The sequence below is a fragment of the Pseudomonas sp. Leaf48 genome, assembly GCF_001421885.1.
Lineage (GTDB): Bacteria > Pseudomonadota > Gammaproteobacteria > Pseudomonadales > Pseudomonadaceae > Aquipseudomonas.
On record NZ_LMLH01000003.1, the window covers coordinates 1 to 56,149 of the forward strand.

General features: G+C 59.2%; 51 protein-coding genes and 7 pseudogenes (1 of these 58 cut by a window edge). 23 read left to right on the forward strand and 35 right to left on the reverse strand.

What is annotated here, in order from left to right; genetic code table 11:
- The first annotated feature begins 576 nt into the window (after positions 1 to 576).
- Together ASE98_RS02935 and ASE98_RS02940 are read left to right on the forward strand one after the other, a co-directional pair.
- Positions 577 to 942, forward strand: a complete 366-nt coding sequence (locus ASE98_RS02935; RefSeq protein WP_060539918.1) for a YcgJ family protein — start codon at positions 577 to 579, stop codon at positions 940 to 942.
- A 156-nt stretch (positions 943 to 1,098) separates the two neighbouring features.
- Positions 1,099 to 1,362 (forward strand): hypothetical protein, encoded by a 264-nt coding sequence (locus tag ASE98_RS02940; RefSeq protein WP_060539919.1) that lies wholly within the window; start codon positions 1,099 to 1,101, stop codon positions 1,360 to 1,362.
- A gap of 68 nt (positions 1,363 to 1,430) precedes the next feature.
- Here the strand turns inward: ASE98_RS02940 and ASE98_RS02945 are convergent, their stop codons facing one another.
- Positions 1,431 to 3,221, reverse strand: a complete 1,791-nt coding sequence (locus ASE98_RS02945; RefSeq protein WP_060539920.1) for a SulP family inorganic anion transporter — start codon at positions 3,219 to 3,221, stop codon at positions 1,431 to 1,433.
- A gap of 217 nt (positions 3,222 to 3,438) precedes the next feature.
- Positions 3,439 to 4,086, reverse strand: a complete 648-nt coding sequence (locus ASE98_RS02950) for a hypothetical protein (RefSeq protein WP_082457460.1) — start codon at positions 4,084 to 4,086, stop codon at positions 3,439 to 3,441.
- A 724-nt stretch (positions 4,087 to 4,810) separates the two neighbouring features.
- Here ASE98_RS02950 and ASE98_RS02955 point away from each other — a divergent pair.
- Together ASE98_RS02955 and ASE98_RS02960 are read left to right on the forward strand one after the other, a co-directional pair.
- A pseudogene (locus ASE98_RS02955) lies at positions 4,811 to 5,131 on the forward strand (multicopper oxidase domain-containing protein); the annotation flags it as partial.
- Positions 5,132 to 5,453: 322 nt separating this feature from the next.
- Positions 5,454 to 8,528 (forward strand): Ig-like domain-containing protein, encoded by a 3,075-nt coding sequence (locus ASE98_RS02960; RefSeq protein WP_236707769.1) that lies wholly within the window; start codon positions 5,454 to 5,456, stop codon positions 8,526 to 8,528.
- Positions 8,529 to 9,114: 586 nt separating this feature from the next.
- Here ASE98_RS02960 and ASE98_RS26415 read toward each other — a convergent pair.
- The 3 genes and pseudogenes from ASE98_RS26415 to ASE98_RS27045 form a co-directional block, all read right to left on the reverse strand.
- Positions 9,115 to 9,270: a hypothetical protein gene (locus ASE98_RS26415; RefSeq protein WP_156465466.1), complete on the reverse strand. Its 156-nt coding sequence runs from the start codon at positions 9,268 to 9,270 to the stop codon at positions 9,115 to 9,117.
- 87 nt (positions 9,271 to 9,357) lie between these two features.
- Positions 9,358 to 9,639, reverse strand: coding sequence for a hypothetical protein (locus ASE98_RS02965; protein ID WP_060539922.1), 282 nt, complete (start codon positions 9,637 to 9,639; stop codon positions 9,358 to 9,360).
- 622 nt (positions 9,640 to 10,261) lie between these two features.
- Positions 10,262 to 10,462, reverse strand: a pseudogene (locus ASE98_RS27045) (winged helix-turn-helix transcriptional regulator); the annotation flags it as partial.
- Between ASE98_RS27045 and ASE98_RS27050 the strand changes: the two are divergent.
- Positions 10,462 to 10,671, forward strand: a pseudogene (locus ASE98_RS27050) (MFS transporter); the annotation flags it as partial. The pseudogenes ASE98_RS27045 and ASE98_RS27050 overlap by 1 nt on opposite strands.
- Before the next feature lie 36 nt (positions 10,672 to 10,707).
- Here the strand turns inward: ASE98_RS27050 and ASE98_RS26880 are convergent.
- Together ASE98_RS26880 and ASE98_RS02970 are read right to left on the reverse strand one after the other, a co-directional pair.
- On the reverse strand, positions 10,708 to 10,875 hold the full coding sequence (locus ASE98_RS26880; RefSeq protein ID WP_177336943.1) for a hypothetical protein: 168 nt from the start codon (positions 10,873 to 10,875) through the stop codon (positions 10,708 to 10,710).
- A 135-nt stretch (positions 10,876 to 11,010) separates the two neighbouring features.
- Positions 11,011 to 11,835: an alpha/beta fold hydrolase gene (locus tag ASE98_RS02970; RefSeq protein ID WP_060539923.1), complete on the reverse strand. Its 825-nt coding sequence runs from the start codon at positions 11,833 to 11,835 to the stop codon at positions 11,011 to 11,013.
- A gap of 378 nt (positions 11,836 to 12,213) precedes the next feature.
- On the opposite strand from ASE98_RS02970, the gene ASE98_RS02975 reads away from it, so the two are divergent.
- Positions 12,214 to 12,621 (forward strand): helix-turn-helix transcriptional regulator, encoded by a 408-nt coding sequence (locus ASE98_RS02975; RefSeq protein ID WP_082457462.1) that lies wholly within the window; start codon positions 12,214 to 12,216, stop codon positions 12,619 to 12,621.
- 10 nt (positions 12,622 to 12,631) lie between these two features.
- On the opposite strand, the gene ASE98_RS02980 is transcribed toward ASE98_RS02975, so the two are convergent.
- From ASE98_RS02980 to ASE98_RS03005, 6 genes are all read right to left on the reverse strand, one after another.
- On the reverse strand, positions 12,632 to 13,579 hold the full coding sequence (locus ASE98_RS02980) for an AraC family transcriptional regulator (RefSeq protein ID WP_060539925.1): 948 nt from the start codon (positions 13,577 to 13,579) through the stop codon (positions 12,632 to 12,634).
- Between the two features lie 133 nt (positions 13,580 to 13,712).
- Positions 13,713 to 14,276 carry a cysteine hydrolase family protein gene (locus ASE98_RS02985; protein ID WP_060539926.1) on the reverse strand — a complete coding sequence of 188 codons (564 nt, stop codon included), beginning with the start codon at positions 14,274 to 14,276 and terminating at the stop codon, positions 13,713 to 13,715.
- Positions 14,273 to 15,796, reverse strand: coding sequence for a catalase (locus ASE98_RS02990; RefSeq protein ID WP_082457463.1), 1,524 nt, complete (start codon positions 15,794 to 15,796; stop codon positions 14,273 to 14,275). Before ASE98_RS02990 ends, ASE98_RS02985 begins: the two co-directional genes overlap by 4 nt.
- A 19-nt stretch (positions 15,797 to 15,815) precedes the next feature.
- Positions 15,816 to 16,433: an isochorismatase family cysteine hydrolase gene (locus ASE98_RS02995; protein WP_060539927.1), complete on the reverse strand. Its 618-nt coding sequence runs from the start codon at positions 16,431 to 16,433 to the stop codon at positions 15,816 to 15,818.
- 42 nt (positions 16,434 to 16,475) lie between these two features.
- Positions 16,476 to 17,216: a hypothetical protein gene (locus ASE98_RS03000; protein WP_060540162.1), complete on the reverse strand. Its 741-nt coding sequence runs from the start codon at positions 17,214 to 17,216 to the stop codon at positions 16,476 to 16,478.
- A 235-nt stretch (positions 17,217 to 17,451) separates the two neighbouring features.
- Positions 17,452 to 18,045 carry a MarR family winged helix-turn-helix transcriptional regulator gene (locus ASE98_RS03005; RefSeq protein WP_060539928.1) on the reverse strand — a complete coding sequence of 198 codons (594 nt, stop codon included), beginning with the start codon at positions 18,043 to 18,045 and terminating at the stop codon, positions 17,452 to 17,454.
- Positions 18,046 to 18,192: 147 nt separating this feature from the next.
- On the opposite strand from ASE98_RS03005, the gene ASE98_RS03010 reads away from it, so the two are divergent.
- From ASE98_RS03010 to ASE98_RS27055, 5 genes and pseudogenes are all read left to right on the forward strand, one after another.
- Positions 18,193 to 18,459, forward strand: coding sequence for a DUF2024 family protein (locus ASE98_RS03010; RefSeq protein ID WP_060539929.1), 267 nt, complete (start codon positions 18,193 to 18,195; stop codon positions 18,457 to 18,459).
- Complete coding sequence (locus tag ASE98_RS03015) at positions 18,456 to 18,743, forward strand: Rho-binding antiterminator (RefSeq protein WP_060539930.1); 288 nt, start codon at positions 18,456 to 18,458, stop codon at positions 18,741 to 18,743. The genes ASE98_RS03010 and ASE98_RS03015 overlap by 4 nt, the downstream gene beginning before the upstream one ends.
- 486 nt (positions 18,744 to 19,229) lie before the next feature.
- A pseudogene (locus tag ASE98_RS03020) lies at positions 19,230 to 19,411 on the forward strand (metallophosphoesterase); the annotation flags it as partial.
- Between the two features lie 84 nt (positions 19,412 to 19,495).
- Positions 19,496 to 19,717 carry a hypothetical protein gene (locus tag ASE98_RS26815; protein ID WP_162237375.1) on the forward strand — a complete coding sequence of 74 codons (222 nt, stop codon included), beginning with the start codon at positions 19,496 to 19,498 and terminating at the stop codon, positions 19,715 to 19,717.
- On the forward strand, positions 19,665 to 19,868 hold the full coding sequence (locus tag ASE98_RS27055; protein WP_060539932.1) for a hypothetical protein: 204 nt from the start codon (positions 19,665 to 19,667) through the stop codon (positions 19,866 to 19,868). The genes ASE98_RS26815 and ASE98_RS27055 overlap by 53 nt, the downstream gene beginning before the upstream one ends.
- A 386-nt stretch (positions 19,869 to 20,254) precedes the next feature.
- Here the strand turns inward: ASE98_RS27055 and ASE98_RS03030 are convergent, their stop codons facing one another.
- The 3 genes from ASE98_RS03030 to ASE98_RS03040 are packed head-to-tail and all read right to left on the reverse strand — an operon-like array spanning position 20,255 to position 21,500.
- Positions 20,255 to 20,770 carry a lysis system i-spanin subunit Rz gene (locus ASE98_RS03030; RefSeq protein WP_060539933.1) on the reverse strand — a complete coding sequence of 172 codons (516 nt, stop codon included), beginning with the start codon at positions 20,768 to 20,770 and terminating at the stop codon, positions 20,255 to 20,257.
- Between the two features lie 2 nt (positions 20,771 to 20,772).
- The gene (locus ASE98_RS03035) at positions 20,773 to 21,078 is read right to left on the reverse strand and encodes a DUF6527 family protein (protein WP_060539934.1); all 306 of its coding nucleotides are present in this window, start codon (positions 21,076 to 21,078) and stop codon (positions 20,773 to 20,775) included.
- On the reverse strand, positions 21,075 to 21,500 hold the full coding sequence (locus tag ASE98_RS03040) for a cell wall hydrolase (RefSeq protein WP_060539935.1): 426 nt from the start codon (positions 21,498 to 21,500) through the stop codon (positions 21,075 to 21,077). Before ASE98_RS03040 ends, ASE98_RS03035 begins: the two co-directional genes overlap by 4 nt.
- Before the next feature lie 61 nt (positions 21,501 to 21,561).
- On the opposite strand from ASE98_RS03040, the gene ASE98_RS03045 reads away from it, so the two are divergent.
- The gene (locus ASE98_RS03045; protein ID WP_201782586.1) at positions 21,562 to 23,589 is read left to right on the forward strand and encodes an acyltransferase family protein; all 2,028 of its coding nucleotides are present in this window, start codon (positions 21,562 to 21,564) and stop codon (positions 23,587 to 23,589) included.
- A 536-nt stretch (positions 23,590 to 24,125) separates the two neighbouring features.
- Here the strand turns inward: ASE98_RS03045 and ASE98_RS03050 are convergent.
- The 5 genes from ASE98_RS03050 to ASE98_RS03070 all read right to left on the reverse strand — a co-directional run bounded on the left by ASE98_RS03050 (position 24,126) and on the right by ASE98_RS03070 (position 31,607).
- Positions 24,126 to 25,880, reverse strand: a complete 1,755-nt coding sequence (locus ASE98_RS03050) for an acyl-CoA dehydrogenase (protein ID WP_060539937.1) — start codon at positions 25,878 to 25,880, stop codon at positions 24,126 to 24,128.
- 61 nt (positions 25,881 to 25,941) lie between these two features.
- Entirely contained in the window at positions 25,942 to 27,183 is a 1,242-nt protein-coding gene (locus tag ASE98_RS03055; protein ID WP_060539938.1) for a thiolase family protein, read from the reverse strand.
- The gene (locus ASE98_RS03060; RefSeq protein ID WP_060539939.1) at positions 27,180 to 29,069 is read right to left on the reverse strand and encodes a feruloyl-CoA synthase; all 1,890 of its coding nucleotides are present in this window, start codon (positions 29,067 to 29,069) and stop codon (positions 27,180 to 27,182) included. Before ASE98_RS03060 ends, ASE98_RS03055 begins: the two co-directional genes overlap by 4 nt.
- 149 nt (positions 29,070 to 29,218) lie before the next feature.
- Positions 29,219 to 30,667, reverse strand: coding sequence for an aldehyde dehydrogenase (locus tag ASE98_RS03065; protein ID WP_060539940.1), 1,449 nt, complete (start codon positions 30,665 to 30,667; stop codon positions 29,219 to 29,221).
- Positions 30,668 to 30,776: 109 nt separating this feature from the next.
- Positions 30,777 to 31,607, reverse strand: a complete 831-nt coding sequence (locus ASE98_RS03070) for a p-hydroxycinnamoyl CoA hydratase/lyase (RefSeq protein WP_060539941.1) — start codon at positions 31,605 to 31,607, stop codon at positions 30,777 to 30,779.
- Between the two features lie 212 nt (positions 31,608 to 31,819).
- Here ASE98_RS03070 and ASE98_RS03075 point away from each other — a divergent pair, with 212 nt between their 5' ends.
- The gene (locus tag ASE98_RS03075; RefSeq protein ID WP_060539942.1) at positions 31,820 to 32,308 is read left to right on the forward strand and encodes a MarR family winged helix-turn-helix transcriptional regulator; all 489 of its coding nucleotides are present in this window, start codon (positions 31,820 to 31,822) and stop codon (positions 32,306 to 32,308) included.
- A gap of 49 nt (positions 32,309 to 32,357) precedes the next feature.
- On the opposite strand, the gene ASE98_RS03080 is transcribed toward ASE98_RS03075, so the two are convergent.
- The gene (locus ASE98_RS03080; protein ID WP_082457464.1) at positions 32,358 to 33,680 is read right to left on the reverse strand and encodes an OprD family porin; all 1,323 of its coding nucleotides are present in this window, start codon (positions 33,678 to 33,680) and stop codon (positions 32,358 to 32,360) included.
- 332 nt (positions 33,681 to 34,012) lie between these two features.
- Between ASE98_RS03080 and mhpT the strand changes: the two genes are divergently transcribed.
- The 4 genes from mhpT (at position 34,013) to ASE98_RS03100 (ending at position 39,226) form a co-directional block, all read left to right on the forward strand.
- The gene (gene mhpT / locus ASE98_RS03085; protein WP_060539943.1) at positions 34,013 to 35,230 is read left to right on the forward strand and encodes a 3-(3-hydroxy-phenyl)propionate transporter MhpT; all 1,218 of its coding nucleotides are present in this window, start codon (positions 34,013 to 34,015) and stop codon (positions 35,228 to 35,230) included.
- Between the two features lie 549 nt (positions 35,231 to 35,779).
- Complete coding sequence (locus ASE98_RS03090) at positions 35,780 to 37,114, forward strand: MFS transporter (RefSeq protein ID WP_060539944.1); 1,335 nt, start codon at positions 35,780 to 35,782, stop codon at positions 37,112 to 37,114.
- Between the two features lie 107 nt (positions 37,115 to 37,221).
- Positions 37,222 to 38,427, forward strand: coding sequence for an OprD family porin (locus ASE98_RS03095; protein WP_442962689.1), 1,206 nt, complete (start codon positions 37,222 to 37,224; stop codon positions 38,425 to 38,427).
- Between the two features lie 85 nt (positions 38,428 to 38,512).
- Entirely contained in the window at positions 38,513 to 39,226 is a 714-nt protein-coding gene (locus tag ASE98_RS03100; protein WP_060540164.1) for a GntR family transcriptional regulator, read from the forward strand.
- A gap of 9 nt (positions 39,227 to 39,235) precedes the next feature.
- Here ASE98_RS03100 and ASE98_RS03105 read toward each other — a convergent pair whose 3' ends face one another.
- The gene (locus ASE98_RS03105; protein WP_060539946.1) at positions 39,236 to 40,186 is read right to left on the reverse strand and encodes a PDR/VanB family oxidoreductase; all 951 of its coding nucleotides are present in this window, start codon (positions 40,184 to 40,186) and stop codon (positions 39,236 to 39,238) included.
- A gap of 74 nt (positions 40,187 to 40,260) precedes the next feature.
- Complete coding sequence (locus ASE98_RS03110; RefSeq protein WP_060539947.1) at positions 40,261 to 41,319, reverse strand: aromatic ring-hydroxylating oxygenase subunit alpha; 1,059 nt, start codon at positions 41,317 to 41,319, stop codon at positions 40,261 to 40,263.
- Positions 41,320 to 41,428: 109 nt separating this feature from the next.
- Between ASE98_RS03110 and ASE98_RS27060 the strand changes: the two are divergent.
- The 3 genes and pseudogenes from ASE98_RS27060 to ASE98_RS03120 all read left to right on the forward strand — a co-directional run.
- Positions 41,429 to 41,680: pseudogene (locus tag ASE98_RS27060) on the forward strand (MFS transporter); the annotation flags it as partial.
- 25 nt (positions 41,681 to 41,705) lie between these two features.
- Positions 41,706 to 41,855, forward strand: a complete 150-nt coding sequence (locus ASE98_RS26820; protein ID WP_162237376.1) for a hypothetical protein — start codon at positions 41,706 to 41,708, stop codon at positions 41,853 to 41,855.
- Positions 41,856 to 42,295: 440 nt separating this feature from the next.
- On the forward strand, positions 42,296 to 42,922 hold the full coding sequence (locus tag ASE98_RS03120; RefSeq protein ID WP_060539949.1) for a glutathione S-transferase family protein: 627 nt from the start codon (positions 42,296 to 42,298) through the stop codon (positions 42,920 to 42,922).
- 278 nt (positions 42,923 to 43,200) lie between these two features.
- On the opposite strand, the pseudogene ASE98_RS27640 reads toward ASE98_RS03120, so the two are convergent.
- Positions 43,201 to 43,317, reverse strand: a pseudogene (locus ASE98_RS27640) (cell wall hydrolase); the annotation flags it as partial.
- A 2-nt stretch (positions 43,318 to 43,319) separates the two neighbouring features.
- Between ASE98_RS27640 and ASE98_RS03125 the strand changes: the two are divergent.
- The 3 genes and pseudogenes from ASE98_RS03125 to ASE98_RS26430 all read left to right on the forward strand — a co-directional run.
- Positions 43,320 to 43,956 (forward strand): annotated as a pseudogene (locus tag ASE98_RS03125) (tyrosine-type recombinase/integrase); the annotation flags it as partial.
- 273 nt (positions 43,957 to 44,229) lie between these two features.
- Positions 44,230 to 45,684, forward strand: a complete 1,455-nt coding sequence (locus ASE98_RS03130) for a tyrosine-type recombinase/integrase (RefSeq protein ID WP_060539950.1) — start codon at positions 44,230 to 44,232, stop codon at positions 45,682 to 45,684.
- Positions 45,685 to 45,775: 91 nt separating this feature from the next.
- A complete protein-coding gene (locus ASE98_RS26430; protein WP_155953828.1) occupies positions 45,776 to 45,946 on the forward strand; it encodes a hypothetical protein in 171 nt (56 codons plus the stop codon).
- Positions 45,947 to 46,160: 214 nt separating this feature from the next.
- On the opposite strand, the gene ASE98_RS03135 is transcribed toward ASE98_RS26430, so the two are convergent.
- The 10 genes from ASE98_RS03135 to ASE98_RS03180 all read right to left on the reverse strand — a co-directional run.
- Entirely contained in the window at positions 46,161 to 47,588 is a 1,428-nt protein-coding gene (locus tag ASE98_RS03135; protein WP_060539951.1) for an aldehyde dehydrogenase family protein, read from the reverse strand.
- A 75-nt stretch (positions 47,589 to 47,663) separates the two neighbouring features.
- Positions 47,664 to 49,163, reverse strand: coding sequence for a CoA-acylating methylmalonate-semialdehyde dehydrogenase (locus ASE98_RS03140; protein ID WP_027620517.1), 1,500 nt, complete (start codon positions 49,161 to 49,163; stop codon positions 47,664 to 47,666).
- 79 nt (positions 49,164 to 49,242) lie between these two features.
- Entirely contained in the window at positions 49,243 to 49,602 is a 360-nt protein-coding gene (locus ASE98_RS03145) for a RidA family protein (RefSeq protein ID WP_027620518.1), read from the reverse strand.
- A gap of 32 nt (positions 49,603 to 49,634) precedes the next feature.
- Positions 49,635 to 50,669, reverse strand: coding sequence for a zinc-dependent alcohol dehydrogenase (locus ASE98_RS03150; protein ID WP_027620519.1), 1,035 nt, complete (start codon positions 50,667 to 50,669; stop codon positions 49,635 to 49,637).
- Between the two features lie 103 nt (positions 50,670 to 50,772).
- Positions 50,773 to 51,564 carry an IclR family transcriptional regulator gene (locus ASE98_RS03155; protein ID WP_027620520.1) on the reverse strand — a complete coding sequence of 264 codons (792 nt, stop codon included), beginning with the start codon at positions 51,562 to 51,564 and terminating at the stop codon, positions 50,773 to 50,775.
- A 61-nt stretch (positions 51,565 to 51,625) separates the two neighbouring features.
- Positions 51,626 to 52,795 carry an NAD(P)/FAD-dependent oxidoreductase gene (locus ASE98_RS03160; protein ID WP_027620521.1) on the reverse strand — a complete coding sequence of 390 codons (1,170 nt, stop codon included), beginning with the start codon at positions 52,793 to 52,795 and terminating at the stop codon, positions 51,626 to 51,628.
- The gene (locus tag ASE98_RS03165; RefSeq protein ID WP_060539952.1) at positions 52,792 to 54,273 is read right to left on the reverse strand and encodes a 2Fe-2S iron-sulfur cluster-binding protein; all 1,482 of its coding nucleotides are present in this window, start codon (positions 54,271 to 54,273) and stop codon (positions 52,792 to 52,794) included. The genes ASE98_RS03160 and ASE98_RS03165 overlap by 4 nt, the downstream gene beginning before the upstream one ends.
- The gene (locus tag ASE98_RS03170) at positions 54,270 to 55,085 is read right to left on the reverse strand and encodes an ABC transporter permease (RefSeq protein ID WP_060539953.1); all 816 of its coding nucleotides are present in this window, start codon (positions 55,083 to 55,085) and stop codon (positions 54,270 to 54,272) included. The genes ASE98_RS03165 and ASE98_RS03170 overlap by 4 nt, the downstream gene beginning before the upstream one ends.
- Before the next feature lie 4 nt (positions 55,086 to 55,089).
- The gene (locus ASE98_RS03175) at positions 55,090 to 55,971 is read right to left on the reverse strand and encodes an ABC transporter permease (protein WP_027620524.1); all 882 of its coding nucleotides are present in this window, start codon (positions 55,969 to 55,971) and stop codon (positions 55,090 to 55,092) included.
- On the reverse strand, positions 55,968 to 56,149 hold the 3' portion of the coding sequence (locus tag ASE98_RS03180; protein WP_060539954.1) for an ABC transporter ATP-binding protein. Its footprint extends 901 nt past the window's final position; 182 of the gene's 1,083 nt are visible here — the last part of the coding sequence; its start codon lies beyond the right edge, outside the window — the gene reads right to left on this strand; it ends in the stop codon at positions 55,968 to 55,970. The genes ASE98_RS03175 and ASE98_RS03180 overlap by 4 nt, the downstream gene beginning before the upstream one ends.

The following is a 56,149-nucleotide window of genomic DNA, read 5'->3' on the forward strand; positions in this document are numbered from 1 at the left end:
GATTATTTTCAGAAGTTTTCAAGGAATCCTTAACAACTTCAACCACTTGCGCTTTCGATCTCTCGTCAGCGGGAGGCGAATTCTACAGCGTTACACGCTGCTGTCAACACCTCATTTTCAACTCCCTTTCGGCTTCGATGAACTGAAGCAACCTGCTGCCGAAAACTGCGCAACTCATTGTTTACCAAGGAGTTTTCCGTTTCGACTGCGCCGGAAGTGGGGCGAATTATAGGCTTCCAGAATCTGCCGTCAAGGGTTGATTTGGATTTTCTATCAATAACCTCAAAAACCGCGAAAAAGACCGATTCCCTTCTTCTATATATAGAAGCGAATTCCTGACCCTCATCACAACCCTTGCATGAACGGACCTGCGCGGCACCGGAACTAAAAAAGCGATCCAGCCACTAAGTCAGGCACCTTTCAGATGGCGGCAACAGCCGCCGCCCCTCTCCCCTCTGGATTTCCGATCGGTACGAAGTCCGGGCTCCAACTGAAAAAGGTCGACTTGAAGTCGAAGCCGTCTCAATGCCCTCACCAGATGGAAGATGCTGACCGACCAGGAGGCTTAACCAGCTTATGAATAAATTGCACCTTTCGTTTTCTCTATCCCTGCTGTTGGCCATGACCGTAATGCCCACTGCTCACGCCAGGCAAGCAGCCGACAATAAGTCGCCAGCACCGGGGGTGCTTTGCGACCGTTATGTATGCGCCAATGACCAGGGGATCTCTCGCGAGCTCACAGCCAAATATCTAGGTGAGAAAGCCGCCTCGAACAAGCTGTTTTCGATGCAGTCAGTTGATCTGACTGAGTTTACTTTTGCCAACGGTATCTTCTGCGACGTGAAGGAGCGGCTATGCCGTGAAGATCGCTACTATGGCGCGGATGGCCAGCGCACCGGAGGCATTTCCAGCAAATACACCAAACTGCTGTTTGGCGAATAACCGCCCCATTTATCCGTAATATTTCGACGCGTCCCTGGCCGGTCGCGTCCTCTCGGCTGCTTGACGCGCGACAGCCCTTGCAGGACGGCCTATGTGGTCCTATTGTCAGGATTCATCTGCCACGAAGTGTTTTTTGGGTTGTATTGGAGGAATATCATGATTCGCAAGCACTACCTGATGACCCTGGCGACACTGCTTATCGCAACTGGCTTACAGGTGCTGGCAGTACCGGCACAGGCGACCGAGCAAGGCGAACAGCGGCGCGAAGCGCGCGATACCAGGCAGGAAGGTCGTTCCACCGCCCGGCAAACCAAGGATGACTGCAGAAAGAGCAGCGACAAGAGCAATGTTGACTGCCGCCAGGAAAAGCGCAGTACCAAGCAGGATACCCGCCGCACCGCGAGGGACATCAAATATTGATAGATGACGGTAAACGAATATTGCTGGAGCGAATGGTCGGATTCGACTGCCGAAGAATCCGACGCCCATCAATGATAGTCGCCCTGCTGCCTCATCCAGTCCACCGGATGAGTCGCCAGATAGCTGTCGACCGCATCACCAATGGTCGGGAAGAACGCGGCCTCGCCTAGTCTGGCGAACAGCCCGAATTGCTTGAGCTTGTCCTTGACCGGGTCTTTCATCTCGGCCACGCGCAACTTTATGCCCGCTGCGTGCAAGGTCTCATCAAGATCAGCCAGCATGTCGGCGGAAGTCACGTCGACGTTGGTGACCGGCTCTGCGGCGACGACCAGCCAGCGCACCGGTGTTGGTGATGCGGCCACTGCATCCAGCACCCGGTCATGGAAAGCCTCGGCATTGGCGAAGAACAAAGGGGCGTCCCAGCGGAACAGCACCAGCCCGGGTACCCGGAGTGCGTCGGGATAACGCTGAATGTCGTGATAACCCTTGACCCCATCGGCGCGCCCCAGCACCGCAGAATAGGGTCGCCAACTACCCCAAAGAAACTCGATGACGGCAATCACGATGGCCAGACCGATTCCCTCGATCGCGCCAAACACCGCGACCCCGATGGTGCAGACGATCGACAACCAGAACTCCCAGCGCTGCATGCGATAGATGCGTCGCAGGTCAGCGACTTCAATCAGGCCGATGGCCGATGCGATGACCACCGCCGCCAGGGCGCTGGTGGGTAAATGCTGCAACAGGTTTGGCCCCACCATCAGCAGCAAGGTGACCGCCAACGCGCCGACAACACCGGTCAGTTGGGTCTTGGCACCTGCGGCCTCCGCCACCGGGGTACGCGAGGAACTGCTGCTGATTGGAAAACCCTGGAAAAAACCGGCGGCGAGATTGGCGACACCGAGCCCGACCATCTCCTGGTTGGGGTCGACATAAGTGCGGGTCCGCGCCACATAGACACGCGAGAGAACGCTGGTATCAGCGAACGAGACGAGGGCGACGGCAAAGCCGCCGATGAGCACCGGAACGATATCCTCACGAGTGATCCAGGGAATGGCGAATGCAGGCAAACCTTGGGGAAGCGCACCAAGGACCGACACCCCCGCGCTCGCCCCCAGGTCCAGCACACCCACGACCACGGTCGCACCGGCGACCGCGATCAAGATTCCGGGCAAACGCTTGTTGCCCTTGAGCAAAATGATCACCGCCAAAGTGGCTGCACCCACCATGAAGGTGACCCAGTTGGTCTTGCCCTCCAGCACTGCGGTGACAATGGCCCATATGTTTCTCAGCGGGCCGGTGGACTCGATTGAAAAACCGAAAAACTTCGGCATCTGACTGATCAACACGGTAACGGCGATCCCGTTCATATACCCATAGCGAATCGGTTTGGACAGCAGCTCCGTAATGAAGCCCAGACGCATGATGCCAGCCAGGATACACACGGCCCCTGACACCAGCGCCATCATGGACGCCAGGGCAATGGCCCGGTGCGGGTCGCCGCCCGACAGTGGCAGGACCACGGCAAGAATAACCGCGGCTAGCGAGGAGTCCGGCCCCAGCACCATGATCCGGCTGGGGCCGAACAAGGCATAAGCCAGCAGCGGAACAATGGTCGCGTAGAGCCCGTAAATACCCGGCACACCCGATGCCACGGCATAGGCAATGCCAACGGGGACCAGCATGGTGGTCAGCACAAGTCCAGCCATGATGTCGTGACGCAGCCAGCCCGGTTGGTATCCGCGCAACGTTACAAGCCCGGGAAGCCAGTGCATCCAGCCCTTCGGACGCCTGCTCGAGTCCCGATGTGCAATCCGGCCCGGTTCCGGGGCCGGCGGTAAAGCATCTGAATGGCTCATAGGAGAGTGGCCCCTGGCTGCACGGCCTGCTTCACATCAATGTGATGGAGCCTGACGAAGAGAGAATCGCTGTCAGGTAAATAGCGTAGGCCGCTTTGTGCTCATCCGCCGTGCCCCGCGCCTGCATGTTTTGCCTCCCAACAAAAAACCCCTCACAGAGAGGGGTTTTGTTTGACAGATTCAGGCGATTTCACTCGTCACCCTGAATGTCGTCAGCTCATCGTGCAAGGATTCCTGCAAACAGCCACGGAGTTTCCTGGGCCGATGCTGCCGCGTTGCGTTTACGTGCCCACTGAGTCAGCGCCACCATCATCGTAAAGCCGAGGATGATCAACACCGGATAGGCCATCAGCAGTTCGGTGAGCGAATATTTCCAGGCCAGCGGTCGACCGACACCGAGCATCGCGGCATACAACCAGGACACACCCGACAGTGCACCAGCGAACAGGGCAAACATTCGCACGCCGACCTGGAGGTCAAGAAGCGACCCGGCCTTGAGCATTGCAGGCAGTACAAAGCGGTGCAACAACATCCCGTTGAATGTCAGCAACAAAACAATAATGACTTTGGCTTGAAGTTTGGGGTTGGCAAAATAGGTCATTCCCTTTTCAAGGTAATCAATGCCGATGACCGCAGCACCGGTGACCCACAAAAAAAACAACGCGTTGGCCACAGACTTCTGAAGACTGGCCATGTGTTCGTTATCGTGCCCCGCCGACACGCGACCTTTAAACAAATCCTTGACCATTGCCGCATCGCTGGCGAACACCAGGCCAATCGCTACGCAACAAGCCAACAGGTGGACATACACCACACCTAAACGCAAAAACTCCATGGATTCTTTCTGGCCCAGCAGGCCGATCATTGTATTAATATCCACGATTACATCTCCACATTATGTAGCAGTGCAAAGCTGATCAGATTTCAAATGTGCGAATTTGTTGGACGCACTTGAAATATCAAGCTCACATCAATTAAAGCAATTCGATTATTTTAAATTACAAGAGAGTGCGACTCGCCCAGCGAGCCAAGGGATGAGTTCATATATTCGCTCCAGATTTTCAGGTAAAAAAATCCCCACGTGCATTCCATTCAATGCAAATGAGGTCAACGTCCATTTTTTACTAGGGAGTGCAGCGCGAAGACTCGAAGTTCAGATTCGTCTGCTGGAAAATAGGAGCCCAGCATATCCCAATCGTTCATTTTTTGGGCAGCACGACCGACAGGCGGCACTTTGCCCACGCGCCTGCGCAGCCTTGTCTGACAGGCTGAAACCTGCGGAGCTACGGGGCTGAATCGTTTCCTGATTGAGCCATAAAACCAACACACTGGAACCGACCGATGGCGCAACTTACTCTCTCATCTTCGGGCACTAATAACTCCAGATGTGGCACAAGAGCCAGCGTTTAAAACAGTATCGTGGGTATCTCCAAAGATGTTTCACCAGCAAATTTTCGCTTCCATAGCTACTTCCATTGTTAGAAAGAACCTGTTGACTTCGGTCATCGAAAGCACAGTAGTTGTGTACCATCGAAGACTGCAATTGTTCGCGATGTTGGTCGCAGTTATGACCAGGAATCTGCACACGCATGGACCCCCGCCGGCTTAGCGCCGCCCCGCAGTTGGCCAACGGCCCGACCGCTGCCGGATTCTCCGGCGACGGTACCCTGGAAGTGTGGAAAATCAGGAACGGCGGCGACGGCTGGAACCATCCGGTGCACGTGCATTTCGAAGAGGGCATCGTGCTCAACCGCGATGGCAAGGCGCCGCCGGAATGGGAAAAATGGGCACGCAAGGACGTCTATCGCATCGGTGAAGGCATCGACAGTACGATGGACGTGGAGATTGCCATCCGCTTCCGCGAATTTGCCGGGACCTACATGGAGCACTGCCACAACACCCAGCACGATGCAGACGAGGGCCTCAGAGATTTTGAGGCCCTTGGGTTGCAGGCCAATCGACAAATCAGGTAGCTGTCGAACGGTGGGCCGCGCTAGCCACCCCTCCATAAATGGGGAGCTACACCCACCAAAACCGGGCGCTTTTCACCAGATTAGAGGAATTTCCCCCACCTGTGGTGTGTCCGCGCATGTAACACCCATAAATCACCCGTTAGTTAATTTGAGCTTTTCGCTCGCCCTACGGTAATGGCTTATTAATTGCACCCTCCCCCTGTAACAGCTGTCGTTCCGGCCATGGAGACAGCGTGGCCTCAGGCGAGGGGTGTAAAAAATGAAACGCGCGACTCCACCATGCAATTCCATCTATTTGCTACGCAGGTCAAGCCTGCCCTATGCGATGCTCCTGACCCTGACCACCGCCGACGCTGCGCCGCTCGACGATGTCAGCCAGCCACCACCAACGGACCCTTCGGCCTTCTACAACCCGCCCGCCGACCCGGCTGCGGCCTTGGAAGCCCTGAAGACCATGCCGAGAACCAACCAGGGCTCCATGGCCCTGCCCAACGGCATGTGGGGCGACCGCAAGACCCCGACTGCTGAAAACGTGTTGCCGCCAAGTCTGCAGACTTCATTCAAGATCCCTACCAACGGCAAGCCCAGCCCATTGTTCGGGGCCCTGCCATACACCCAGCAATTGCTGCTGTTCGAAGAATTCGGCACGGAAAAACTCGACCCGACCCTACCCGCACCGCCACTGACGTTCCCTGTGCCCCTCGCCGGCCCGGCGCCTACGCAAGACCCCAACAGCATCGCTCGCAGCGGCCCTTCAAGCGCGGCACTGGAAGCCTTCATGCGTCAGCCGGGGCTGTATCCGTTTCCCTCGCAGTATTCCAATGTGCTCGACCGCAACCCCTGGAAAGCGCCGATCGAAGCCTTCCTCAACCGCCGCCCGGTCGGTTCGTCGGCCGAGGGGCGTCCACCTGGAAAGGGCTGGTCCCATCAACGATGGAACGAGTTCTACCCCCAGGTCGCCTTCAAAACCGCGCAAGCGGGCGCCAGAATCAACGGCGGCATGCGCGACCGCAAGCAAATGCACAACTACGCCGTCGGTGAGTTCGGTCCTGGCGGGCTCTACAACCAGACCTCGGACACTCCGATCATCACGGCCACGACCAAAGGCATCGACACCCGTTTTCACCCCAAAATGCCGATTCAGAACCACAAGGCGCTTTGGACCTTTGACGGTACCTTTCCGCCAAAACTTTTGATGGTGCGTCACGGCCAACCGGTGCTGATGCGGCACTACAACGCCTTGCCGATCGACCCCGCGGCCAACATGGGTTTCGGCCTGCATACCATCAGTACCCACCAACACAACGGCCACTCCCCCGCCGAAAGCGACGGCTATACCAATGCGTTTTTCTTTCCGGGGCAGTACTACGACTATCGCTGGCCGCTACCTTTGGCCGGTTACGACACCATCAACACTACCGCTCAGGATCCGCGCGCAGCGTTCCCCTGCAACCCGGGCGAAACCCTGTTCGTCAACGACGCAACTCCGGGCCTCAAGACCTGCAACAACGGCAGCATCAAGATCCGTGGCGACTGGCGCGAAACCATGAGCACCCTCTGGTTCCACGACCACATGCTCGATTTCACCGCACAGAACGTCTACAAGGGCAACGCGGCGATGATGAACTACTACAGCGCCCTGGACCGTGGTAATGAAGCGCTGCAAGACGGTGTCAACCTGCGCCTGCCCAGCGGTTCGGCGCTGCCCTGGGGCAACCGCGACTATGACGTCAACCTGATGATCGCCGACAAGGCCTGGGACAAGAACGGCCAACTGTGGTTTAACCCATTCAACAACGACGGCTTCCTCGGCGATCAGATCCTGGTCAACTGGCAGTACCAGCCGACCTTGAAAGTGCGCGCGCGCAGCTATCGTTTCCGCCTCCTCAACGGTTCGGTCTCGCGCTACTTCAAGATCGCGCTGGTGCGTGAAATCGCCGGCACCGGTGGCGAACTCCCCGGCCCGGCTGGTTCCGGCGTGTCTTACACCCGCGTGCCAATCCACATGATCGGCAACGATGGCAACATCATGGAACACGCCGTGCCGTTCGACGGCAGCATGGACCTGGACGCCGACGGCGACCTGCAGGAACACAACGCCGTCCTGCCGACGCAAGCGATCGCCGAGCGTTACGACATCATCGTCAACTTTGCCAAACACGGCATCAAGACCGGCGACAAGCTGTACTTCGTCAACCTGGCGGCGCACCAGACCGGCAAGGGTCCGGAGATTGCACCGCCTAGCCTGGCCGACGTGCTGGCCGGTAGGTACAAAGCCGTGCTCAAGCTGGGAAGTAAAGGGCTGCAATGGGACGGCGGCGACCCGGTGGTGGGCAGATTCATGCAGATGGTGGTCCAGCCTTATTCCGGCCAGGACGTGGCCATGAACCCCGCCGACTATGAACCCGCCAAACCGGACAAACCGGCCGGCATGAAAATGATCCCTCTGCACCTCGATCGTGACGATGCGACAATGCAGGCCAAACTCAAAGCAGCACGGCATCGCGAGTTCATTTTCGGCCGTTCCGACGGCACCGACGAAGAACCCTGGACCATCAAGACCGACGGCAGTGTTGGCAGCAGATTTGATGCCCGGCGCCTCAGCGCGGCCCCCCAACTGTCAACCGGACCGACCAATGCCGGCTTCAGCGGCGACGGCACCCTGGAAGTGTGGAAAATCATTAATGGCGGCGAAGGCTGGAGCCATCCGGTGCACGTGCATTTCGAAGAAGGCATCGTGCTTAACCGCGACGGCAAGGCGCCACCGGAATGGGAAAAATGGGCGCGCAAAGACGTCTTTCGCGTCGGTGGAGAGCAGGAAAGTTCGGTGGAAGTGGAAATTGCCGTGCGCTTCCGCGAATTCGCCGGGACCTACATGGAGCACTGCCACAATACCCAGCACGAAGACACCTCGATGCTGCTGCGCTGGGACCTGGAGAACCCGGGCCAGTTCCAGTTGATGCCAGCTCCCCTGCCCGGCTGGGACGGCGTCACCTACGTGAGCTCAGCTGCGCTGCCAACATTCCGCACCGGCCAGACCGACAACAAAAAACCGGTCGCCAATCCCGACAGCGCCACCAGCGCCGTCCTCCAGCCGTTGACCATCAACGTCCTGGCCAACGACAGCGATCCTGACGGTAATGTGCCGCTTAAAGTGGTGGGGTTGACACAACCGGCCGCCGGCGCTGGCACGGTCAGCACCGACGGATTGCGCGTGGTCTATACGCGTCCTGCCACTGTGACCACGCCGTTCACCGCGACCTTTACCTATCAAGCCATTGATACCAAGACCGCGGTGTCGACCCCGGCGACGGTGTCCGTGGCGGTCAGGTAGTACGAGGCGTCGGCGATCAGGGGCCTCATAAGTTATGAGGCCCTGGATTAAAGTCAAAAAAGCCCGACTCGATGGTCGTAATGCTGCCACTTAAGCGGGTAGCACACTTTGTGGCGAGGGGGCTTGTCGGACCGCCGCACCGCCCCGTTCGGCTGCGAAGCAGTCGCAAAACCATTATACGTGGTGTACCTGATACGCCCTGATGGCAGGTTTTGGGGCCGCTTCGCGACCCAGCGGGGGCAAGCCCCCTCGCCACAAGTATGTGACCCAGCTTAAGTGAACAGCATTAGACTCGATGGTCGGGCTTTTTAGTCACGCTTGAATCCGCAGACCGGCTCGTAACTCCTGCATCGTGAGCAGCCCCAACTTTCCGGAATTGCGCACGGGCTCCTGAAAATGTACAACTAGAACGCGCTTACCTGGACCGACACTTCACTTGTACCAACATCAAGAAAGGCCAAAACAGTCACAACCCGATCACGACTCAGCTCGCCAGAATGCAAATCATGAGTAACTGCTCTATAGGTACAAGTCAAAGTTGTTTTATTTTTATATGGATTGTCGAACGACTGCAACTCCAAACCTTTTACACGATAGTTTTTTTTGCAATATCCGGCATTAAGTCAGTACAAATATCCCGGGTCGTCTTATCAGCATATTCTTCTGATTCTTCAATCTGAAAACTCTCTGCCAGTACACTAAACGGCATAAGCAATACGAGGGCGAGCAGAATTTTTTTCATTGCATTCTCAAACAGAGCAGCCAACTCAATCAGTCCACCTGAACGGCCTAAGCCCCATTGACCCCTTCCACCCAAGCAATATCAATATCAGAGCAAGACATTTAGCTTATTACTGGCGATATCCAGCGTAGCCATTACTCTTACAGCGCTCTCACCGTGAAATTTCCGAACAGTACCATCATACACACAGAGCACAAGCTCTTCATTTGCTGCATATGAACTGCCCTTATCCACCAGCACCAAATTGTATACATCGTAGTCGCGCGTGACATCTGACCTGATTTTATCGCAAACGGCAAAGTGGTCCGGTTCACCCGCAATTGCAGTAAAGGGTGAAAGCAGGGCCAGCAGGACAAGCAGCTTTTTCAATCTTCATTCCTCGTGTTCAGCTGATACAGGGACACCTGCGGACTAGCTACAGGCCTCTACATACTGTGCCTGCGCCATAATCCACTACGTCATCGGGTATCAAATCTTTGAGATGTAAGCCACTGCTGTGGCAAGTACAATACGCAGCACAAGGAATACCGCTTTTTTTCGTTTTATTTGCCAACACGCGAATATGCCAGACTAACCGCAAGCGCATAAAATCCGACGAGGCAACATGGTAGGGCCCCAGTTAGTTGACTGTCAATATGCGATATGTGCGAGCAAAAGCGTGGTACCAGGTGACGAAAGCCTGGTCGGCCAGTTCGTCATCTCTACGTTCACAACCGCACCGAGAACAATGAGATAACGCGAACAATGGCGATTTGATTACCTGACAAAGCGACTGTTCTGGATGATAATCAAGCTGATTAAAAATTGTCGGCGTAGATAAACTAATACTTTCGCAGCAGATTGCGATTGTCGGAGCAGATGAAGAGTACACTCAATAATCATTATTTATTCTTCTACGGTGGCAGCCAGGTTGCGAAACCCGGTTAAAACCAAAAAAGTGCGTAACTCAGGCCACTTGCAACCACTTCGCGTACGCCGGTATTTGATCAATTCAGAACTCGCCATCAACAAATCTCACCCTGTGGCATTCAGAGGGCCCAAGTTTTTGACCGCTTGATGAGCGGACATCGATCGCCATCAAAGGCTGTCCGGACTCGTTGTCCAACAGCACCGAACGCGCCTCCTGCGGCCCGAACAGGAAACGCTCGCCCCACTGTCTCATGCTGACCACAACCGGAAAGATCTCCCGTCCTTACCCACCAGAGCCTGATTTTTGCTGCTCGAGCCGACGCCCAAAGTCGCATGGTCGGTGCCTACATGTGCTTCTACTCGGTCGGCAGCGCGCTGGGGGCGGCAGCTGCGACCCAGGTTTATGCGCTCTGGGGCTGGATGGCAGTGAGTCTGCTGGGCGCGTTGATCAGCGAGACAGCTTTGGTGCTGTGGGTTCTTTCACGTGATTGAAAGAACAGTCACTACGGCCGGGTTGAACCTGATAATTCATTCCTCTTGATCAATCGAATCCAGATCGTCCAGGTCATAAAGTTCTTCGTCTTCATCGTCTAAAATGCCTTGGGCATCTTCTTCAACCCATGGCTCTTGATCGTGGAATTCATGATCGAGCAGATGGTCATGCTCGGGTTCAGGAATATCAATCTCTTCGCTCATTTACGTTACCTGCGTTGACTGAACTGTGAATTGGGCACCTGTATAGGCGTACCCTGCCCCTCAGTCAATACTCAGGCGGACAGATACACTGGCAGCGCGCCGAAGGTCCGACGCGCCTGTTCGGCCGTGTCCTTATCAAGACTGCACGAACGCCAAAAGGTCAGTATTCAACCTTTCCTTATGGGTATCGGTAATCCCGTGGGGCGCACCTTCATAAACAATCAGCTTGCTGTTCTTGATCAGCTTCGCCGATGCCCGGCCCGCTGCATCGATGGGAACAATTTGATCGTCGTCACCGTGAATGATCAAGGTCGGCACGTCGAACTTTTTCAAGTCCTCCGTAAAATCGGTTTCCGAGAACGCCTTGATGCTGTCGTAGGTGTTCTTGTGACCGCCGCGCATACCTTGCAGCCACCAGGCATTGATCACGCCTTGCGACGGCGTCGCACCGGGACGGTTGTATCCAAAGAACGGTCCGCTCGGGATATCGATAAACAGCTTTGAGCGGTCGGCCAGGAAACCGGCGCGAATGCCGTCGAATACGGCTATTGGCAAGCCGCCGGGATTGGCCTCGGTTTTAACCATCAGTGGCGGTACCGCAGAGACGAGCCCTGCCTTTTTAACTCGTTTGGACCCATGACGCCCGATGTACCTCGCTACTTCGCCGCCACCCGTGGAGAAACCGAAAAGGGTCACATCCTTCACATCCAGGTGGTCGAGCAACTGAGCCAGGTCATCCGCGTAATGGTCCATGTCGTTACCGTCCCAGGGTTGGCTGGAACGGCCATGACCACGCCGGTCGTGGGCGATGCAGCGACAGCCATTGGAGGCCAGGTGATACATCTGGGACTCCCAGCTGTCTGCATCGAGCGGCCAGCCGTGACTGAAGACCACAACCGGACCCTTGCCCCAATCCTTGTAATAGATTTCCACTCCGTCTTTGGTGGTGAAGGTACTCATGGATTTATGCACTCCAGGGAAGGTTGTCGGGTTGGAAGCGGGTGTAGGAGATTGCGCAGTCGCCAGGCTGAAGCCTGGCAGTAAAGAGCCGACCGCCAATGCTGCGCCCCCCTTGATGAGAGAACGTCGAGCTTCATCGATTCCGGATTTTCGATTTGTCATGATTCCCGCCAGCCCATGGGCACCAGTTACGCTCATAGCATGCGCAAATCGACCAGGCACTGACTACGTAAATTCGGCAAGTTGCAAGGTTGCGCGGAGAGCTCAAAACCCTGCAATTGCCTGAGAAAACTTCGCAAACTTGCCTGTTTTACGTAGACCCAACACTCGGATGGGCAGACTCTTGGTCAACTTGACCGAGCTTGATAGCAGGTTGAAATGGAAAAGCCCCCGCTCCCCCGTCCAAAAACCTCACCGGCGCCGATGGCACGTTCCGGCGGGCAACAGACGACGCGCCAGGCCAACATCACCAGGGTGATGGAGCTACTGCAACACCATGAAGAGCAGCCGATCAGGTTGTCCGAGTTGTGCCGCGATGCGGATCTCAGCGAACGCACAATGCGCTCGATTTTCAAGGAAATGTTTGGCGTCGGGCCTAATCGCTACCTGCACATTCGCCGTCTGCACCTGGTCCGTGTAGCGTTGTCCATGGCTAATCCGGATACCGAGTCCGTCAGCCAGATCGCCCTGCGCTTCGGCTTTTCCGACAGTGGCCGCATGGCCTCTGATTACCACGGTTTGTTCGGTGAATACCCGAAAAAAACCCTGATGCGAACGCTGCCGTGAACACGAGCGCTCAGGGTCGGTTCAACGCCCTCGCAGCTTTAAGCCACTGCGCCGGCGGCACTCCGAAATACTGGCGGTACAGACTGGCGAGCCGGCCAAAGTCCCACACGCCGAAGCGTGCACAAATGCTGGTAATCGTATCTTCGGGGCCTGCATGACGGATGGCGTCGCGAATCCCATGCAAGCGGCGAATCATCAGATAGCGATGCGGACTCATGCCCAGGTATTCGTTGAAGACATTGCGCACCGTACGTTCCGAGGCGCAGGTCGCCTGACAGATGTCTTCGGTGTAAACCGGCTGGATCTGCAGCGTATCGAGCAGTTCCAGCGCACGCTTGAGTATTTCCTTGTGGTCGCGATGGTGCCGTGGTGCGGCGTGCAGCGGGTCTACGGGCAACAGCATGCGAAACACCACATCCATCACCTCCCGGCGCGCGGCTTCCTGCGCACCCTCGTTATGCAGTACCTCGGGGGAATGGGCCTCGATGTGGAACAGACGACGCGCCAGCCACAACAATGGGCCGAGATTGCGCTGGGCGTTGCCGACAAAGTTGCGATGCAACACGCAAAAGTCGAACTCATCTTCACGGACCGCTGCCCAGCTCAGCACTGACTCGCAGGACATCGCCACCGTCAGCCAACTGGCCGGGCATTTCGCGTTGATGTGGAACATGGCATCGGGCACCATCCAGCCGATTCGTCGGCGGTTGAAGGCATGGCCATCGACCACGGTGGACTCATGCCCCGTCAGCGGCAGGAAGATGTTGAAGTAACCGGGCAGGCCAATGCCTGAGTAGACTGTGCCGGCGCCTTCGCGCCCGCTCATCAGTGCCACACCGTCCAAATCGACAACGCTGAGTTGCCAGTCGCGTTGCTGCCGAGTACGCAGCACGTAGCGGCCTTGCACCCCGTACAACGCCTCTTCGAACTCGTCGAACTCCGAGCAGATCAGCTGCATCGCCCACCTCACTGAACCCGTACAGTGGAAAGCAGCCTCCGTGCCAATTCGGTCCAGGTGATGAGCGTAGACGACGAAAACGGCAGGCAGATGGACGCGCATGGCCGTCCATCTGCCCGATCGGTCAAACGGATCAGCGGCTCAGGTATTCACTAGTGGAAATGACTGGCGCGTAACCGAAACCGAGCGCGGCCATGAACGCCGCATGCACGTGCGCGGCGGGAACCTTGACCCCGTTGAACACAAGATCCAGCGTGGCGCACGCATCGTGCAACACAGTGGTGGTGTAGCCGAAATCTACGGCTGCGCGGGTCATGCCATCCACACACATGTGGCTCATGTTGCCGACGACTACGATCTCGTTGATGCCGTGGCGATCGAGGATGGCTTTGAGTTCGGTTTCACGAAACGAATTGATGAAGTGCTTGAGCACCACCGGTTCGTCCTCGCGATTCTTCGCGCTGTCGTGTATTTGCGCGCCTTCGCTGCCCGGGCGGAAAAAGGGCGCATTGTCGTCCTTGAACTCATGGCGGATATGCACCACCAGGTCGCCCCGCTCGCGGAACCGTTCAATCACCCGCGCAGCCTGTGCGGCGGCCTCCTCGACGTGGGAAAGCGCCCATCGGCCTCCCGGAAAATAGTCGTTCTGGATATCAACGACCACCAGTGCTTTTTTGTTTGAATCACCATTGCTCATGATCTTTCTCCGGATGACAGGTTGCCAAATGGGGTGGGCTGATTGTCCGGTTCCGGATGCGTCGCTTGTGACTCCTGCGCAACCGGATTCAAGCCCAACGCTTTTGCCACACCGGCACCATAGGCCGGATCGGCTTTGGAGCAATTGACGATATGTCGATGCTTGATCATGACCGGCGCGTCGCCCATAGCCCGCGCCGTATTGTCGAAGAGTTGCTGTTGCTGAAGCGGCGTCATCAGGCGAAACAGATTTGCGGGTTGCTCGAAATGGTCCTCGACGACGCTCTGATCCCAATGCCCCGCATCGCCTTCAAGCGCCAATGCAGGCTCGTGCAGGTGCTGATGGTCCTGCCACTCGCCGAAGCTGTTGGGGTAGTAGGACAATGTCGAGCCGAGGTTGCCATCTGTGCGCATCGCCCCGTCACGGTGATAACTGTGGAACGGGCATTTCGGCGCATTGACCGGAATGTGATTGAAGTTCACGCCGAGGCGATATCGCTGCGCGTCACCATAAGAAAACAGGCGCGCCTGGAGCATTTTGTCAGGAGAAAAACTCACTCCCGGCACAATGTTGGCCGGAGAAAACGCCGCTTGTTCCACCTCGGCAAAATGATTGTCGGGATTACGGTTCAATTGCAGAATGCCCACTTCCTCCAGCGGAAACTCGGCATGGGGCCAGACCTTGGTCAAGTCGAACGGGTTGTGCCGGTGCGCACGTGCCTGTTCCTCAGTCATGGTCTGGATGCACAATTTCCAGCTGGGAAATTCCCCGCGCTCGATGCATTCATAGAGATCACGCAGATGGCTTTCGCGGTCATTGCCAACGACCTGTGCCGCCTCGCTATCGCTCAGATTGGTAATCGCTTGCTGACACACGAAATGAAACTTGGTCCACACGCGCTCGTTTCGTGCATTGATCAGGCTGAAGGTATGACTGCCGAAGCCGTGCATGTGACGGTAACTGGAGGGAATGCCCCGATCACTCATGACGATCGTCACCTGATGCAATGCTTCAGGCAGCAGCGTCCAGAAATCCCAGTTGTTAGTCGCTGATCGCAGCCCGGTGCGCGGGTCGCGCTTGACCACATGATTGAGGTCGGAAAACCGCAGGGGGTCGCGAAAGAAAAACACCGGCGTGTTATTGCCCACGATGTCCCAGTTGCCTTCCTCGGTATACAGCTTCACTGCGAACCCACGAATATCACGTTCGGCGTCCGCCGCCCCACGCTCCCCGGCCACCGTGGAAAAACGCACAAAGGCTGGCGTCTGTTTACCGACCTCGGCCAGTGCTTTGGCCTTGCAATAACGACTGACGTCGGCGGTGACGGTAAAGGTGCCGAAAGCCCCGGCACCCTTGGCGTGCATGCGCCGCTCAGGAATCACTTCGCGGTCAAAATGCGCCAGTTTTTCCAGTAGCCAGATGTCCTGCAACAACGCTGGCCCACGCGGCCCGGCGGTCTGGACATTGAGATTGTCGACCACCGGTGCACCGGTGGCGTGAGTGAGCGTTTTATCGTTCATACGGTAGACCTCCGAAGGCTTAAAGCAACTCAGTCAGAACGCGAGTGGTGACGATGGCATGGGCGTAGGTCGGTCCATTGATCTCATGAGCGGCGGTCATGGCTTCCCTGGAAAACGCAGCGGTCGCATCCTTCACCAGCGTGACGTGGTAACCCAGTTCCGCCGCAAATCTGGCAGTCGTCTCGATACAGGTGTTGGCCAGCATTCCGACGATGATGACCTTATCGATGCCGTGCTGTTTGAGCTGGAAATCCAGATCCGTGTTTGCAAATCCACTGCCGCCCCAATGTTCCTTTACGACGACATCGTCGGGTTGCGGCATGAAATCCGGGTGCCATTCGCCTCCCCAGCTACCCGCTGCAAACACCTGCGCTTTACCCGCTCCCAACTGGTAAGGGCTGGGATGCTTCCACCCCAGAAAATCCTGCGCAGTGGAACGATGATGGGGTACGTAAAAAACGCGCACACCTGCTGCGCGAACCGCCGCGACGACCTGGCGCAAATTATCCAGCGTGCCCACCTCATCAGCGATCGCTTTGGCCAACCCGGCGAGCTTGCCCCCTTCGCTGAGGAAGTCGTTGTAAGGGTCCACCAGAAGTAATCCGGTGCTTTGGCGAGAATAAGTGACATCGCTCATCTGAACCTCCCGGCAACTGTAGAAATACCGCTGAGTCGCAACTCAAGGCTTATCCTTGGCGTTCCATGTTGCCGGTAATGAAAGATCACCCGAGGCGACATCCCATACCGAACTGACGCACAGCAGCGGATCGTGCAGATCAGCGTTGACCTTCAACCCTGCCGTGACACCGTCGTACTTGAAGGTTTCAGGAAAGCCGACGGCAGCCAGCGGGACCTCGATCGTCACCGTGTCCCTGGATAGCGTGAGCCCATAGCCGGGAGAGTCGATATACAGCGCGACGCCAGGCCATGTGGCTGGCATCTTCGGCTTCATGTCTTTGGGAATGTCCCGAACCTTGAGGCCGCTGGGCCCGCAGCTGGCTTCCTTGGTCAGAACGACCCAATGGGAATGCCATAACCCGCCGTCGTTGTCTTTTTTACCGTCCTTGTTTTCATCCAGCTGGGGGGTGTCGTCGAAATCGGGGTGGGATGTCAACGCCAGCGCGAGGATGCCGGACTTGGGCTCGAAGCCGACGACGTCGCTGTCCAGACTGGTTGGCCAGACGTAGCTATAAACGTCTGACCCGGCGAACTTGCCGGTGGGTTTGGGCGTACTGTTGCCTGCAGTACCCGCAACGAGTTGTTGAAAGACGAGATTGTCGCCGTTGCGAAAAATGTGCGTATGAACCAGATCAAACGCGGCATCTGCTTGACCTTTAGCGCTGTCGATACCTCCAGGCTCATGGGCAAACAAGGGAAAGCTCATCGCCGAAGTCACGACCAAACACATTAAACGTCGCATGCCCTGCCCCTCGAACAAAATATTGAGTTCAGTGCTCGTGGGGCTTTCGTATCAGTTTCGCCAGCATTGTCGCGTCCATTGAACACTGGCGGAGCTCAGCCGTTGAGCACTATCGCAATCATGTGAAGGGACGCATGATCCAGATATGCCAACGGGTAGGCTACGTAAAACCGGCAAATTGCGAACAAGCAGCCGGATCGCTGCACACTCGCCTATGGGATGCAACCGCTTACTGTCACGCGACCTTGTCACGCGGGGCTGGCCCATGTGGCATCAAGGGTTGATGCTCGCGACAGATCAGTGCGGCATCGCCGGGAACCAACTGTTCCCTGGTCAGCCCGCAGAACGGCGAACCACCAACGACCTCGTGGAAGCGGCAGGTTGAGCACAGTCCGAAACTCGGCAGGTCCGCGCTGCGCTGCACTTCGGTGAGCAACTCGCCCAAAAGTGTCACCAGTTGTCCGGCGTGCTCCCCCATGCGTGACTCCCCAAGAGCGAGAAAAGCGGGCGGCAGCGAGCCGTCCAACACACTTCGCGCTGCATCGGTCAGGTACAGATGCACGCTGCGTTTGTCTCGAGCGTCCTGGGTTTTGACGATCAGCCCCTTGCCTTCCAACGCCTTGAGAGACTGCGAAACCGTGCCCTTGGTCAAGCCCAGGTATTCGGTCACAGCCTGCGGCGTGTTGGAGTAATTGTTGCAACGAGCCAGGTACATCAGCGCGCTCAGCTGAATCGGTTGCAACTCTGCCAGCAGCGGGTGCTGGCGGAACCAGACGCGGGTGAGGCTGGAAAATCGTTCAAGCAGATCGAAAAGGTTTGAGTCTGTCATGGTTCACCCCTGCCCATATAGTATCGATTAAAAACTATATTGACAAACGGATCACATGACGCAATTCTATTGGTATCGAATCGATACAAATTAGGAAGCGGCATCTGATGATCTGTCGCTGCCTGCCACCTGGAAGGAGAATTAGCGATGAAAGTTAATGTTTTCGACACACATGTACGCACCCGCGACGGACGTTATCTGCACTTTGATGTTTTGACTCCAGGGAACGACCAGACTCTCGCTACCCAGTATGCCCGCGACTGGATGGCACAGCGGGGCGTACAAGACGTCGACATCGAGCAGAGCCGTTGCCAGTTCTGCCACAGCGAACCCGCCCACCCCGAAGTGGCTGCCGCCATCTCCAACCAGGGTTACTTCATCATCGCCCTTGAAGGCTGCCAGGAGAAACCATGAACGCGTATCAGCCGCTCAACTGTGATTTGCATGACTATCTGGAAATCGCCTGCATGCACGGTTACGACTTGCAGGTCGAACTGATTGATGGATCAACTTATGTGGCCAAGGCGCTGACTACGCGCACAGCAACTAGCAAGGAAGAGTTTCTCGTGCTGGGGAATCATGATGGTCTGCAAACGGTTGAAGTTCGGCTCGACCATTTGCTGGCGATCACGCCTATCGATGCCCATGCGAGTTTTGGTCGAGTCACGCTGGCGGGGAGTTACTGCGTCACTGGGTAGGAAGCTGAATCATCATGAATAGATTTCAACTCACCGTTCGCAAGAGTGAAAGCTGTTGGGGCATTTCGACTCTGATGCGCCTTGGGCAGAGGAGGCAGTTCAAGACATCGCGCGTTGTCTTGGTGAGGCCGGATGTACCTTGGAGCTGCTGGTCGCAGAAGGCGAACGTCGGGTGCTGGAGAGCGGGTCTGAGGGGATTCGGACTCATCTACAAGGGGTCGCGGTGAAGCCGAGAATCTCACTTGTTTCTCTGTACCCATCCGACCAGCATTAAAGTGCAGCCTGTGACGAATAAGCCATAAGCCAAGTAACCGACACTGTCCCCCCTAAGCAAATGGTTCAGGCAAACGCCGAGCCCGAAAATTGCCAGTAGAGCCCCAATGACAAACATGGGGTTTTGAATCGCCTTATCCATCGCTGCCTCCCGCTCAAGACCTACTTCATTAAACCATAAGCCTGCCGGTGAATGGCGGTCGAAGATTGCGCATGCTCGAAGCTATCGAGGTGTCGCAGGTGAAGCGCTTCGCCGAAAACACGGCTGGCCGGGATTTCGCGGTCGGCGATTTGGTCGACCGTGGGCCGGAATGCCGCAACGTGCTCACTTGGCTCGACAAGCCATGGTCCACCCGCTCCGGGGCAACCATGACGACTACGCTTGCCGCTTCAACAAAGGGCACAGAGTACTTTTTCGCTTTCAGACGAGAGAAAATAATTCAGCCCCCTTGATCAATCGAATCAGGATAATCAAGCTCATGAAACTCTTTGTCTTCATCGTCGACACCTGTGGCATACAAGTGAAGGTCGGTAGTACGGTTGAGGCGCCGGTTGATCTCCTTTTATCACGACTTCCCCACATAGATGAGCGCAAAAAAAATGCCGGATCGCCGGCGTCGTCGCTCGAGCACTTGAGCAATCTTGACAATGTCAAAGAAGCAGCAGGCAGATACACCGGCAGCAACCGCTGCAGACATTGAACGATCTATCCAGGCCCTGAATAAAATGGCGGAACGGCTATGGGGAGATGGCCGGGAAGCTGAAGCGAAAGCCCTCCTCGATGCCTTGGATGCGTTGAATCGGGCGCTTGATCGGATCAGGATTGGAGAGAGCCGCAGGGTGCTCCATTGAGGGCCGCGCGGGCATCGTCTTGCAATATTTTTTGCGCAATCTGTCGAGACAGATGCAAAGCAGTATTGCAGAACGTCATGCATTCATTAGGGCTGTAAGAGACGAAGGCTAATCGCTTTCTAGTTTGTATCGCTGCTCAATCAGATCCTGAGAGGCCTTTCAGGCCACTCCAGCGTGTCAATTGCGACATCAAAGCCTGGGATGCCGCATAGGAATCGCCAAAGACCTTTATAATCAAGGCCTTGATCTACAAATACCCCCAAAAAATCAGTACCTTTTGCGACTCTTTAGAACCCAATAAACATTGGTCCAAACAGTTGCGTTTTGGGGAAGAACTCCCCGCAGAAAACCCCGCCATCGGCGTCCTGCCGACCGAACACCAATCCCTATTTTTGCAGCTCCCGCACATACGCCTGGCACGCAGCCAGCGCAATCAATCCCTGGTCACCGGCGTCGGTGATTCCGATAACTCGTTGAGCATGCGCTGCGTCAAGTCGGGCTCGCGTTCCTCCATGAACCACGCCGCAGGCACCGGTACCGGCTGGCACTGAACAGCCAGCGGCTGAATCCGCAGATTCGAGGAGGACTGACAACCGCAAATCAGCAGTGGCAAGGCGATCACGCAGGCGAGCCAGATCTTTTTGTGCATTGGTCAAAGCCTCATGATGAGATTGGTCGCTGGCCGAAAGGCGCTGCTCGAGCGCGAGGCGCTTGTCCTGATCGTTGCGAGCCTGGGCCGAGGCCGCGTTGCTGTTGGCGAAGAGATCGGCCTGATGCAGGCCGGCCTGCTCGGCGAGCTGTTTGCCATAGCGCCAGTCCTGCACCTTCCACACGCCACCGGCGGTAAACAGCACCCGCGCCAGCACTCCGGCCAGCGCCAACTTCAGCGAAGCGGGTGTCATAGCTAATCCTCCCAGTCGGGAAGGTTGACCGTCTGGCCTGCCAAGGCATGGGTGCAATCCCCCAGGAACTGGATACGGCCATCGGTGACGAATGAGTGACAGACACGCTCACCATCGGACCATGAGTACCGCACCAGCACCGAAGGGGTGAATGTCGGCTTCTCGACGCTACCATTCCATCCCCAGCGCGGACCTGGCCCGGGGCCGTGCATGACTCGATGCATCATCGAGCAGCCAGGGCACTCAAACCAAAGGCTGCCTTCCTCGGCAGTGGCCAAAACGCGAGACAATCTGCTGAAGGCGGTCATGGCACATCCTTGAAGGAGACATGATGCCCGAGCGCCAGCGTCTGCTTGGCACCTTTCACCCAGGTCGGCGGCTTGGGCATGGTGGGCGCGTAGTAGTGCGTGGCGCCACCTGTTGGATCAGACACCTTTCCATCGATCACCTGGTCAACAGCGATCCGCGCCTGAGCCAACTCTCGGAACGGGATTGACTTCGCCCCACTCAGGTAGGCGAAGTTCGGGTTGTTCTTGTTCCAGCAACTGAACTGGTACGGTTTCTGGCATACGCCGGCATAGCCCTCCCCCCGCCACGACTTGTCCTTGCCGTCGTTCACGCGGTTGCGGATGGTCCAGGCCACGGCGATCTGGCCGGCCAACGATTCGCCGCGCGCCTCGCCCCACAACGCGCGGGCGAGGATGTCGCGATCTCTATCGGTTGCAGTCATTACTTTTCTCCAGACAAAAAATACCCGCTCGGTGGCGGGAAAAGTTTGTGGTGCTGGTACGATGCTCGCCGCCCAAGCACGGCGTTTTAATCAATCGGATCTGCGAACACCAATGACCTCTTTTTCCGAATCGGCGCAGCCAGCGGTCGACAAGCACATGAGTCACCCGAAGTACCGGCCAGATATCGACGGACTGCGCGCTATCGCGGTGCTATCTGTTGTTGCGTTCCATGCCTTTCCATCCTTGATACAGGGTGGGTTTGTCGGTGTTGATGTCTTTTTCGTAATTTCCGGATTTCTGATTTCCAGCATCATTTTCGGCAGCCTTGAAAAAAACAGCTTCAGCTTCGTGGACTTCTATAGCCGCCGCGTTAACCGGATTTTCCCCGCGCTCTTACTCATGCTGGCCGCCACTTGGGCCTTCGGCTGGTTCAGCCTGCTCGCTGACGAATACACGCAGTTGGGCAAACACATTGCCGGAGGGGCCGCGTTTGTATCTAACTTCGTGCTGCTGGGTGAGTCCGGCTACTTCGATAACAGCGCCGAGACCAAGCTGCTTTTGCACCTGTGGTCGCTCGGGATTGAGGAGCAGTTCTATCTGGTTTGGCCGCTTATGGTCTGGGCCGTCTGGAAAGCCAGGATCAACGCACTGATCTTGATTGCCCTGGTGGGCGGCGTCTCGTTCACGCTCAATGTCATGAGCGTGCATACCGACCCCGTGGCGACGTTCTACTCCCCCCAGACTCGTTTTTGGGAGTTGTTGGTCGGCTCTTTGCTGGCCAACGTGACCCTGCACAAACACCATTTTTTCCCGGCGTGGAGAGACACAAGCAGCCCGACGGTTCGAAATATCCAATCGCTGGCAGGGCTGTCGTTGCTCGTCACTGCCTTTGCCCTGACCACGAAGAACAATCAATTCCCAGGCTGGTGGGCGCTGTTGCCAACCATTGGTGCGGCACTGATCATCGCGGCCGGTCCTTTCGCCTGGATCAACAAGACCGTATTGTCCAACCGACTGCTTGTCTGGTTCGGTCTCATCAGCTTCCCGCTCTACCTCTGGCACTGGCCGCTTTTGACATTTGCCAGAATCATGAACAGCGAGACACCGAGCGCCGCTATCCGGCTTGCGGCAGTCATTGCCAGCGTGTTCCTGGCTTGGCTAACATATCGTTTCGTCGAAAAACCGATCCGCTACAGAGTAAATCCTCGGCGCGCCGTTGCAATGTTGTCGATCGCATTGATAGGTGTCGGACTCGCTGGTTATGCAACGCTGAAATTTGAAGGTTTACCTTCGCGCTTCCCGGCAGACATAGAAGGGATCGCGGACTTCAAATACGAATTTTTAACGGATGCCCGCAACCCAGAATGTTGGATCGGAGTAGCGGCCCCTTACGATGGGTTCGCCGGGAAATGCCTAACCGAAGCCGGAAATAAACCCGGAGAAGGGATTTTAATTTGGGGCGATTCCCACGCTGCGAGACTCTACCCTGGCATCGCTGCAGTCATTGGAGATAAAACCAAGGTTCTTCAGGCAACGCGAAGCTCGTGCCCACCAATCTTGGATTTTTCTGATGCCATATGTACAGCGAGCAACAACTACATCTTATCGACTATCAAGAAAAGTCAACCGCATACAGTAATCCTCTTCGGAGCATGGGGCCGATACGGCGCTGACTGGAGTGCCGGATCTAAAGACCAGGCAAAGCTTTTGCACACGATAAACGAAATAATTGCATCTGGAATTCAGAACGTTATCGTTCTTGGTCCATCCCCGGAATGGCTTGACCCACTTCCTAAGCTTGTCTACAACAGCTGGAAGAACAGCTATCCGCGACACATAGTTCCGGAAAGAATGAGCGACCACCTCAATCCAGGAACAAAGATTGTGGACAACTATTTTCGGGGATTTATTCCAAAATCAGAAGCAACACTGGTCCCGCTTTATGATTTTTTATGTAACAGAGATGGCTGCATGACCCATATTGATGGAGGTGTGAAAAAACTTACAACATGGGACTACGGGCACCTAACGACTGAAGGAGCGACATTCGTTGCTCAGAAACTTTTAGATCTCGGAGTTATCAAATAACCGAGCGAAACTAGAGCCTTTCAAGGCGGGAAACTACATCAATGGTAGCCCGCCAGACCCAGATCACTGCGAAGCACTAGGCACGTGCGCTTCATAAACGCTCATTACTTTTGCAACATCCTCATCCTTCATAGAAGGATCGAATTTAAACGACCCATCATCACCCCAAGAGAATGGGAGGCCGAGCAACCCGGCTGCCTTCAATTCATCCGAGAAGCTTTCGCCAATTTCATTGTTCAGTCGGGGCGGAGTGATTCGAACACTCGACCCCTAGCACTCCATCTCCTTTTTCATACTTCTGGAAAGCTTCCAAAATTTTACTCTGGATTTTTCCAAGCGAGTGTTTACTCGAGCTCCAGCGGTTTTCTGCTCTACGAGATTCCAGTAACGTCCGTCAAGCGCCGACGTTTTTGTGGGGGTAAAAGCAGGGGGAGTCCATTTCATGGCCAAAATCACCATCAAAGAACTTGAGTCGCTGACCGCCATCGCCATCGCCTGGCGGCACTACGGCGTCCGTTTGGGTCGTTTACCGAGCCTTAAATAAACGCCAACCCTGCTCGCGCCCCACGCACCGCGGCCATGTGCTGCTCGGCCTGGGGCAGCAGGTAGCTGAAAAAGAACCCCGCTGTTTCCCGTTTGACGGCGCGCAGTGGATCGTCCTCAGGCAATTGCTGCGAGACCCGTGCCGACCGTGCCCAGGCCAGCGCAAGCAAGGTCAGGCCGCAAAGCTGAAGGAAATTCCCTGCAGCTCGATATGGGTACTCAACATCTTCAATTGATATCTCACGCACCTCGCCAACCAGCACGTGAAGCTCACCACACAGGTTCACCAGCTGTGCAGCAAAGCCGGCGCACTGTGGCAGTTCGGCGCCCAGCCTGGACTCCTCGCGCAATTGCGCCAACAACAGGTCAAAAGCCTGCCCCTGATCGCCCAATACCTTGCGTAGCAGCAGGTCGTTGGCCTGAATCTCGTTGCTACCTTCGTAGATCATGGCGATACGGCTGTCGCGCAGGGTTTGCTCGATGGCAAATTCGGTGACGTAACCGTAGCCGCCAAACACCTGCAAGGCGTTGCTGGCTTGGCGAAAACCCTGTTCGGTAAAAAACGCCTTAATGATCGGCGTTAGCAGTTGCGCCAGTTGCCCGGCTTGTTGCCGAGCCATTAGCTGCGGGTCATGTTCGGCCTGGTCCAACAGGTGTGCGACCCAATAGCCGATAGCGCGCATGCCTTCGCTGGTGGCGCGTAATTCGAGCAGGACGCGGCGCATTGCCGGATGGTAGTGGATCGGATCGGCTGCCTGCGCCACGACCCCGGCCGGTCTTAACGGTGCACGCATCTGCTGGCGTTCACTGGCGTAGCTACGGCAGTTCTGCCAGGCCGCTTCGCTGTGCCCCAGACCTTGCAGACCTACGTGAAGGCGTGCCGAATTCATCATCACGAACATCGCCTTCAAGCCACGATTGACCTCGCCAATCAACCAGCCCTGAGCCGCATCGAACACCAGAGAACAGGTGGAGCTGCCCCTAATCCCCATCTTGTGCTCGATACCGTCGCAGGCCACGCCGTTGGCCTGACCTTGATTCAATAACTTCGGCACCAGGAACAGCGAAATCCCGTGGCTGCCAGTTGGCGCTCCCGGCACGCGAGCCAGCACCAGATGCAGGATGTTGTTGGTGAGGTCGTGTTCGCCGCCCGAGATAAACAGTTTGTTACCGCTGAGCCGATAACTGCCATCGTCCTGAGGTTCGGCGCGACAGCGTAGCAGGCCGACATCACTGCCCGCTTGGGGCTCAGTCAGGCACATGGTGGCCAAGGTTTCGCCACTAATTATCTCGGGAAGATAGCGCTCTTGCAGCCACGCGGCTGCGTGGGTCTTCAAACACAGATAGGCGCCGTGGGCGATGCCGGTGTACATGGCCCAAGCGTGGTTGCTGGCGTAAAGCATCTCTTGCAACGCCGCGTCGAGCACTTGCGGCAAGCCTTGTCCACCCAGCGCTTCGGCACAGGCCAGGGCCGGCCAACCGCCTTCGATATAGGCCCGATACGCGTCGCAAAAGCCATCCGGAGTAGTGACCCGTCCCTCAGCCAAACGGCAACCCTGACGATCGCCAATGCTGTTTAACGGCGCCAGGACGCCACTGCTGAAACGCCCAGCTTCCTCCAGCACCTGCACGGCCAGCGGCAAATCCAGCGCCTGGAATACCGAACTTCGACGCCACGCTTCGGGCGCCTGCAGCCAGTATTCAAGAACAAATCGCATATCGCGCAAGGGCGCCTGATAGTTCCACATGTGAAACCTCATAGGGTAGAAAACAGGTGACATCCGTCGCTACGGGCGGGCTACTAATGCCTCAGGCGCGCCAGTTCGGGTTCTCGATCAGCAGGGCCATGCCCTGCCCGCCGCCGACACAAGCCGCAGCAATCCCATAGCGCAGGTTGTGCTCGCGCAGTTGGCGGGACAAGGTCAAGACCAAGCGCAGACCACTGGCAGCCAAAGGGTGACCGAGGGCCAGCGAGCCGCCCTGAACGTTGAGACGGGAGCGGTCCAATTCCAACTCCTGAGCCACGGCGAGGACCTGGGCGGCTTGAGCTTCGTTGATTTCAAACCTGTCGATCTGATCCAGGCTCAAGCCGCTGCGCTGCGCCAACAGACGAATCGCTGGTGCAGGACCGATACCCATGAACTCCGGCGCCACCCCCACCACAGCGCTAGCCCGCAGAAAGGCTAACGGTGTATTGCGGCTAGCCGAAGCAGGTCCGACCAGCGCCGCTGCCGCACCATCGACTACCGCACAGCTGTTTCCGGCGGTTTGTACGCCACCCTCGTGCACCGCGCGCAGCCGGGCCAGGGCGGCGAGATTTGCCGGTCGTGGGTGGCTGTCTTCACTCACCGAGTCGACGCCCCGAGGCAAGCGAATACTGCGAGATTGATAACCTTCAAGTTCAAAGATCTGTGGAGCCACAGCAACAATCTCCGGCGCCAGCCACCCTGCCTGCTGCGCTGCAAACGCCTGCTCATGACTGGCACAGGCATAGGCGTCCACGGCTTCGCGACTCAGCCCATAGCGCCGTGCCAGCTTGTCGGCGGTGGCGATCATGTCCATCCCGGGAGCTGGGTCGTACAACGCTTCCCAGAGAAAGTCCTTGAACTGCACCTCGGCGCCAAGACGGAAACCGCCACGATGGGTATAGGCCGCAATCGGATTGCGTGACATCGATTCTGTGGCCACGCACAGCGCCAGTTGCACACCGTCATCCAGTTGCCTGGCAGCCTGGCGCAGCAGTTCGAATCCGGTGGCACAGATACGCTGCACGCCCAGTGCCGGAACCGATTGCGCCACGCCGCTATAGAGACCGATATGCCGTGGCAGCAGATAGGCATCGAAACTTGCCTGGGCCATGGAGCCCGCCAGTACGCTGTCTACCGCCAGCGGATCGACGCCCGCGCGAGCCAGTACTTCGCGCCCGACCTTGATGCCCAGGTCGATCGGCGAAACCTCGGCCAGTGCGCCACCGAGGTCCACCCACGGCGTTCGCACCGCATCGAAAATCGCCGCATCGGCAAAGGCCGAGTACTGCCCGTCTGTGTTCAAGATTTCGCCCCAGCCCGCAGGATGGTCGGATCGAGCCCGCGATACAGGGCCTCGACCTGCTCCGCGCGCCACTGCAACACCGCACGCTGATTGATCGAGCCCTTGTCGGTGATTTCCCCACGATCAATGGAGGCCGGCTCGTCGAGCAACGCGATCCACTCCAGGCGACTGGCATTGCCGCTGGCTTCGCGATTGAGCCGTTGCAACCAATCGGCGAACCACTCGCGTACCGGCGTGCTTGCCAACACCTGAGCGTCGCTGGCACTGGTCGCCAGCCCCGCCATGCGGCGACATTCGTACAACCGTGGGAACACCAGCGCTCCGAGGCATTCACGATCGGGCGCGGTCACTACCAGGTCCTGGACATACGGCGAGCCCTCCAGTACCGCGCGATTACGCAGCGGCCCGACACTGACGAACACCCCGGAAGACAGCTTGAAGTCTTCGGCGATGCGCCCATCGAACATCAGCCCCAGTTGCGCGTCATCCGGGTCGGCAAGCTTGAGTGCATCACCGGAACAGTAATAGCCTTGTTCGTCGAACACTTCGGCGGTCTGCTGCGGTGAGCGCCAGTAACCGGGCATGATGTGCGGCCCACGGAAGCGCCCTTCCAGCTTGCCGTCTTTTGGTACCAACCGGACCTCGCAACCCGGCGCCGGCAGGCCGATGTAACCGGCCATGGACAAGGGCCCGGTGGTAAAGGTGCACGATGGCGCGGCCTCGGTCATGCCCAGCCCCGCCATCATCCGGATTCGTTTGCCACAGTGTTGTTCGGCGACCCGGTCAAGGCGATCCCAGACGCTTTGCGACAGCCCGGCAGCGGCGAAGAAGAACAGGCTGACGCGCTTGAAAAAACACTCCCGCAGCTCTGCGTCCTGTTCCAGGGCCGAAACCAGCTCTTCCCAGCCCTTGGGCACGGTCAGGTAGGCGGTGGGAGAGATTTCCTTGAGGTTGCGCAGGGTCTGGGCAAATCCCTGCGCGGTAGGTTTGCCGTCGTCCAGGTAAAAACTGCCGCCGTTGTAGAGCACGATGCCGAGGTTGTGGCTGCCGCCGAACGTATGATTCCACGGCAGCCAGTCCACCAGCACCGGAGGTGCTTCACCAAACACCGGAAAAGTCTGCAACAGCATCTGCTGGTTGGCGCAGAGCATGCGTTGGGTGGTGATCACGGCCTTGGGCAGCCGGGTCGAGCCGGAAGTGAAAAGAAACTTGGCGATGCTGTCCGGGCCGGTGGCGGCAAAAGCGGCTTCAGCCTCGGCACCGCCCGGTTGCTCAAGCAGGCTGGCAAAGCTCACCTGGCGACGACCTTCGACCTGACCACGGACGCTGATCAGTGGCGTATCCGCCGGTATCACGGCATCGATGGCGCGCTGGTACGCCGCGGCATCACTGACGAAGACCAGGCCTGGCTTGAGCAACTCGCACACGTGGCGCAGCTTGGAGAAGTCCTGGGACAGCAACGAATAGGCCGGCGACACCGGGCAGTAGGGAATGCCCGCATACAGGGCGCCGAAGGCCACTTGCAAATGCTCGATGTCATTGCCCGAGAGCAGCACCAGGGGCTTGTCGGCCGACAGACCATAGCCCAGCAGGCTTTGGGCGATCGCCCGGACACTGTCAAGCATTTGCGCGTAACTCACCCGACGCCATTCACCGTTTTCCTGGCGGGCGGCGATAAAGGTCTGCTCAGGACGCAACCGGGCCCAATGCACCAAGCGGTCGAGCAAGCGCCTGGGCAACTCGGCCAAGGGTTCCAGGGAACGCATGTGCAGTTCGCCATGCTGCTCTGTCACCTCGACCGCCGCACAACCGATGGATACGGGGCGATAGCGCGGTGTGCCGGCTTGGACATTGGCTTGGGTTTGTAAACTGAATTCGGAACTCAAGTGCTTGTACTCCGTCGAGGCACGCTAAACCCAAGCCACCCGAAGGTGACTCACTGATAGCGTGGCAGCCATTGGCTGCAGCCTTGTTATTGTTATTTCGGCCTTGCACGCGGGCGATTGACTTACGGGAAAGTCAATCGCCCGCCTGTTCAGATCGGGTAGTGCCGCGGTCCGTTCTGCAAGGTAACCCAACGCAGCTGGGTGAAATGCTCGATGGACGCCTTACCGCCGAAACTTCCGTAGCCGCTGGACTTGACCCCGCCAAACGGCATTTGCGCCTCGTCGTGCACGGTTGGGCCGTTGATATGACAGATGCCCGACTCGACCCGTTGGGCCAAGGCCAGGGCACGCCCGGTATCGCGACTGAAAATCGCCGCCGACAACCCGAACTCGGAATCGTTGGCCAGTTGCAGCAACACTTCATCACCCTCACCGCGCAGCAACACGGCCACCGGCCCGAAGGACTCCTCGCGGTACAGGCGCATGCTCGCGTCAACGCCATCGAGCAGGGTCGGCTGCAATATGCTGCCGTCCAGTTGCCCACCGACCACCAGGCGCGCGCCCTTGGCCAGGGCATCGTCGATCAAGCCCTTGATGCGCGTACCGGCGCTGGCGTCCACCAGCGAACCGAGCACCGAGCCCTCAGCCGCGGGGTCACCCGCGCGCAGGGTGGCGACCTTGGCCGCCAGCTTGTCGACAAAGGCATCGGCAACCTTGGCATCGACGATCAGACGCTCGGTGGACATGCAGATCTGCCCCTGATTGAAATAGGCACCAAAGGCGGCCGCCTCTACCGCGGCGTCCAGGTCGGCATCGTCGAGCACCAGCAAGGGTGCCTTGCCTCCCAGTTCCAGCAAGGCCGGTTTGAGGTGACGCGCCGAGAGTTCGCCGACGATGCGTCCGACATGGGTCGAGCCGGTGAAATTGACCCGGCGCACCGCCGGGTTGGCGATCAACCGCTCGACAATCGCCGCAGCATCCGCTGGCGCGTTGCTGATGACATTGACCACGCCATCGCCCAGGCCGGCGTCCTGCAATACCTGACCGATCAAGCGGTGCACCGCAGGGCTGAGCTCGGAGGCCTTGAGCACCACGGTGTTGCCGCAGGCCAATGGCATGGCGATAGCGCGGGTGGCGAGAATCACCGGGGCGTTCCAGGGCGCGATGCCCAGCACCACGCCGCAGGGTTGGCGCAGGGCCATGGCGAAACTGCCAGGCACATCCGAGGGAATGACTTCGCCATTGATCTGCGTGGTCATCGACGCCGCTTCACGCAGCATATTGGCCGCCAGCCGCACGTTGAACCCATACCAGTTGGCCATGGCACCGGTCTCGCCCGCCGCCTCGATGAACTCGGCGCTGCGCGCCTGCAATTGCTCGGCTGCCTTGAGCAAACGGGTGCGGCGTTCATTGGGGGCCAGGGCGGCCCAGGCGGGAAACGCCTTCTGCGCAGCGGCCACCGCGGCGTCGGCATCTTCCAGGGTGGCGGCGGCAACCCGCGACACCAACTCGCCGGTTACCGGGTTACGGCGTTCGAAGGTTCGACCGTCGCGGGCGGGGCACGACTGGCCGCCAATCAGCAGGGGCACGTCCAGCATGGTGATTCCTCTTTATAGTCTTTGTCGGGAATACATAAGAACGGTGTAACCGCAGCACCAGGGCGCAACCGCCAGTAGCGGGATGCGCCGGGCTACCTACCGCAGCACTTCAGCGCTTGTACGCTTGCAGGCCAGGCTTGATGCTCTTGTCGTCGAGGAATTGTTTCATGCCCTGCTCACGACCACCTTCAGTGTCCAGCAGGCGTGACTGATCGAGCTTGGCGTACAGGTAATCCTCGTTCTGCTCCCACGTCAGTTCGCGGCAACGTTTGAAACCATGCTTGGCCGCACGCAGCACCACCGGGTTTTTCTCCAGCAGGTTACGCGCCAGCTCCACAGTAACTTCACGCAGTTGCGTCAGGGGTACGCTTTCATTGACCAGGCCCATCTCCGCGGCTTTCTGCCCACCAAAGGTCTTGCCGGTCATGATGTAGTAGAGCGACTGGCGATGGCCCACGGTGTCGGCCATGGCCTTGCTGACCAGGTTGCCCGGCGGGATGCCCCAGTTGATTTCCGACAGGCCGAAGGTCGCTTCGTCGGCGCAGATCGCCAGGTCGCAGGCCACCAGAGGGCTGAAGCCGCCGCCGAAGCACCAGCCGTTGACCATGGCAATGGTCGGCTTGGCGTACATGCGCAACAGTTTCCACTGCCATTGCGAGGCTTCACGACGGATTTTTTCCTGCAGGATTTCCGGGCCGGCGTCCACTTCGCGGAAGTACTCCTTGAGATCCATCCCCGCCGTCCAGGCTTCGCCCGCACCGGTCAACACCAGGACACCGGCATCCGGATCCTGCTCCAGGGTTTCCAGAACATCGATCATCTCGCGGTTCAGGGTCGGGCTCATGGCGTTGCGTTTTTCCGGGCGGTTGAGGATGACCCACGCGATGCCTTCCTCGATTTCCACTTTGACCGTTGTCCAGCGACCTTCGTAATTGCTCATGACGATGCTCTCTTGTTCTTGGTTTGAAGATGACTGGAAATTAAACCGGCCAATTAGTTATGTCAATTAACTATTAATAATATTAACCTGTTTCCGTCACGCTGTGAGCGCCCACCCTCCGAACGCCAACCAACATTGGCCATAGCAATCACCGGTCAACGCCGGCAAAATAGATAGCCTTGTTAACCCAAAATCCTCAGGACTCACCTGCAATGGCCAAGCCCTCCCCCCTCGCCGAGACGATCGAGGCAGCGTCGACCAGCGCCGAGATGCAGGCACCACTCGATTCGGCATTGAACGACCTGATCGGCTACGCCATGCGCCGCGCACAACTCAAGCTGTTCCAGAACCTGATTGGCCGCCTCTCGGCCCACGATCTACGACCTGCCCAATTCTCCGCCCTGGCGATCATCAACCAGAACCCCGGCCTGATGCAGGCCGATCTGGCCCGGGCTCTGACCATCGAGCCGCCCCAGGTGGTGCCGCTGCTCAATAAACTGGAAAGCCGTGCGCTGGCGGTGCGCGTGCGGTGCAAGCCTGACAAGCGCTCGTACGGGATCTTCCTCAGCAAGACCGGCGAGACCCTGCTCAAGGAGCTGAACCAGATCGCCGCGCAAAGCGACCTGGACGCCACCGCGGCGCTGGACGATCAGGAGCGGGAAGAGCTGCTGCGCCTGCTGAAGAAGATTTATCAGGAGTGAGACACGCCCCAGAGGGACGTGCCGGTGAGGCGTTTGCAGGACTGCGGGGTTACCAGATCGGTAAGGTGTAGGTCACCAGGAAGCGGGTCTGGTTTTCATCACGAAAGGCCGCACCGGTCGGGAAATCGTTGCGGTAGATCGCCTTGCGCGCCACCAGTGCGACATTTTTCAGCGGACCGCTCTGCACCACATAGCCCAACTCCATCTGAAACTCGCGCTCCTTGCGGTCCTCGGCGTTGAAGGCCGCCATCTCGATATTGTCACCGCGCAAATAACGCAAGCGGCCCCTCAGCCCGGGCACTCCGGACGCTGCGAAGTCATAGTCATAGATGGCCTGCCACGTGCGCTCCTTGGCATTGAGAAAGTCCGACGCCATGGTCATCTCACTCATGCCCATCAACTCTGTCCCGGAGATGTAGGGCGTCGCCGATTCGCCAGTGGAATGCATATAACCGATGCCCAGCTTGTGTCCGCCGTATCGGTAGCTGAACATCCCCGAGACGTTGCGATTGTCCACTTCACCACCCTTGGCGCTGCCATCCTCGCGACTGAAAAAACTGCGCAGGTCGCTGGTCAACACACCTCCTCCCAGCGGCAGCTCATGCAGCAAGGCAAAGGTGTCCTGTTGGTACAAGTCAGTCACCTCGACGTGATAGGCACGCAGGCTCAGCGTCTTGCTGACCTGGTAATCACCCCCCGCATAGGCCATGTGCGAGGTCGTGGCAGTGGCGTTGAAGCGCCGGTTGGGCGACGCGATGGTCATCGCCTCATAGTTTGTGGAATTGCGCTTGTCGATGCGATCGATATAACCGGTGTTCAGCGTCAGCCCATCGAAGTCCCTGGAGCTCAGGATGGTGCCGCGAAAGGTTTGTGGCAGCAGTCGCGAGGGGCTGGCAAAGGCAAACGGCAGGAAGATCGACACGTCCCCGGACTTCACCGTGGTCTGGGCAAAACGCAGCTTGGCGGTCGGGGCCAGGCGCGAGTACTCGTCCGCCGCCCGATTGTCGCTGGCCGACACCGGCAGCAACTCGGTGCCGCTGCGGTCCGGCGCGGAGTCGAGCTTGACCCCCATCAGCCCGCGAACGTCCAGGCCAAAACCCAGCGGCCCCGGGGTGAACCCCGACTCCATGTTCATGATGAAACCCTGGGCCCACTCCTGGGCGGCGGACTTGGCGCCATCGTCCTTGTATTGGCGATCCAGGTAGTAATTACGCAGGGTCAAGGTGCCATGGCTGTCTTCGATGAAGCCCCCGGCGCGCAGCTGAGTGGGTAGAACGCTCAAGCCGAGCAGCGCCAGGACCAACCCTCGGTTGATACCGGGCACACAGGTGGCAGACGCCGTGGCAACGTCGTGCGCAGGGAGATTTGGCATGTTCGATTTCCATTTTTTATTGTTGTTTGTGCCGCCGGCAGAGCCCAGTGCAGCCGGCTTCGCGGACAGAGAATGGAAACAGCCAACAACCGCTGTCAATGGTAAATGACCGATAATCGAACATTAATATTATTATCTATTTTCCAGCAATCCGCATTTTCCAGATCTTAGTAGTTGATTTATAAGCCTTATCTACCGATTTTTATGATTTTCATAGGGCGATTCATTTTTTAGTTATCTTTGTTATCTTATTCACCAGCAGCCATCTTCAGCGTACCCCGTGCGATGGGACGGCTCGACTCCACAACAAAAACAACAATGAGGTTCCACCCATGGACAGCCCATCGCGTCGCTCGACGCTGACAATCGCTTTGTGCTTTATCGTTGCGCTGATCGAGGGTTTCGATCTGCAGGCCGCCGGCACAGCTGCCGCCGGACTGCGCCAGAGTTTTGCCCTGGACCCGAAGATGATGGGCTGGGTGTTCAGCGCCGGAATCATCGGCCTGCTGCCCGGCGCGTTTTTTGGCGGCTGGGTCGCCGATCGCATCGGCCGCAAGAAAATCCTCGTCAGTGCCGTACTGCTGTTCGGCCTGTTTTCCCTGTGCACCGCCTATGTCGAGAGCTACTCCAGCCTATTGCTGGTGCGCTTCATGACCGGTCTGGGCCTGGGCGCCGCCCTGCCCAACCTGATCGCCTTGTGCGCCGAAGCCGTAAGCGAACGCAACCGCGGCACCGCCATTAGTGTCATGTACTGCGGCGTGCCCCTGGGCGGAGCGCTCGCGGCGGTGGTGGCGATGTTTTCAAGTGAACACTGGCAAACCACCTTCATCATCGGGGGCCTGGTGCCCTTGCTGGTCGTGCCGCTGATGGCCCTACTGCTGCCCGAATCCACTGCATTCCGCGAGCAACATTCAGCCACTGGCAGCCTGCGGCCATCCAGCGCACAGGCGCTGTTCGGCGAAGGCCGCACACGCAACACCCTGGCCCTGTGGCTAAGCTATTTCTTCACCTTGACCGTGATGTACATGCTGCTCAACTGGCTCCCATCATTACTGCTGGAACAGGGCTTCAGCAAACCCCAGGCGGGCATGATCCAGATGCTGTTCAATATCGGTGGCGCCCTCGGGTCGCTGCTCGGCGGCCTGCTTCTGGACCGTTGTAACGGCCTCAAGGTCGTGCTGTTCGTGTATGCCGGGTTGCTGGCGGCGCTGGCCGGGGTGGGCCTGTCTATCGGAATCGTACCAATGTCGATCGCCGGGTTTGCCGCCGGGTTGTTCGTAATGGCTGCGCAACTGGTGCTCTACGCCCTGGCGCCACCGACCTACCCGACCGCAGTGCGCGCCACCGGCGTCGGCGCGGCCGTGGCCATCGGGCGCCTGGGCTCAGTGGCAGGCCCTCTGGCCGCTGGGCAGATCCTTGCTGCCGGTGCCGGCACTACCGGCGTGCTGCTGGCGACTTCACCCGGGCTGGTGATCGCAGCCTTGTCGATTATCACCGTGATCGCACGCTCCAGTTCGACCACTGAAGCATCACTGAATACCGCCAACTGAGCATCACTGCGAAGTTCTCAACCCTCTCGCGAAATCACATTGAGCAAGAGCCGGTTCCACAACCGCCGTCCTCTCCCAGTGCCAGCGTGCACCGGGATTGGGCGTGTGTAGTGACAAAGTCTCGAATCGATCAAACGCCAAAGCCTGGAGCGAATACCGCTGGTCTGCGGTGCTGCGGCTTGAAACGCAAAGCATGTCCCGGGGTCTACCCCATGAGCTCCTCACACCCTTATATTGGATCCTTTGCAGAAAAATTTACGAAATGACCGATAATCGAACACTTTAGTAGTTCATAACTGATTGTTTTTAAACGACTTTATCTTAATTTATTAAAAATCAGATAAAAATCCTCTAACAACCACTTTTCAATGGATCCATAAAACGATTGACTGGCGCCACTCGGTGTCAGGTAAAACGCCTGCCCGCTCATAAAAATAACAAGGGTGTCGTGATGAGTAACTTCTCAATCGGGTTCGAGCTTCGGCTTGCACCCAGCTTCGTGTGCCTTTCTCGCTTTACCATTGCCCAGCCTCATCTCGAGGGCAAGCCATGAGTGTGGATCTGAAGAGCGTGGTAGATGAGCATTCCATGGCGCGTTTCCAATGGCTGGCCGTGGGTATCTGTATTGTCCTGAACATGATCGATGGCTTCGACGTGCTGGTGATGGCTTTCACGGCCTCCTCGGTGTCTGCCGAATGGGGCTTGAGCGGCGCGCAGATCGGGTTGCTGTTGAGTGCCGGATTGTTTGGCATGGCGGCAGGCTCTTTGTTCATTGCGCCGTGGGCGGATCGTTATGGACGTCGACCATTGATTCTGTTTTGCCTGCTGCTCTCGGGTGCCGGCATGCTGTTGTCGGCCCTGAGCCAGACGCCCCTGCAACTGGCGCTGCTGCGTGGCTTCACCGGCCTGGGGATCGGCGGAATCCTGGCCAGCAGCAACGTGATTGCCAGCGAATATGCCAACAAGCGCTGGCGCGGACTGGCGGTGAGTTTGCAGTCCACCGGTTATGCCTTGGGCGCGACCTTGGGCGGGCTATTGTCGGTGTGGCTGCTGACGCACTTTGGCTGGCGTTCGGTGTTCATCTTTGGTGGCGCCGTGACCCTTGCGGTGATTCCCCTGGTGTTGCTGTACCTGCCTGAATCGCTGGACTTCCTGATCGCCCGTCGTCCCGCAAATGCCTTGGCACGCATCAATCGCCTGGCCGCACGTCTTGGCCAGCCTCCATTGCGCGAACTGCCCATGGCCCTTTCCGCGCCGACTTCAGGCCGTGGCCGCCTGGCGCAGTTGCTCTCGCCGGATTCGCGACGCACCACCCTGCTGATCTGGCTGCTGTTCTTCCTGGTGATGTTCGGCTTCTACTTCGTGATGAGCTGGACGCCGAAGCTGCTGGTCTCGGCTGGGCTTTCGGCACAGCAAGGCATCAGCGGCGGCGTGCTGCTGAGCGTAGGCGGCATCTTCGGCGCCGCGCTGATTGGCGGCCTGGCCTCGCGCTGGCGGCTGACCCGGGTGCTGTCGCTGTTCATGCTGATTACCGCGGGCCTGCTGGTGCTGTTCGTCGGCTCCGCGTCATCGGTATCCATGGCACTCGGCCTGGGCCTGCTGATCGGCTTGTTCGCCAACGGTTGCGTGGCAGGCCTGTACGCGCTGTCGCCGATTGTCTACGACGCTTCCGTGCGCACCACGGGGGTCGGTTGGGGCATCGGTATCGGGCGCATCGGCGCGATCCTGTCGCCCACCGTCGCCGGCCTGTTGCTGGACAGCGGTTGGCAGCCACTGCACCTGTATGGGGTGTTTGCCGTGGTCTTCGTGATTGCCGCCGCCGTGTTGCTGCAGCTGCGGCCCAACGCCCCGGCGCAGCCTGCCGGCCAACCCAGCCAGGCTTGAATCAAAGCGGTAGCGAGGCCCTCCCCTCGCTACTGAGTCCATCCTCCAGGAAAACAACAATAATGAATTACCTTCCTCTCCCTCCCCGGGCCCTGCTCGGCGGTGCAATGGCGCTTGCCCTGATGCCTTCGGCACACGCTGAAAGCAACGGTTTTTTCGAAGATTCCAAGACCAGCCTGACCCTGCGAAATTACTACTTCAATCGGGACTTCAACGATCCCGGCGCCAGCAAGAGCAAGATCGAAGAATGGGCCCAGGGCGCGATCCTCAAGTTCAGTTCCGGTTATACCCCGGGCGTTGTCGGCTTTGGCCTTGACGGTATCGCGATGCTGGGCGTCAAGCTCGACAGCGGCCCGCAACGCAGCGGTTCGGATCTGCTGCCGGTGCACGACGATGGTCGCGCCGCCGACGACTACGGACGCGCGGGGCTGGCGGCAAAAATGCGTATTTCCGACACCGAGCTGATGCTCGGCGAACTCATGCCGGATATTCCGCTGCTGCGCTACGACGACGGACGCCTGCTGCCACAAACCTTCCAGGGCGCCATGCTGGTGTCCCGGGAGCTTACCGGCCTGAGCCTGCAGGGCGGTCAATACACCTCGGTGAGCCTGCGCAACTCCTCGGACATGCAAGACCTCTCGGCCTGGGCTGCGCCCACCGTCAAGTCGGACGGCTTCAACTATGCGGGTGCCGAATACCGCTTCAACGAACAACAGACCCTGATCGGCGCCTGGTACTCGCAGCTCGAAGACATCTATCAGCAAAGCTATCTGAACCTGCTGCATAAACAGAAAGTCGGTGACTGGACCCTCGGCGCGAACCTGGGTTATTTCAACGACAAGGATGACGGCAGCGCCCTGATCGGCAATGTGCAAAGCCATACCGCCTACGGACTGTTCTCGGCCAACCTGGGTGGCCATACCCTGTACCTGGGGCTGCAAAAGGTCAGCGGCGATACCGGCTGGATGTCGGTGTATGGCAGCAGCGGGCGGACCCTGGGCAACGATATGTTCAACGGCAACTTCAGTAACGCCGACGAGCGCTCCTGGCAGGCGCGTTATGACTACAACTTTGCCGCCGTCGGCCTCCCCGGCTTGTTGTTGATGACCCGCTACGGTCACGGTGAAAACGCCACCACCAAGGCCGGCAGCAATGGCAAGGAATGGGAGCGTGACACCGAGGTCAGCTACACCCTGCAAAGCGGCCCGCTGAAAAACCTCAGCCTGCGGGTCAACAACGCCACCAACCGTCGCAGCTTCAACAGCGACTTCGATCAGACCCGCATCATCGTCAGCTACCCCCTGTCCCTCTGATCCTCCCGCCAGGGGCGCTTTGTCGCCCCTGCATCTCTCTCCTCCTTGCGCTACTATGGCGAACCAACTTCTGGAAGTCGCCTGCATGAGCAAACCGGGTCAAATGGTGCTGGTCGCACTGCGCAAAATGATCGCTTCTGGCGAGCTCGCGGCTGGCGAACGGCTGATGGAGATCCCGACGGCGGAACGCTTCGGCGTCTCGCGCATGCCGGTGCGCATGGCCTTTCTCACCCTGGAACAGGAAGGCTTGCTGGTGCGCCATGGCGGGCGGGGTTATCAGGTGCGCTCGGTGAGTGCCGACGATATCGCCGGCGCCGTGGAGGTGCGCGGGGTGCTGGAGGGTCTGGCGGCGCGGCAGAGTGCCGAACGCGGCTTGAGTGAAGAAGCACAGACGGCGTTGCGCGAATGCCTGGTGCAAGGCGATGCGCTGTTCGACAAGGGTTACGTGACGGAGGAAGACCTCGAGGCGTTCCATGACCTCAACATGCGCTTTCACCAGGTGATCGTCGACAGCAGCGCCAACCCGGCAATTGGCGAAGCCTTGGCGCGTAACGACCATCGCCCCTTCGCTTCCGTGTCGGCGCTGGCGATCGATCGCCAGGACCTGGTGCGCGAATACCGGCGCTTCAACTTCGCGCACATGCAACACCACTCGGTGTTCGACGCGCTGGTCAGCCGCCAGGGCGCACGCGCGGAAGCCATCATGCGTGAACACGCCAATGCAACGCTGCGCTACGCCGAGGTCTTCGGGGCGATCAGCAACGGCGACCGAATGAAGGTGATCGCCCGCGGCGAGTGATCGGTGGGGTCAGAGATCCAGCACCAACAGCCTGGACTTGGATCTTGAGCAGCAAGGCGTGAACTGGTCATTGGCCGCTTGCTCTTCTTCGGTGAGAAACAGGTCTCGGTGCTCCGGCACCCCTTCCAGCACACGGGTCAGGCAGGTGCCGCAGATACCCTGCTCACAGGAAAGCGCAATCTCTACGCCGTGACTTTCCAGCACCTGGACCACGGTCTTGTCGGCGGGAATGTCGAACACCTGCCCGCTACGGCCCAGTTTGATCTGGAAAGACCCGTCGGCACTGGTATCCACAGGCGCCGCGGCGAAGTATTCACGGTGCAACTGCCCTTCGCTCCAGCCCTGAGCCTTGGCGCTGTCGAGCACATGCTGCATGAACCCTGAAGGACCGCAGACATACAGGTGCAGGTCAGGCCGCGGATTGGCCAGGACTTTGGCGGCATCCAGGCGCGAATCGGCCTGTTCATCGAAATGCAGGTGCACGCGATCGGCAAAGGAAGCGCCTTTGAGGCGCTCGACAAACGCCGCCCGTTCGCTGGAGCGCGCACAGTAATGCAGTTCGAAATCGGCACCGCTGTGGGCCAGTTGCTCGGCCATGCACAGGATCGGAGTGATGCCGATGCCACCGGCGAACAACAGGCTGCGCTGCCCCTCAGCCACCAGCGGGAACAGGTTGCGCGGCTCGCTGATGAACAGGCGGTCACCGCTGTTGATCTGCTCGTGCAGGCTCTGGGAACCGCCGCGGGAGGCAGTGTCCTTGAGCACGCCGATCAGGTAGCGATGGCGCTCTTGCGGGTGATTGCACAACGAGTACTGGCGGACAAGTCCGCCCGGCAGGTGCACGTCGATATGGGCTCCGGCACTGAAGCCGGGAAGTTGCCCGCCTTGTGCACAGGCCAGCTCGTAGCTGCAGATATCCAGCGCTTCGTTGTTGCGGGATGTCACGACGACTTCAATCATGGCGCACCTTCAAGGCCGGCCACCGCGGTGGCCGTGAACAGGATCAATGGGAGTGGACTGGCCTAGCGCTCGAGCTAGTTGGCCGTGGCAATCAGCTCGACGGCGGGCGCCTGCTCACGGGCGATGATGCGCTCCAGCACGCGCCGGGACTGCACACCGCCGGCATCGATATTGAGCTTGAGCAGGTTGCGCTCGGGATTGGCCAACAGGTTTTTCTGCTGCTGTTCGAGCATGTCGAGGTCTTCGCTGAAGATCTTGCCCTGGCCCTCGCGGATGCTGGCGGTCAGTTCTTCGTCACGGGGATTGAAATTGCGCGCCATGCCCCAGAAGTACCAGATCGACGTCTCGGTTTCCGGGGTAATGAAGTCGACCACGATGCTCGCGGCCTTGTGTTGCGGCTCGGCGTGGTAACCGCCCTTGCCCGCGTGGGCCACGCCCACCTCGATCAACACATGGCTGGGCGGACTGAAGCGGCAGATCTGCCAGCGGTCCACCGGCACATCGTCGGCCAGATTATTGCCACGCAAGGCCATGCGCCAGAACGGCGGCGCCATGATGTTTTCCATGTGCCGCGCGGTGACCACCTCGTCACCTTCGACGGTGGTGACCGGCGCCGCTTCATCGATCTCTTTCTGGCCGATGCTCGAGGCGTGCACGTAGGTTTCGTGGGTGAGGTCCATCAGGTTATCGATCATCAACCGATAGTCGCAATTGATGTGGAACAGCCCCCCGCCATACGCCCACTCATCGCTGACAGCCCACTCCAGATGATGGATCAGTGCAGGGTCCGCCTTGTCCTGCTCACCCGGCCAGACCCAGATGAAACCGTACCGCTCTTCAACGGCGTAGGTCTTGTTGCACGGAAAACCCCGTACGCGCTGCCCCGGCATTTCGACGGTCTTGCCATCGCAGCCCATGACCAGGCCGTGGTAACCACAGACCAGGTTGCCGTTCTCGACATAGCCCAGGGAAAGAGGGGCGCCGCGGTGTGGGCAGAAGTTCTCGACGGCGGCCACACGGCCTTCTTTCCCACGGTAGAAGACGATTTTCTCACCGCAAATCTGCCGCCCCAGGGGCTTGGAAGCGATCTCGTCGGGGGTGCAGGCGACATACCAGGTGTTTTTCGGATACATAGGGCTCTCCGGGACAGGCTTGTTTTTATGGATCCATTTGATCGGATAAACCTGATATTCGTCAAGCTTTTTGCGGATCAATGGACGTCAATGGATCCATTAAAGCCAGATCTGGGTGGCGGCGCCGATTCTCCTGTCGCTGATCCGTTGCGCCCAAGGCTTTTCCGCCGGCGGCAAATACGCCGGTGCCTGTGCCTATCTGATGGAGCATGCACCCAGGGATAAACGCGCCTGGTACGGCAGCTTCATTCCGGTGTCGACCTTTCCCGCCTTCGCTGCGGTCGCCGTGGTGGCCTACGCCCTCGAGACGACGTTATCAGCCGAAGCCATGGGCAGCTGGGGCTGGCGCCTGCCGTTCCTTCAAGATCAACGAAAACCAGCTTGCCTTGGAGGCTGCCATCAAGGAGCTGACGCTTTGGGTAGAGCAGCACAGTGCGACCGAGGTCGGTGGCAATGTGCGCGGCGCCCTGGAAGCCATCGACAAGAATGAAGAATTAATCAAGATGACGCTCGCGGTGCTCATGACGCCGGAGTGAAAACAATTGAGTGCGCCCAGTATGCGGGGTTTGACGCAACCACCGATCACACAGCTTTTTCATCGATGCCATTGTGATATCGTCGGGAAATTACGTTTTTTAAAGCATGCTGATCTTGCGTGCACCACAGACACTATGCCCGTAATCATGACGCTTACATGGGGATAAACGGGGAACCGGCAATTGAATTCAAGGGCCAAACCAGGAATTCCCGCACTGCTCAGCCCCCCGAAAAATTGCCCAGGAGTTGGCCCAGCCATCGACGCAGTCCTGCCGAGCGACGATCCAGCACACCGCCACACACCACTGATGCCGCAGTAACCGGGTTGGCCTGAGGTGCTCGCACGGTCAAACGATCAAGCCCAAACTGACAACCATTTAGAACCACAGTGCAGCAGAACAGTCTGTCCCTACACACCCTTCCATCTTAAGAGAACTTTATGATCATCGTTCACCACCTCAATAATTCCCGTTCACAGCGCATCCTCTGGTTACTCGAAGAGCTGGCCCTGCCCTACGAGATCAAGCACTACCAAAGAGACGCTAACACCAACCTGGCCCCCCCTGAACTGAAAGCCATAAACCCGCTGGGCAAATCACCGGTTATTCAGGATGGCCCTCATGTGCTGATCGAATCCGGTGCTATCGTCGATTACCTGATCCGCCGCCACGGCGATGGCCGCTTGCAACCTGACCCGGCCACCGCAACCTACGACGAATATGTGCAATGGCTACATTTCGCAGAAGGGTCGGCCATGCTGCCGCTGATGCTCAGCCTTTACATCGGGCGTCTTGGGGAGGCCGGCAAGCCGCTGCAGCCGCGAATCGAATCTGAACTGGCCAACTATCTCGGGTACCTGGAGAACGCGTTGAAACTTACCCCGTACTTGTTGGGTGACGAAATCAGCGGTGCGGATATCCAAATGAGCTTTGTTGGCGAGTTCGCGAAGTCCCAAGGCATGCTGCAAAACTACCCTGGCCTATCGGCCTGGATCGACCGCTTCCAGGCGCGGCCGGCATATATCAATGCGATAGAAAAAGGCGGTGCTTACAAGTTCGCGGGCTGAGTGCTAAATACGCAGGTTGTGGTTCCTGCACTATAAAGCGTCTTCAAGCGCTCAACAGGTTACGTTACAGAGAGAGCCCGGCCTTGGTTGCGCACACCGTGACCACCGTCACCGTCACGCACTAATGGAAGACGCGACCAAGGTCATCCACGGAAATCAGAGGGCTTGTATTACAGAACTCCCACAAGCGGCACGACGTGGTACCGGCCTTCCCGTGTGCTTAAAGCACCAGCACCAGCGCCAAACTCCAGCCAGCGTCAGCTTCAGCGAGGACGGATTCATGGCACATCCTTGAAGAAGACGTGACCACCGAGCTTAAGGGTCTGCTTCGCTTTCGTGGCCCAAGCCGGAGGCATCTGTATGCTGGTCGCGTAATAGTGTGTGGCGCCTCCCGTAGCCGATGTCCTGGCAGGAGCAGTCGATCCTATTTGCGGAACTGCCGGCCCACCTGCAAAAGATGGCGCTATTCAAAGTGAACACCGGCACGCGGGAGCAGGAAGTCTGCAAGCTGAGATGGGATTGGGAAATTTCGGTAGCGGAGCTCGGCACCAGCGTTTTTTTGATACCGGCTGATTTTCGGCGGTAGACACGAACGGTCTGGAGTAAAAAAAGGTGATGAGCGACTGGTCGTGCTCAACCACGTGGCGAAGTCGATCATCGAACAGCAGCGCGGCCTGAGCAAGGACTGGGTTTTCCCTTACAACGGCAGCGCGATGCACCGGATGAACGACTCGGCCTGGAAGAAGGCGCGGGTGAGAGCGGCGAAACTCTGGCAGGAGGAAAACCTTCGCCCCGCTCACCCTGGTTATGCATCCATCAGGATTCATGGCCTCAAACACACTTTCGGCCGGCGGCTACGCGCAGCAGGCGTCACCGAGGAAGACCGCAAGGCACTTCTGGGCCACAAGAACGGCAGCATCACCAGTCACTACTCGGGTGCTGAGCTCGGGCAACTGATTGAAGCTGCGAACATGGTATCAGCAACCGATTCGCGTGGACCGGTCCTGACAATCTTGAAGAGGAAGCAGGCGTGAAAAATAGAGAAGTCACGCACATGAAAAAGGCCAATGCTGTGAACATTAGCCTAAGTCATTGAATTATATGGTCGGGACGAAGTGATTCGAACACTCGACCCCTAGCACCCCATCTCCTTTTTCATACTTCTTGAAAGCTTCCAAAATTTTACTCTGGATTTTTCTAAGCTAGTATTTACTTGAGCTCCAGCGGTGTTCTGCTCTACGAGAGTCCAGTAACGTCCATCAAGAGCCGACGTTTTTGTGGGGGTAAAAGTAGGGGGAACCTATTTTATGGCCAAAATCACCATCAAAGAACTCGAGTCGCTGACCGCTGAAGATGCCGGCCGAATCCTCAGGGAGGATGGCAATCTGGCCGGTCGAATTTCCCTGCGTAAGGACGGCGTGTCGGTCAGCTTCTTCTATCGGTATCGCTGGGGCGAGCAGAACAAAGAGTACGCCTGCGGGTCCTGGCCGCGCAAATCCCTGACGGACATCCGTAAGGCGCGTAACCAGGCCCGGGCGCTGATCGATGAGCAGATCAATCCCAACGAACACAAGAAAATTGCCAAGGCACAGGCATACGCCGCTGCTAACGTAGAGGCTGAACTAGTAAAAACGACGAAGGTGAAAACGCTGACCGTCCAGGATCTGGCCAAGGCGTGGCTGTTGGATGGCGTGGCGCGCAAAGATGGCAATGCTGAATTGCAGCGCCGTTTTAACAAGGACCTTTTTCCGGCACTCGGCAAGACCGCGGTGAGCAGCGTCTCCGAACACGATGTTCGGGCGCTGATCCGGGCCGTGATCAACCGCGGCGCTCACCGGCAAGCCATCAGTTTCTTCGCCGACCTCACTCAGATGTTCAACTGGGCCAGAAAGCGTCAGCCCTGGCGGGCCTTATTGATCGAGGGCGATCCGACTGAGCTGGTCGACATCTCCCCCTTGATCCCTGCCAGCTACGAAGCGGAAAGAAGCCGCATCCTTTCCCCGGCTGAGCTTTTGGAACTGCACAACCGCTTCCAGCAAATGACCGCCGATTACGACGCCCTCCCCGCGGGCCAAAAATACGACGGCATTCGACCGCTAAAGAAGGAAACGCAGCTCGCGCTCTGGATTAGCCTGGGCACGCTGTGCCGGATTGGTGAGTTGCTACAAGCCGAATGGAAAAATGTCGATCTGGACCAGCAGACCTGGTTCCTACCCAGTGAAAACGTCAAAGGTACCCGAGGCAAGAAACAAGACCACCATGTCTTCCTCTCGCCCTTCGCCCTGCATTTCTTTCAGGAACTCAAGACCCTGACGGGGGACTCCCAGTGGTGCTTTCCGAACAAGCAGGATGATGGGCATGTGGACGTAAAGGTGGCGAGTAAACAGGTCGGCGATCGCCAGGCCCGGTTCAAAAACCGCAAGGCCCTCTCACGACGGCGTCACGACGATACCCTGGTCCTGGCCGACGGCCAAAACGGCGACTGGACGCCGCATGACCTGCGCCGCACGGGCGCGACCATGATGCAGGCCTTGGGGGTCAGCCTGGACGTCATCGACCGCTGCCAAAACCATGTGTTGGCCGGCTCCCGGGTGAGGCGCCATTACCTGCATCACGACTATGCCGAAGAGAAGAAGTGTGCCTGGAACCTGTTGGGCGATCGACTCAGTGCCGTGCTGTCCTCAACTTACGAGCACACGCCAAACGAGTCGATGTTGTCTTTTCCAGCGTACGCGGCGACAGAGACGCTGACACCCTCATAGGGCTGTTGCACCCAGCGCTCTCCGGAATTTAACATCCGCGACAACCCGTGTTGTGACCTTAAATTCGCGATGAGCAAAGGTGACAGACTGCATGTACAAATTCGTGAGCTTCACCGTTGCGGAACTGTTCAAAAAAATATGGCAAACACCCATGATCAAATTGGCCCACGACATGGTGTTTCCGACGTCGCCCTCGCCAAAGCTTGCCGCAAAGCCGGCATATCTTTCCCTGGCCGTGGGTCACCCGGCCAAAACGGAATAACAGCGACCGCGCAATTCCAAGTCTCCCAAGGTCGAAGGCAAGATCGGATTCGAGGTGCGAGACCGTGGTGCCTCGCCTGCCGAGACTGACACTGATCTGAACTCACCTAGCCATGGTTGCTTGCTGATTCCGCGGTGGCCACGAGAGGCCAGGCCTATGAATGGATAAATTCATAAGCCCAGCCTCGCCCCTCTGAAATAACCCGGCTCGTACGTCAGTTGCCCCAGCCAACCACTCCCTTGATCTCGAGGAAATCATGGATACCCCAACCGGCGTACTCGCGGCCATTACCGGACTGCTTGTAACCACCGAACGGCGCAAAGGTATCCCAGCTCGGATAGTTCAGATACACCGAGCCGGCACGCATGCGCCCCGCCACGGCGCGGGCATGTTCGATGTCGGTTGACTGCACATAGGCCGCCAGGCCGTAGACGGTGTCGTTGGCGATCTCGATGGCCTGCTCTTCGCTGTCGTAGGGAATGATCGCCAGCACCGGGCCGAAGATTTCCTCCCGGGCAATCGTCATCTGTGCCGTCACACCGCCGAAAACGGTGGGCTGCACGTAGTAGCCCTTGTCCAGGCCCTGCGGGCGACCCAGGCCACCCGTTATCAACGTGGCGCCCTCCTCGATGCCGGTGGCAATCAGGCCCTGGATCTTGGCGAACTGCGCCTCGCTGATCACCGGACCGAGGTCGGTACTGGCGTCAAGCGGGCTGCCGGTAAGCATTTTCTCGGCGGTCTGCCGGGCAATCTGCAGCGCACGCTGATGTTGGGAAGCCGGGACCAACATGCGGGTGGGTGCATCGCACGATTGCCCCGAGTTGGAGAAACAGCCCTGCACACCCTTGGCCACCGCAACCTCGAAGTCAGCATCCTCCAGCAGGATGTTCGCCGATTTCCCACCCAACTCCTGGGCGACGCGCTTGACCGTATCGGCCGCCGCCTTCGCCACCATGATCCCGGCGCGGGTCGAACCGGTGAACGACACCATATCGACCTTGGGGTGGCTTGCCATGTGCTGGCCCACGTCGGAGCCCGTACCGTTGAGCAAGTTGAACACCCCGGCCGGCACGCCCGCTTCGTGGAGAATTTCCGCGAAGATGATCCCGGTCAGCGGTGCGATCTCGCTGGGCTTGAGCACCACGGTACAGCCCGCAGCGATGGCCGGGGCGACCTTGCAGACGATCTGGTTCAGTGGCCAGTTCCAGGGGGTGATCAGGGCGCATACGCCAATGGCTTCGCGCACCACCCGGGTGCTGCCGTGCGACTCGCTGAACTGGAATTTTTCCAGAGCGCTGATGGTCGACTCCAGGTGCGCGCGGCCACTCCAGATTTGCGCGTCACGGGCGAAATGCAATGGCGCGCCCATTTCCTGGCTGACAGCCTTGACCAGGTCTTCATAACGCAGGTTGTACACCCGCAGAATCTCCTTGAGCAGCGCCAGGCGTTCGCTGACGCTGGTTGTCGAGAAGGCCGGGATTGCCTTGGCTGCCGCCGCGACGGCCTTGTCGACATCCTGCGCATTGCCCACTGCGATGCTGATAAAGGCCTGTTCGGTGGAGGGGTCGATGACCTCCAGGGTATTGCCGGACAGGGCATCGGTCCATTGGCCATCGATGTAGAACTTGAGCGCGTTGTTCATGTTTTCACTCGCCTTGACTGGGACACCGGGTGAGGACATTTCGGGTCCTCACCCTGTTGAATGGATTGCGCCGACTCAGCTGTTGCTGGGGAAAGCAAACTGGGCCGCTTCGTGGCTGGCACGGCGCGGCCAGCGTTGGGTGATGGCCTTCTTGCGGGTGTAGAAACGCACCCCGTCCGGACCATAGGCGTGCAGGTCGCCGAACAGCGAACGCTTCCAACCGCCGAAACTGTGGTAGCTCACCGGGACCGGCAAAGGCACGTTGACGCCGACCATGCCCACCTCGATTTCATCGCAGAACAGACGCGCCGCTTCACCGTCACGGGTGAAGATGCAGGTGCCGTTGCCGTACTCGTGATCGTTGATCAGTTGCATGGCCTCTTCCAGGCTGCCGACACGGACGATGCACAGCACCGGGCCGAAAATTTCGTCGGTGTAGATGCTCATCTGAGCGGTCACCCGGTCAAACAACGTGCCGCCGACAAAAAAGCCGTTTTCATGGCCGGCCACCACCAGGTCACGGCCGTCCACCACCAGACTGGCGCCCTGGGCGACCCCGGCGTCGATATAGCCCTTGACCTTGTCACGCGCCGCGCCGGTCACCAGTGGGCCCATGTCCAGGCCACAGGCGGTACCGGCGCCGACTTTGAGTGCGCGCACCTGCGGCACCAGTCTGGCCACCAGCGCGTCAGCCACCGCATCGCCGACACACACGGCCACCGAGAGCGCCATGCAGCGTTCGCCGCACGAGCCGTAGGCCGCGCCCATCAACGCGCCGACGGCGTTGTCCAGGTCCGCGTCCGGCATCAGCACCGCGTGGTTCTTTGCCCCGCCCAGGGCCTGTACGCGTTTGCCGCGCCTGGTACCTTCGCTGTAGATGTACTCGGCAATCGGGGTGGAACCGACAAAACTCAGCGCCTTGACATGGGGCGACTCGATCAGGCCATCGACGGCCTCTTTGTCGCCATGCACCACGCTCATCACGCCCTTGGGCAGGCCCGCTTCGATCAGCAACTCGGCAATGTACAGGGTCGAACTGGGGTCGCGCTCAGAGGGCTTGAGGATGAAGCAGTTGCCGCAGACGATGGCCAGCGGGTACATCCACAGCGGCACCATGGCCGGAAAGTTGAACGGCGTGATGCCCGCCACCACGCCCACCGGCTGCAGGTCGGTCCAGGCGTCGATGTGCGGCCCGACGTTACGGCTGTAGTCGCCTTTGAGCAGCTCCGGAGCGCCGCACGCGAACTCGACGTTTTCGATGCCGCGCTTGAGTTCGCCCGCAGCATCTTCCAGGGTCTTGCCATGCTCCTCGCTGATTAATCGCGAGATCTCGGCTTCGTTCTGCTCCAGCAGTTGCTTGAAGCGGAACATCACCTGCGCACGCTTCGCTGGCGGGGTGTTGCGCCAGGCCGGGAAGGCGGCGCGGGCCGCGTCGATGGCTTGTTGCAGGGTGGCGCCGTCGGCCAGCGCCACTTGCCGGGTCACCGCGCCAGTGGACGGGTTGTAGACATCCGCGGTGCGCCCCATGCCTTGCACGCGAACACCGTTGATCAGATGGGGAACGATACTGCTCATAAAACTCTCCAGTGCCGAACAGGTTCACCCCGCCGGCAGGTATGAATGGCTAATGCCCGTGTGGCCGATGCAAGGTCAGTCAAGCCTTGACGGCCGCCTGCAGGGCAATTTCCACCAGGATATTGTCCGCCGCCATGTTCGCCTCGACGGTCGCCCGCGCCGGCAGCGCGTCCTGTGGCACCCACTCGCGCCAGACCGCGTTCATCGCCGCAAAGTCCTGGACCGCGTGCTTGAGCCAGATCTGCGCAAACAGGATGTGCGACTTGTCGGAACCAGCTTCGGCCAGCAGCGCGTCGATGCGCGCCAGCACCTGGGCGGTCTGCCCGGCGACGTCCTGGGTACGGTCGGCAGGCACTTGCCCGGTGATGTAGACGATGCCGTTGTGCACCAGCGCGTGGCTGAGCAGGCCGGGGTTGGGTTGTAGTCGGGTGATGGTCATGGGAGTAACTCCTGCTAAGTAAAGGGGTTGAATCAGGCGATTTGCAGTACCGTGCGGCCGACCAGTTGGCCTTTGCGCATGCGGGCGAAAATGTCGTTGATATCGTCCAGGCGTTCGAGGTTGATCTGCGCCTTGACCAGGCCACGGGCTGCGAATGACACCGCCTCGTTCAAGTCATGGCGGGTACCGATGTTGGAACCGGTGATCGACAGCTCCCAACCGCTGATGCTGGAAATGGAAGCGCGCACCGTGTCGGCATCGCCGCCGGGCAGGCCGATGAACACCGCCGTTCCACCGGGGCGCAGCATCTTCACCGACTGCTCGAACGCCGCGTTGGCGGTGGCGGTCACCAGCACGGCGTGGACGCCGCCGGGAATCTGTTGCCTGAGGGTTTCGACCGGGTTGTCGAGGGCGTTGATCAGGCACTCGGCGCCATAGCTGCGTGCCAGTTCAAGCTTGTCCGCACCCACATCGATGGCTGCCACGCGCAGCCCCATGGCAATGGCGTACTGCACCGCCACATGACCCAGCCCGCCGATGCCCATGACGGCCACCCACTGCCCCGGTCGGGCACGCGAGCGCATCAGGCCACGGTAGGTGGTCACGCCAGCGCAGAGAATGGGGGCCAGGGCGTACAGGTCGACATCCGGCTCGATCGTGGCGACGAATGCTGCCGGGGCCACCATGTACTCGGCGTAGCCGCCCTGCTTGCTGTAGCCGGTGGATTCGCGGTGTTCGCAGATGGTTTCCATCCCACCGAGACAGAACTCGCAGGTGCCACAGGCGCTGTACATCCAGGGCATGCCGACCGCGGTGCCGATCGCCGGTTCGCTGACACCCTCGCCATGGGCCGCCACGTGGCCGGTGATTTCATGGCCGGGAATCAGCGGCAGCGTGGGCAAGGCCGACCAGTCGCCGTCAATGGCATGCAGGTCACTGTGACAGACGCCGCAGGCGACGATGCGAATCAGTATTTCGCCGGGGCCCGGTTGTGGAATCGGTACCTGTTCAATACGCAGCGGTTCGCCGACAGCGTGCAGAACGGCAGCCTTCATGGTTTGACTCATCGCTCTCTCCTGAAACATCCACCCAATTTTCGGGCAAGTGGTCACCTATACCGCAGGCCAGAGCCGGCGGCAGGTGTGCGGGTCGAAAGAATTCCCCGGAGCGTCAGCCCACGGGACGTAAACTGCGTGTCGCGCTGGCAATGTTGCGCGCGGTGTTGATCACCTTGGGCGCCAGGTGTTTGCGCGCGTCCTCCAGGTTCCAGCGGCTGAACGGCACCGAAATGTTGACGGCCCCCAGGGGGTAGCCATCGGCATTCACCACCGCCGCAGCAACGCTGATATCTCCGGCGAAATACTCTTCCTGGGCATAGGCGTAGCCTTCACGACGCGCCTCGGCGACGATCGCGCGCAATTGATCCAGCTCGGTGACGGTGCTGGCGGTGTAGCCCTGGCGTTCGGAGGCGACCAGAATCGCGTCCGTTTCCGCCTCCGGCAGTGCGGCCAGGTACGCCCGACCTGCCGAGGTGCAGTACATCGGCAGGTGCCGGCCCAGCGGCATATGGATGGCAATCTGCTTGTGGCTGGGAAAACGCGCCACGTAGAGCATGTCCAGGCCGCACGGTTCGAGCAGGTTGCAGCTCTCCTCGACGTCGCGGTTGAGCTCGTGCAGGTACGGGTTGGCGCGTTCGATCAGCTCGCTGGTCTGCAGGTAGCCGGTGCCAAGGTCGAGGGACTTGGGCGCGAGGCGAAACCGCTTGGTCACGGGTTCCTTGTACAGGTAGCCCAGCGCCTCGAGGGTAAAGGTCGAGCGTTGCACGGTGCTTTTGTTCAGCCCGGTGGCTTGCGCCAATTCAATCAGGCTCATGCTCGGACGCCCGGCACGGAATGCCGTCAGGATCGACAGTCCCTTGGACAAAGCAGTAATGAAGAGTGGCGAGTCTTCTAGGGAACTCATGGGGTTATCCTTGTTGGTGCCGTGACAGGCGCGTGCGTGACGGTGCTGTTCAAACGGTGTTTCATTCGAAATGACTCAAGACAATGCCCGGTTCCACGACCGGCCGGTTGCATTCAAATCTATTGACGGCGAAGGGTCGCATACGCTCATCCACTTCGCCGCTGACAATGGCCTTGGCCAGGAACTCACCCGCCGCCGGTGCACCGGCATGGCCATAACACCAGCCTGCGCTGACGAAGAGTCCCGACAAATCCTCGTGGGCCCCCAGTAATGGCCCGAAATCCTTGGAGATATGCACCAGACCCGCCCATTGACGCAAGATGCGCGCGTGACCCAATTGCGGAAACATCTCCAGGTACGCTCGCGCGGTCGCCGCCATCACCGGTACGTCGGCATTCAGCGTGTGCTGCGGTCGCTCGGCGACTTCGGCACCGCCCACCACTTCGCCACGGGCGGTCTGGTGCATGTAGCAGAGTCGGTCCAGCAGCGCCACGGCAGGGCCGATCAGCGGGCGGGTCGGCTCCAGCGCCATGGCCTCCAGGCGCATCGGGTAACCGTCCAGTGGCACCCCCGCCAGTTGCGCCAGGCGATTGCTCTCGGCGCCGCCGGCCAGCACCACGGTATCGCTTGAAATCCAGTGTTCCCCCACCCGAACCCCGGAGACTCGCCCGGCGCTCTGGTCGATGGCGGTGACTTCGGTGCGGTAGCGAATGTCCACCCCGCGCGCTGCGCACGCTTGCCGATAGGCGTACATGGCCGCATGGTGCGGCGCCACGCCGCTGTCGGGCAGGTGCAGGGCCGCGCTCACCCGTCCATGGGCCAGGGCCGGAAGCACCTCGCGCAGTCGAGCCGGGGTGAGCAGGCTGGAAGTGATGCCGCAGGCCTTGTGAACTTCAAGCGTGCGATCCAGCAGCGCCGCCGTGGCACTGCGCTCGCCCACCATGGTGTAACCCCGGCGAGAGTACATGACATTTTCGCCCAGGCGTTTGGACAGCCCCTGCCACAGGTGGCAGGAATGAGCGAAGAAGCGCGTCCACTCGGGCGAACTGAACGCACCACGAATCAGCGTGCCGTTTCGGCCCGACGCGCCGCCCTGCCAGTAACCGGCGTCCAGCACGAGCATGTCGCGCACGCCCAGCTCGGCCAGGTTGAAGGCCAGTGACAAGCCCTGGATACCGGCCCCGACAATGATGATCGACGCCTTCCCAGGCAACGGGTTGAGGTTGTTCATTGCAATGGCTCGACAACAGGGGCCAGGCCAGCCGCCTGAGCGACACTCAAGGCACGGCGCGGCGGACGCAGCGTCGGCCGGGCCAACCCGGCCAGGGCGATGCCGCTGCGGGCACTGACCAACGCGCGCAGAGCATCCCAGCAGGGTTGCCCCTGGCAGGGCCCCATGCCACAGGACGTCAGGCGTTTGATCACTTCCAGGTCGGTGATGCCCTGTGCGAGCAAGGCCTCGACCTCGTGGTCAGATACATCGAAGCACGGGCACAACAACGTCTTGTGTCGCGAGCACGCGGCCACCGGCAGCAACTGATCGGCCTCCATGACCGACCCCACTTCACGCAGGCGGCTCTGGCGTTGCTCGCGCAGTTGCAGCATACCTTCGGCGCGGCTCTGGAAGGTCAGGCTGGCATCGGCCAGCCATGGCCCGGCGTGCACCACGGCATCACAGGCAACCGACCTGGCGAACAATGCAGCCGTCACGCGGCTGCGCCCCACGACCCGGCGCAAATCGGCAACCGGTCGCGCGGCGACCACTGTGACGCCCAATTCGCGCAAGCGACTGGCGACCGCTTCCTGGTCGCCATTGCCGACCACCACGACCCGCGCACCCGGCGCCACCGATTGTTCATGGGCCATGATCAGCGCCGTGCGCACATCCATCACGCCGGGCAACCACATCCCCGGAACGACCGGTGGGCAGGCGCGACGACCGCTGGCTAGGATCACCTCGTCCGCCTCCAGGGCCAATGCTCCTTGCGCCGGGTCATGGGGCGCCGCGAGCAGCAGCTCGCCTTCGCGATAGGCACCGAAGACCTCCACACCGCTGACCAGCTGTACCCGCTCGTCCAGCGTCGGCCGAGCGTGGCCCGCCGCACGGACATAACGGGCCAACGAATGACCGCGTGTCACCAACACCACGCTGCGTCCGGCTGCCACCGCATCATTGGCGGCGGCGCAACCGGCAGGCCCACCACCGATCACCAGGACATCCGCGCTCAAGTGCCGCGCCATGGGTACCGGCACTTCGCCTGACCGTTCAGCCGGCTTGGCCACACCCGCGAGGAACGCCAGAATGGCCTCCCAGCGCTGGAACAGTGCCGTACCGCTGGGCACCAGGTTGGTGTGTTCGAAACCACCCTGAATCCAGCTGGCAGGAATCAGTCGCGACAGGCGCAGCAGATCGAACCCCGGAACCGGCCAGCAGTTCTGCATCTCCACACGCGCACCAACCGCCACCGGCACCAGGTCCAGGCGCACATTCGGCACACCGTCCACGCGGGCCAGGACACCGGTGACATAGCTGCCGGAATAGCCCAGCGGTCGATGGGATTTGCGACTCCAGGCCAGTGTGCGGATGCCGTTAGCCAGCAACGCCGTCGCCAGGCTTTCGCCCTGGCGACCCTGCACGGCGCGACCGTTCCAGAAGAACTCGAGCACCTGTGTACTGGCGCGCTCAAGGCGCAGACTGCCGTTGCTCATACCGCATTCCTCTTGGCCTTGCGCTGCGCCATGATGCTGATGCACAGCATGATGATCGACAGCAGAGTCATCAGCGTCGCTACCACGGCGATCAAGGGGTCGATCTCGGAACGCAGCGAACTGAACATCCGCTTGGTCAGGGTGGAGCTGTCACCGCCGCTGATGAACAGCGAGATCACCGCTTCGTCCAGGGAAATGGCAAAAGCGAACATCGCGGCGGCGATCACCGAAAAACGGATCTGCGGCAACGTCACGTCAAAGAACGCCCGCAACCGACTGGCGCCGAGGATACAGGCAGCCTGTTCCTGGGTCATGTCGTAGCTGCGCAGCCCCGCGCTGACGTTGATCACCACATAGGGCAAGGCCAGCAACGTATGCGCCAGCACCAGCCCGGGAATGGTGTTGTTCAGGTCAAAGCGCGCGTAGACGAAGAACAGGCCAATGGCGATGAAGATCGTGGGCACGATCATCGGCGCCATCATCAGACCGCGCAGCACGCCCGAGAAACGTGACTGGGTGACGTGCAGCGAATACGCGGCCGCCGTGCCCAGGGTGGTGGCCAGCAGCATGGTCAGCGTCGCGGTGATGAGCGACACCTTGGTTGCCGTGCGCCACTCCAGCGACGCGAAGTAGCTGAAGAATGGCTCGATGCTGAACGACTTGGGCGGAAAGCTCAGGTAGCGTGCATCGGACAGCGACATCGGGATCACGATCAGCGTTGGCAGCACCAGGAACAGCATGGTCACCAGCACCAGCACGTACAACCAGGAGGCGCGCACCACCTCGGTCAGGGTTTGTCTAAATCGGCTCATGGTCTCACTCGCTGCGCCGGCCGAGGCCCGCGCTCTTCTTGACGATAAACAACATAAGCAAAGTGGCGACCAGCAGCACCACACCCAGCGACGACGCAGCGCCCCAGTTGGCGTACATCGACACGTCGCTCTCGATCCGCATCGAAATCATCTGCACCTTGCCACCGCCCAACAAGGCCGGGGTGACGTAGAACCCGAGGGTGATCACGAACACCAGCGTGGCACCGGCGGCCAGGCCCGGCAGCGACAGCGGAAGAAAGACATCGCGAAAGGCACGCGAGGGCGATGCACCGAAAGCCGCCGCCGCCTGGTTGTAGATCGGGTCGATGCTCTTCATCGACGCGAACAGCGGCAAGATCATGAACGGCAGCATGATGTGCACCATGCCAACCACCGTACCCGTCAGGTTATGCACCAGCGACAAGGGAACGTCAGTGAGGCCCAGGCTCATCAGCAGGTCATTGGCCATGCCGCGACGTTGCAGGATGATCAGCCAGGCGTAGGTCCTGACCAGCAGCGAGGTCCACAGCGACACCAGCAGCAGCCCCATCGCCAGGTTGGCCAGCCAGCGCGGCCCCTTGATCATGAAGTACGCATAGGGGTAACCGATCAGCACGCAGGCGACCGTGACGATGATGCTGATCTTGAAGGTCTGCACAAACGTCAGCACATAGATCGGTTCCAGCAGACGGGTGTAGTTCTCCACCGTCAGTTGGCCATTGGCATCGAAAAGCGACAGCCAGAACAACCACCCGATCGGCAGCACGAACGTCAGCAGGACCAGCAGCAGCGCCGGCAGGCCTGAACCGAACAGGTACCAGCGGTTGCGCCGTTCGGCCTTGAGCAGTTCGCGAGCATTGCGTGCGCCCGGCTCGGTCCGGTTCATTGCTCGTCTCCCACCACCAGTGTGTCTTGCAGGTGCAGCCCCAGCACCACGGCTTCGCCACGTGTCGGCAGACGGTCGCTGGCGGAGCTGCGGGTTGGCCGGCGAATGGCCACGGCCATGCCCTCACCCAGGTCGATCTGCACCAGTTGGCTTTCGCCCTGGAAAATGACATCGGTGA

What these genes read in the sequence shown, in the direction of transcription:
- ASE98_RS02935 (WP_060539918.1), top strand. Translation starts at nt 577, where the DNA reads ATGAATAAATTGCACCTTTCGTTTTCTCTATCCCTGCTGTTGGCCATG.
- ASE98_RS02940 (WP_060539919.1), top strand. Translation starts at nt 1,099, where the DNA reads ATGATTCGCAAGCACTACCTGATGACCCTGGCGACACTGCTTATCGCA.
- ASE98_RS02945 (WP_060539920.1), bottom strand. Translation starts at nt 3,221, where the DNA reads ATGAGCCATTCAGATGCTTTACCGCCGGCCCCGGAACCGGGCCGGATT.
- ASE98_RS02950 (WP_082457460.1), bottom strand. Translation starts at nt 4,086, where the DNA reads ATGATCGGCCTGCTGGGCCAGAAAGAATCCATGGAGTTTTTGCGTTTA.
- ASE98_RS02960 (WP_236707769.1), top strand. Translation starts at nt 5,454, where the DNA reads ATGAAACGCGCGACTCCACCATGCAATTCCATCTATTTGCTACGCAGG.
- ASE98_RS26415 (WP_156465466.1), bottom strand. Translation starts at nt 9,270, where the DNA reads ATGAAAAAAATTCTGCTCGCCCTCGTATTGCTTATGCCGTTTAGTGTA.
- ASE98_RS26880 (WP_177336943.1), bottom strand. Translation starts at nt 10,875, where the DNA reads ATGAGCGAAGAGATTGATATTCCTGAACCCGAGCATGACCATCTGCTC.
- ASE98_RS02970 (WP_060539923.1), bottom strand. Translation starts at nt 11,835, where the DNA reads ATGAGTACCTTCACCACCAAAGACGGAGTGGAAATCTATTACAAGGAT.
- ASE98_RS02975 (WP_082457462.1), top strand. Translation starts at nt 12,214, where the DNA reads ATGGAAAAGCCCCCGCTCCCCCGTCCAAAAACCTCACCGGCGCCGATG.
- ASE98_RS02980 (WP_060539925.1), bottom strand. Translation starts at nt 13,579, where the DNA reads ATGCAGCTGATCTGCTCGGAGTTCGACGAGTTCGAAGAGGCGTTGTAC.
- ASE98_RS02985 (WP_060539926.1), bottom strand. Translation starts at nt 14,276, where the DNA reads ATGAGCAATGGTGATTCAAACAAAAAAGCACTGGTGGTCGTTGATATC.
- ASE98_RS02990 (WP_082457463.1), bottom strand. Translation starts at nt 15,796, where the DNA reads ATGAACGATAAAACGCTCACTCACGCCACCGGTGCACCGGTGGTCGAC.
- ASE98_RS02995 (WP_060539927.1), bottom strand. Translation starts at nt 16,433, where the DNA reads ATGAGCGATGTCACTTATTCTCGCCAAAGCACCGGATTACTTCTGGTG.
- ASE98_RS03000 (WP_060540162.1), bottom strand. Translation starts at nt 17,216, where the DNA reads ATGCGACGTTTAATGTGTTTGGTCGTGACTTCGGCGATGAGCTTTCCC.
- ASE98_RS03005 (WP_060539928.1), bottom strand. Translation starts at nt 18,045, where the DNA reads ATGACAGACTCAAACCTTTTCGATCTGCTTGAACGATTTTCCAGCCTC.
- ASE98_RS03010 (WP_060539929.1), top strand. Translation starts at nt 18,193, where the DNA reads ATGAAAGTTAATGTTTTCGACACACATGTACGCACCCGCGACGGACGT.
- ASE98_RS03015 (WP_060539930.1), top strand. Translation starts at nt 18,456, where the DNA reads ATGAACGCGTATCAGCCGCTCAACTGTGATTTGCATGACTATCTGGAA.
- ASE98_RS26815 (WP_162237375.1), top strand. Translation starts at nt 19,496, where the DNA reads ATGAAACTCTTTGTCTTCATCGTCGACACCTGTGGCATACAAGTGAAG.
- ASE98_RS27055 (WP_060539932.1), top strand. Translation starts at nt 19,665, where the DNA reads ATGTCAAAGAAGCAGCAGGCAGATACACCGGCAGCAACCGCTGCAGAC.
- ASE98_RS03030 (WP_060539933.1), bottom strand. Translation starts at nt 20,770, where the DNA reads ATGACACCCGCTTCGCTGAAGTTGGCGCTGGCCGGAGTGCTGGCGCGG.
- ASE98_RS03035 (WP_060539934.1), bottom strand. Translation starts at nt 21,078, where the DNA reads ATGACCGCCTTCAGCAGATTGTCTCGCGTTTTGGCCACTGCCGAGGAA.
- ASE98_RS03040 (WP_060539935.1), bottom strand. Translation starts at nt 21,500, where the DNA reads ATGACTGCAACCGATAGAGATCGCGACATCCTCGCCCGCGCGTTGTGG.
- ASE98_RS03045 (WP_201782586.1), top strand. Translation starts at nt 21,562, where the DNA reads ATGCTCGCCGCCCAAGCACGGCGTTTTAATCAATCGGATCTGCGAACA.
- ASE98_RS03050 (WP_060539937.1), bottom strand. Translation starts at nt 25,880, where the DNA reads ATGTGGAACTATCAGGCGCCCTTGCGCGATATGCGATTTGTTCTTGAA.
- ASE98_RS03065 (WP_060539940.1), bottom strand. Translation starts at nt 30,667, where the DNA reads ATGCTGGACGTGCCCCTGCTGATTGGCGGCCAGTCGTGCCCCGCCCGC.
- ASE98_RS03070 (WP_060539941.1), bottom strand. Translation starts at nt 31,607, where the DNA reads ATGAGCAATTACGAAGGTCGCTGGACAACGGTCAAAGTGGAAATCGAG.
- ASE98_RS03075 (WP_060539942.1), top strand. Translation starts at nt 31,820, where the DNA reads ATGGCCAAGCCCTCCCCCCTCGCCGAGACGATCGAGGCAGCGTCGACC.
- ASE98_RS03080 (WP_082457464.1), bottom strand. Translation starts at nt 33,680, where the DNA reads ATGCCAAATCTCCCTGCGCACGACGTTGCCACGGCGTCTGCCACCTGT.
- mhpT (WP_060539943.1), top strand. Translation starts at nt 34,013, where the DNA reads ATGGACAGCCCATCGCGTCGCTCGACGCTGACAATCGCTTTGTGCTTT.
- ASE98_RS03090 (WP_060539944.1), top strand. Translation starts at nt 35,780, where the DNA reads ATGAGTGTGGATCTGAAGAGCGTGGTAGATGAGCATTCCATGGCGCGT.
- ASE98_RS03095 (WP_442962689.1), top strand. Translation starts at nt 37,222, where the DNA reads ATGGCGCTTGCCCTGATGCCTTCGGCACACGCTGAAAGCAACGGTTTT.
- ASE98_RS03100 (WP_060540164.1), top strand. Translation starts at nt 38,513, where the DNA reads ATGAGCAAACCGGGTCAAATGGTGCTGGTCGCACTGCGCAAAATGATC.
- ASE98_RS03105 (WP_060539946.1), bottom strand. Translation starts at nt 40,186, where the DNA reads ATGATTGAAGTCGTCGTGACATCCCGCAACAACGAAGCGCTGGATATC.
- ASE98_RS03110 (WP_060539947.1), bottom strand. Translation starts at nt 41,319, where the DNA reads ATGTATCCGAAAAACACCTGGTATGTCGCCTGCACCCCCGACGAGATC.
- ASE98_RS03120 (WP_060539949.1), top strand. Translation starts at nt 42,296, where the DNA reads ATGATCATCGTTCACCACCTCAATAATTCCCGTTCACAGCGCATCCTC.
- ASE98_RS03130 (WP_060539950.1), top strand. Translation starts at nt 44,230, where the DNA reads ATGGCCAAAATCACCATCAAAGAACTCGAGTCGCTGACCGCTGAAGAT.
- ASE98_RS26430 (WP_155953828.1), top strand. Translation starts at nt 45,776, where the DNA reads ATGTACAAATTCGTGAGCTTCACCGTTGCGGAACTGTTCAAAAAAATA.
- ASE98_RS03135 (WP_060539951.1), bottom strand. Translation starts at nt 47,588, where the DNA reads ATGAACAACGCGCTCAAGTTCTACATCGATGGCCAATGGACCGATGCC.
- ASE98_RS03140 (WP_027620517.1), bottom strand. Translation starts at nt 49,163, where the DNA reads ATGAGCAGTATCGTTCCCCATCTGATCAACGGTGTTCGCGTGCAAGGC.
- ASE98_RS03145 (WP_027620518.1), bottom strand. Translation starts at nt 49,602, where the DNA reads ATGACCATCACCCGACTACAACCCAACCCCGGCCTGCTCAGCCACGCG.
- ASE98_RS03150 (WP_027620519.1), bottom strand. Translation starts at nt 50,669, where the DNA reads ATGAGTCAAACCATGAAGGCTGCCGTTCTGCACGCTGTCGGCGAACCG.
- ASE98_RS03155 (WP_027620520.1), bottom strand. Translation starts at nt 51,564, where the DNA reads ATGAGTTCCCTAGAAGACTCGCCACTCTTCATTACTGCTTTGTCCAAG.
- ASE98_RS03160 (WP_027620521.1), bottom strand. Translation starts at nt 52,795, where the DNA reads ATGAACAACCTCAACCCGTTGCCTGGGAAGGCGTCGATCATCATTGTC.
- ASE98_RS03165 (WP_060539952.1), bottom strand. Translation starts at nt 54,273, where the DNA reads ATGAGCAACGGCAGTCTGCGCCTTGAGCGCGCCAGTACACAGGTGCTC.
- ASE98_RS03170 (WP_060539953.1), bottom strand. Translation starts at nt 55,085, where the DNA reads ATGAGCCGATTTAGACAAACCCTGACCGAGGTGGTGCGCGCCTCCTGG.
- ASE98_RS03175 (WP_027620524.1), bottom strand. Translation starts at nt 55,971, where the DNA reads ATGAACCGGACCGAGCCGGGCGCACGCAATGCTCGCGAACTGCTCAAG.